Origin of the sequence: Flavobacterium sp. GCM10023249 (assembly GCF_042653365.1) — a bacterium.
GTDB lineage: Bacteria > Bacteroidota > Bacteroidia > Flavobacteriales > Flavobacteriaceae > Flavobacterium.
Map to the genome: position 1 here is coordinate 865071 of NZ_JBHSHZ010000006.1, position 57671 is coordinate 922741.

Consider the following 57671-nt stretch of genomic DNA (forward strand, 5'->3'; position numbering starts at 1 on the left):
TAATTAAATTGTGTTTGATCCCGGAGACTTTGGTTTTCGGGATTGTTTTTTAGTAGTTTGGTTTTGCTGCGTTCCAATAAATCCAAAACCCGGGTTTTGAGTTCTTCGGGTTCTAGTATCTCTGACTGATCGGCAAACATTAGAAACCATCGTGGAAAACCTTCCTTGATTTCACTACACATAAAGGTCATTTCAACTTGATTGTCTTGGTTTTTTTCCGAAACAAATCCATATTGTTTGCGTTCCCAACTAAGGTAGCGAGCTATTTTTTTATCAACCAAAACACGCACTTTAATTAGCGTGTCCAGAGGTTTGTCTTTGTGTAGTAACTCCTCAAGGGTTTTGTGTTCAAGGGTGTACTCTAAATCGGTTTTCTTAATCAGCTGAATGCGATCGGTGCGAAACTTTCGGTAATCGTTTCTTAGGTGACAATAGCCCAAAACATACCAAAAGTTATTTTCGTGAAAAATACCTACAGGTTCTATTCTTCTTTCGTTGATTTCTTCTGTATCGAAGGTTTGGTATAAAAGCAGTATTTGTTTTCGTTCCGCAATGCCATCAAAAAACAAGGCCAAAGCATTGGGTGCTTTTTCGTTAAATACTTCTTGGTTGGATTGCATGACGACTTTCGATTCGATAGCATTCAGCCAATCTTTGTCACTGGTTCTTAGTACCGCTTTAAGTTTATACATTGCCGATTTGTAATGTTGGTCCAATGCTGGATCTGTGAACTTTTGCATTAACTTTTCGGCAGCAATAAAACTACTGGCTTCTTCACGAGTAAACATGATAGGAGGTAAACGATAGCCGTCCATTAAAGAGTAACCTATCCCTGCTTCACTGTAGATAGGAACTCCGGATGTTTCTAAAGTACGTATATCTCGGTAAATGGTGCGCAAACTTACATTAAACCGATCCGCTAAATCCTGAGCTCTTACAATCTTTTTGGATTGTAATTGGATAAGAATAGCGACAATTCGGTCAAATTTATTCAGAGTTTCGTCCATGAGATTACCTATAACTTTTCTTTCAAAGATACGGTTTTGGCTAGATTGATTTATAATAAAAAACCCAACAACAGTTGTTATTGGGTTTCAATTATGCAATCATAAAATTTTTAATCATTCAATTTCAATACTGCCATAAATGCGGATTGCGGGATTTCTACGTTACCCACCTGACGCATACGTTTCTTACCGGCTTTTTGTTTTTCCAATAATTTACGTTTACGAGAGATATCACCACCATAACATTTTGCAGTTACGTCTTTACGTAAAGCTTTGATTGTCTCACGCGCAATAATTTTGGCACCGATAGCCGCCTGAATAGGAATGTCGAACTGTTGTCTCGGAATCAATTCACGTAGTTTTTCACACATTTTTTTACCAATATGGTATGCATTGTCTTCGTGAATTAAGGCAGATAAAGCATCTACATTCTGACCATTTAATAATACGTCCAAACGAACTAATTTAGACGTACGCATCCCGATTGGATGGTAGTCGAAAGAAGCATATCCTTTGGAAACCGTTTTCAATCGGTCGTAGAAGTCGAATACAATTTCAGCCAATGGCATATCGAAATTCAATTCTACACGCTCAGTAGTTAAATACGTCTGATTGGTAATCAATCCACGTTTCTCAATACACAAACTCATTACGTTGCCTACGAAGTCGGCTTTGGTAATGATGGTAGCTTTGATATATGGTTCTTCTACACGATCTAATTTAGATGGTTCTGGTAAGTCAGAAGGGTTGTTTACTACGAATGGTGTTTCCGGATCTTTCTTAGTGTACGCCAAATACGATACGTTGGGAACCGTTGTGATTACCGTCATATTGAATTCGCGTTCCAAACGCTCCTGGATAATTTCCATATGCAACATTCCTAGGAATCCGCATCGGAAACCGAATCCTAACGCAGCCGAGCTTTCTGCTGCAAACACTAATGAAGCATCATTTAGCTGCAGTTTTTCCATAGAGGCGCGAAGTTCTTCGTAATCTTCAGTGTCAACAGGATAGATACCTGCGAATACCATCGGTTTCACATCTTCGAAACCATGAATCATATTGGTAGTAGGTACTTTAGCATCCGTAACAGTATCACCTACTTTTACTTCTTTTGCTTCTTTGATTCCCGAAATCAGATACCCCACGTCACCGGTTGAAACTTTATCCTTCGGAACTTGGTTTAGTTTAAGCGTACCGATTTCATCAGCGAAATATTCATTGCCGGTCGCCATGAACTTGATTTTCTGACCTTTTTTGATTTCACCATTCTTCACACGGAAGATTACCTCAATACCTCTGAATGGGTTGTAAACCGAGTCAAAAATCAAGGCTTGTAATGGTTCTTCTGGATTTCCTTTTGGTGCAGGGATTTTTTCAATAATAGCCGCTAAGATGTTTTCTACACCAAAACCGGTTTTACCAGATGCATGAATAATATCTTCCAAATCACAGCCTAATAAGTCAATGATGTCGTCACTTACTTCTTCCGGATTGGCACTTGGTAAATCCACTTTGTTTAATACTGGAATAATCTCAAGATCATTTTCCAAAGCCAAATAAAGATTGGAAATGGTTTGTGCCTGTATACTCTGAGCCGCATCAACAATCAATAGCGCTCCTTCACAAGCAGCAATGGAACGGGAAACCTCATAAGAGAAATCCACGTGACCCGGAGTGTCAATAAGGTTTAAGATATAATCCTCCCCTTTGTATTTGTATTCCATTTGGATGGCGTGACTCTTAATGGTAATACCACGTTCACGCTCTAAGTCCATATTATCCAGTAATTGTGCTTTCTCTTCGCGAGCTGTTACTGTTTGCGTTGCGCCCAATAAACGGTCGGCCAAGGTACTCTTACCGTGGTCAATGTGCGCAATAATGCAGAAATTTCGAATATGCTTCATCTTATACATTTATGGGCATTTGGCTGTGAACTGTAGAATTGATTAGGATTTCAGGACAATTCACGGCCAATGCTCTTAGTCATCATTTTAAGCTACAAAAGTATGAAAATAAGTGAAGCAATTAAAGTCTCTTTTTTTAAACTTTCTTTAGCTGAAAATTTTAGCAAATACAGAAGGCTTTTTAGTGATTTTTCCTCTCGCGATTCTGTATTTTCTGAATTCCATAAGTTGCTTTTGCAATTTCTTTTTAAGACGGTCTAGGTTTGATTCTTTTGCCATGATTTTTTAGTTTTTGAAGTTTGTTTGAAATCAAAAAAACGTGATTTAACGTGTCTTAAAAATAGTAAAAAAAATCCTATAAAAATAAAAATTTTTATAAAAAAAATCTTACATTAGCTAAACTAACTTACTAATAACTAATATATATGAAAAAATTGGACTTGGACACACTTATTGAAGAAACGGGGGTAGATTCAGCATTGGTCTTTAATGAAGATGGAGTTTTGATCAAATCACATTACTTGGATTTTGATGGCAACATTGCAGCAATGGCTGGTGTATTGCTTACAATGTGTAAGGAGTTAGTGGCTGATTTAAAATTTGGAAATTCTAACGAGTTGATTCTTCAGGCAGATAAAGGGCTTTTCTTCGTGCGTAAACTAGAAAAGGATGAGTATTTGGCTTTAATTACTAAAAACGCCAGTAAGCTGGGCTTGATTCATTTGAAATTACAATCAGCACTATAAAAACAATCATTACTAACAAACTAAAACGCTTAAATTATGTCAGAATTTTTAACAACTTTCACTACAGACCTTAAAGATAACCTTAATGGCTTTATTGGTGTTTCCGTAACCGAATTAAAAACAGGAATGTCGTTTGCTTCACTTTCTGTAGATCCGAAGTTCGATCCTGAATTGGCTTCTGCTTATAACCTTGAAGTGGTTAAAGCCAAACTAAGTGCGATCAAAGCATTAGGATTAACAGAGAAAATAGACGATATCTTAATTACATTGTCCAACCAATTGCATATTATCGATTTATCCGATAACGGAGAGTACTTTGTGTATTTGGCTGTAGATTCGAATAAAGTGAATCTAGGTATGGCTCGTGCTACTCTAAAAAAATATAGTAAGGATATTGCGTCTAAAATGTAGAATAGTAGTATCTTTGCGCCGAAAATGAAGCTGTAATTTATTGCAGCTTTTTTTTGTTTTTATACTTAATGAAGTGGACTAATTGAAGAAGCAATGGTTAAAATTGGCAACATAGAATTACCGGATTTCCCTCTGTTACTCGCTCCTATGGAGGATGTGAGTGACCCTCCTTTTCGACGCCTGTGCAAGATGCATGGTGCCGATTTAATGTATTCGGAGTTTATTTCTTCTGAAGGCCTCATTCGTGATGCAATCAAAAGCCGTCAGAAGTTGGATATTTTCGATTATGAACGTCCGGTAGGTATTCAGATTTTTGGTGGAGATGAAGAGGCTATGGCGATGTCTGCCAGAATTGTTGAAACGGTTCAACCTGATTTAGTGGATATCAATTTCGGTTGTCCAGTGAAAAAAGTGGTGTGTAAAGGTGCCGGTGCCGGTGTTTTGAAAGATGTAGATTTGATGGTACGCTTGACCAAAGCCGTAATACGTAGTACGAATTTACCAGTAACGGTGAAAACTCGTCTAGGTTGGGACGAAAGTTCGATCAATATCGATGAGGTAGCAGAACGATTACAAGATATCGGTGTGCAGGCTTTAACGGTTCATGCTCGTACTCGAGCACAGATGTACAAAGGACATTCGGATTGGTCACATATTCAAAGAGTAAAAAATAATCCCAGAATTACCATGCCGATCTTCGGTAATGGTGATATTGATTCGCCTGAAAAAGCATTGGAATACAAAAACAAATACGGCCTGGACGGTATGATGATAGGACGAGCTGCTATCGGTTATCCTTGGATTTTTGATGAAATCAAACATTATTTCAAAACCGGAGAGCATTTACCTTCGCCAACCATTAACGATAGAGTGGAAGCAGCTCGAAACCATTTAATCTGGTCAATGGAATGGAAAGGGGAACATGTTGGTATTGTCGAAATGCGTCGCCATTATACCAATTACTTCAAAGGGATTCCTCATTTTAAAGAACACCGTAATAAATTGGTTACCCTAAACGATCATAATGCATTGTTAGCTGTTTTCGAAGATATCAAACAAGACTACGCAGGTCAGTTATTATAAAAAAGTCCCGATACTATCGGGACTTTTTATTAGTGTCAATTTCTATTTATTTTGATGAAACGACTTCTTATGTTAAATAAACTTAGAATTTTGGTTTATAGACAATTAGAATTGTGATAAAATCTTAAATTATAGGAAAAATCTTATTTTTAATTGAGTTATTTATATATTTGTTTTATTGATAATTAACTATAAATTAAAAAAAATGAAAAACTTTTCCAAAAAGATTATTGGCGCAGGGGCACTAATTGCTTGTTGTGCAATCACTCTATTCTCTTGTAGTACAGATGAACCTGCATCGAAATCAACTTTAGTAAATGAGTCTGCTATTGACGGTAATGCTGCTAGTAGATTTAGAATTAAATTTATGATTGGTTTAAGTGCTAATCTTGAAAAACCAAGTAGAGGTTGTGATTCTGGATGGGGTATCTGTGAAGTTACAATAGGTATTGTTAATATCGGTTTTGACAGAATCAATATGGGTGTTTCAAGTGACAATTATTTGCATTTTGCCTTTGACCGTGATCAAGTTGAAGAAGAAACGTTAACAATCGAATCTGGAGATGAATTAATTAAATTTGATCAAGCAATTGTTGAGGAATTTGCGAAGGAAGACTTTGATATTGCTAACATTGCCTTAGTAAGAGGAACTTATGATGTTAGGTATGATGAAGCTAGTGATAAGTATATTGCTAAAATTCCATTTGTGAAAAAATAAAATAATGCGTAGAACAAGTTCTATGACAAAAAAAAGTCCCGATTGTGTCGGGACTTTTTAGTTATACTTGAATGGTTTTCCATTTTCCTTTTCGGTAAAGAACGATACTCGCCAATGTAATTGCTGTTTCTGCTATGGGAACGGCCATGAATACGCCAGTAGGTCCCATGTTGAGGTGTTTGGCCAATAGATACGCCAATGGAATTTGGAACAACCAAAAGCCTACGAAATTGACTTTAGTGGGTGTCCAGGTATCACCGGCACCATTGAAGGTGTTAATCAGTACCATCCCAATACCGTAAAAAATATAACCCAAGCTCATAATCTGTAAGGCAGAAACGGCTACTTTGTGTACGGCTTCATTATTGGTAAAAAATGAAATGATAGTGTCGCCTAAAACCAAACATAAAACCATGATGGTACCCATGAAAATGACATTGTATTTGGCGGTGGTGTATACGGATTGTACTGCACGTTCTACCTGCTGTGCACCCAGATTCTGTCCAACTAAGGTGGCGGCTGCGTTACTCAATCCCCAAGCGGGAAGAATAAAGAACATCATAATGCGTAAGGCGGTCTGATAACCAGCCGAACCCGTATCATTGCCTGTAGTGGCTACCAATTGAGCTAGGAAGATCCAACTACAAGAAGCAATCACGAATTGTAATACGCCTGGAGCGGCTATTTTTACGATAGCGCCAATTTGTTCGAAATCAGGAATGAAATGCGAAAGGCGGACTTTCAGCATGCCGCTTCCTCCAAACAAATGATAAAATTGATACAACACGCCAATACTTCTTCCGATAGAAGTGGCCATAGCAGCACCAATCAGTCCAAACGCAGGAATTGGACCCAATCCGTTGATCAGTATCGGACACAAAAGGATATTGCATCCATTGGCGAGCCATAAACTGCGCATGGCAATGGCAGCGTTACCCGCGCCACGAAAAATACCATTGATCAGAAATAAAAGCATTATACTGATACTACTTGCCATCATAATTCGGGTGAAATTCACGCCGTAGTTGGCAGCTTCAATCGAAGCGCCCATGATGAGTAGGATTTCTTTGGCATAAATAAATCCTAAAACACTAATCAGTGTATTGATCGCAAAGGCGATGATGATGGATTGCATTCCCGCTTTGGCGGCTGCCTCAGGATTTTTCTCTCCAATGCGGCGGGCTACTACAGCGGTAGCGGCCATACTGATTCCGATGGCCAATGAGTAGATGATGGTGAGTACAGATTCGGTGAGACCCACGGTTTGAATGGCATAGCTGCTGTTTTCCAAGTGGCCCACAAAGTACAAATCGACCAAAGCGAAGACAGATTCCATCATCATTTCCAATACCATGGGAATGGCTAATAGAATGACTCCTTTTTTGATGCTTCCCTTGGTGAAGTCAAAAGTGTCGTCTCCTTTGATGGCTGTTTTTAAAGTGGAAAAAATGCGTGTACTTAGTGCAGTACTGGTTGTTTCTGTCATGATTAATTAGGATAAAATGAATACTGAGCCGGTAGGTAAACTACCAGAATAAATTAAAACGCCCTAATTATCTCCCGATAATAGCAGGACTAGACAAATACAATCATAAGTTTTATTTTTTGTTGTGATCAAAGATATAGAAAAATCCGAAACCGAGTTGGCTTAGTCGAATAATTTCTTGTTCACGTTGCTACTGGCAATGTAAGAGGCTAAGAAACCTAGTACAACGATCGTAAAGAAAACAACCGCACAGTTTTCCATGTTGAATCGAACAGGATAGGCCAGACTTTCCGTAATCATAACCAGTTTGAAATGTTGTTGAATGAATACCACTATTGCGCCCAATACAATTCCTAATAGCCCTCCTAAAACGGTTACCAATGTTCCTTGCAGTAAGAAAATACGACGAATGTCACGAATGGTATTGCCTAAATTGTATAAGGTTTTTAGATTTTCTTTTTTGTCCAGAATAATCATGATGATGGCGCCAGCTAAAGTGAACAAGGTCATGATGATAACCAAAGTGAAAATGAGGTATATTACCGTGTTTTCGGTGTTGAGCATCTTGTGCAGACTATCATTCAGCTGCATTCTGTTTTTGATGGTAACGCTATCACCAAATACCGATTGGATTTGATCGATTACTGCTCCTTCATTGGCAGAGGCTTCTGTTTTGATTTCAATGGCAGAAATTTGATTGGGTTGGTACTCCAGTAATTCCTGGGTTAATTGGATGTCGGCAAATACATATTTAGAATCCAGTTCGTCATTTATAGCATAAACGCCCACCGGAATCAAATTCGATTTGTTGAATGCGGTTTCCGGATTGGTAATAGCGCCTTTTCCAGGTCTTGGTACAAAAATCTCAAAGGTATTGTTGAGGTCATACAGTCCCATGGTTAGTTTTTGACCAATACCAAAACCCACGACCACCTGCGGTGTTTGAGGGGCGATCCAATTGCCTTGGAACATTGATTCTTGAATGTTGTTCACCAAGTTGTATTGGTTGTCCACTCCCTTAATTAGTGCTACCTGTTCTTTGCCACGGTACACAAACAATACTTTTTCTTCTACACAACGGGAATAGTATTGAATGCCTTCAATTTGCTTTAACTTGGTATTTTGTGCTTCGGTAATCAGAAACGATTTGCCTGTTTTGGGCATCACCTTCAAATCCGGATCGAACTTATTGGTGAACGAAAGACTGAAATCTTTCAAACCGCTGAATACCGAAAGAAAGACAAACAGTGCCATAGCGCTTACAATAACTCCAAAGGACGCAATCGCTGAAATAATATTGATGGCGTTGTTTTTACTGGAGGTGCGCAGGTACCGTTTGGCTATGTAAAAGGAGAAATTCAATTTAGGACTTCTTTCTACGTTCTAACAAATCAGGATTTTCGATTGGGTTCTCTTTACCGGATAAGGCGTTGTCGATTTTTTCAATATAATCCAAACTGTCGTCAATGTAAAACATCAAGTTAGGTACTTTACGCAATTGTAGTTTTACACGTTGCGATAAATCGTGTTTGATTAACGGCGTGTTGGATTTTACAGCTTCCAAGATCTCCGGTGCTTTCTCTTGCGGGAATACACTCAGGAATACTTTGGCAATGGACAAATCGGTAGTAACACTTACTTTTGAAACCGAAATAACCAGATTGGAAATACCGTTTTTACGTACTTCACCCTGCAAAATATCCACTAAATCTTTTTGTAAAACGCTGCCTATTTTTTTCTGTCTATTTGTTTCCATAGTGCAAAAATACAATTTTTTAGTTGGATAGTTGCAATGCAGATAGGTTACAAAGTTTTTATATTTGTCCAAACTATTGCAAGATGAGAAAAATTGAACATATCGGCATTGCCGTAAAGAGTTTGGAGGAATCCAATTTGCTTTTTGAAAAGTTATTCGGAGCGCCGGCCTACAAGGAAGAAGAAGTAGCAAGCGAAGGAGTAAAGACTTCGTTTTTTAAGAACGGTCCCAACAAGATCGAGTTGTTGGAAGCTACGAATCCGGACAGTCCCATTGCCAAGTTTTTGGAAAAGAAAGGCGAGGGGATTCATCATATTGCGTTTGATGTGGAAGACATCGTTTCGGAGATAGCCCGATTGCAAGCCGAAGGGTTTACGGTTTTGAACGAAACACCGAAGAAAGGGGCTGACAACAAATTGGTTGCTTTTCTACACCCGAAGGGAACAAACGGTGTGCTCATAGAATTATGTCAAGAAATTGCATAATACGTTTGCAGAAGATAAAAAAATGCAGTAATATTGCAACCTCAAATAAAGCTACGGCTTTACTGAGGGAACACAGCAACGGCTAACGTACTGTGCGCCAACCGGTCCTATAGCTCAGTTGGTTAGAGCACCTGACTCATAATCAGGTGGTCCCTGGTTCGAGCCCAGGTGGGACCACTGGTAAAAAATAAAGCCTTTCAAGCAATTGAGAGGCTTTTTTTATTGTCGGAAATTCAAAAAGGATGAATTGTGATTTCGTTATGTTTTTTTGTTTCAAGGAATTGTTGGTTAAGTATTACCAATCTGGCTTCCAATTTTCTACAATAGTTTTGGGTACATTTACTTTAACATAAACATTGCCATGGTTATTCTTGCCTTCTAATTTTATACTATCGCCCTTTATTTCTCCTGTTTGATTACTTATATACAAGGAACAATCGCCAATAGTGGAGATTTTAGTTTTAATACTTTGTCCTTGTATTTCAAAGTAACCCATTTTTGCTTTTTGTGGATCAAAAAAAGACCTCTCCAAACGTAAAGTATCTGTTTTTGGAACTATGAAAAGACCTAGTTTACCATTTTTATAAAATTTTAAGTAACTCGTATAAGGATAGCTGTTGTTATTGTCTTTTTCAAAATAAATATATTCTTTACTCATTCTATTATAAGCATAATTAATTTGAAGCTTATATAATGCTAGAGTATCTATTTTTTCATGCGAAAAATGGTCACTCAGACGAGCTATTTTTTTACGAGGTAATCCGTATGCCGACTTAATGTCTTTATAACAGCAGCTAGTTAACAATAGAGGAAACAGAAATAAAAGGAGATGTTTTTTTGCCATATCGTAAATATAACTATTGTATCATATAGTGCAATTTTATAGGTCTGTTTATTGTTTAATCATTGTGACTTTCCTTTATTTTAAAAAAGAGGGTATTCTAAAATAGAAATTCTACCTGATTGGTAGTATTCAGGTAAAATAATAATGTTGCCAATAAAAGATTTTAAGACGTTATTGTATTTCTTTATGGAGTATTTCAATTGCTTTTTCCAATAAAGTATCTTTTCCTCGCGTGATGTCTTCAACTGTCTCTTCTACTATAATATCAGGGATTACACCAATGGAGTGGAATTGGCTTCCATCCGGATTGGTAACTTTCATACCGGTAAAAATCACCTGAAACCCATTAAGCAAACCAATTGGATTTATATTTCCATTTGCACCTGCCGTTGGTCGTCCAACAATGGTGGCAATTTTGTAATGTTTGATAACCTGTGCTAGCATTTCGGCATTACTAACCGTTCTCTCGTCTACTAGTAGCACATTTTTAGTAGTGAGTTGTAGGTTTGCTTTATAATGATTGAGTCGATGTCCTGCACAATATTCCTCGGTTGTAGAATAGTTGGGGGTAAGAATTTTTTCACGGCACAACCATTTTGTACTATCTACTACATTTGTATAGCTTAAGATTCTATGTTCTATGTCATTATAAGGGTAACCACGCAAATCAATAATCAAACCTTTATGTTCATTAATTGTTGGGACGATTGAGTCTATAATTGATGCGTTTAACTTTTCCAGATTGATATAAAAAATGGCATTGTCAATTTTCTTGAATTTTGGGGCTTCTTCTCTCTCAAAAAAGTCTTTATAGGTGTCATATTTGATCACTCTTTTTAAACTAGCAATCGTTCCGTTTTTTGTTTTTAATTGGAGTGAAGAATTTTCTTTTCCAGTAGAGATCTTTTTTAGTGATCGCCATCTTTTCAATTGTTTAGAACCCGATATGTATTGTGAAATACTGTCGTAGGCCACGCTGGTTGGTACATTGTTGATTTCGGTAATGATGTCTCCTTTTTTTAGTTGACTTTCGTGTCCTTTTAAAATAGCTTTTACTATCAGTTGGTCACCAACCCATCGAAAGGTTGCCGGTACCGCATGATTACGGTCTTCTTTTAATTTTGAATGGTAAATTCCAATGTGGGCATCGTCAAAGTTCTCGGTGAATTTCTCCAATGTTAGTTTGTGTTCTGTTATTGAAATGTCATTAAAAGCGTCTTTTAATCCTTCGTTTAAAATTGTGTCCCATTCCACTTTTACTTCCTTTTGGTAAGGGAAAAAGTGTTTGAAAATATTCCAGGTGATGACAATATTGGCTAATGAAATATTAGTATTGAATGCAGTTGTCAAATTGGAATGAATCTCTTGCTTTAATGCATTGAATTTTTGTATTTCACTTTTTGGAAGTGTCCCTTCTTCGTTGGCAAATATTACAATCGGGACTATTACATTCAGGTTGTTGGATAGTTTTACAACAGAAAACTTATCCCAGGTAATTTTTACATCGGTGTTTTTTAATTGGCTAGACTTATTAGTCTCATTGATTACCGTAATTTTTTCATTGTTGAAAGTAAATGTGGCATCATTGATTGGGTACCATTTTTTAGTATCAAATGCAGGAAGTTGGATTTCTTTCCAAGTAAGGTCAGTCTCCTCATAGTATAATTTGAAATTTCTAAAATCACAATTTCCGTCTTTTGCTATAAGTCCTATGGTAATTTGATTCATATTAGAGTTTGGTTCCAAAAGTAATTCCTTTGGAGACCAAGTTTCAGAAACTACAGGATTGGTCTGGTGTGTTGCGAAATTAATAGACTTTTTATTCTTGTCTAAAATTTTTAAAAAGCAATAGGCCTTTCCTTCATTAGTTTGTGCCTCATAGGTTAACTTGATTTTTTTGCCAATTAAGGTACTTTCTGTTAGATTGATTCCAACAGATTTGAATCCTCTGTCCAAAAAAGTTTTATTGTAACGTTCGCTATAATAGCTTTTTTTGTTACTGTCGATTCCTAAGCCTCGGTGTTCCCAAAAAACGGGATATTTGGCATTTTCAGGCCATTGGTAGTAGCTACCATTAAATGAAATTGATGGGGCCAGTGGTAAAAAAAGTTCTTGTAATTTTTGTTCAAATTCTTGTTGAGTCTTCGCTTTGTCAATTTCCTTAACAGCATAGGTAGCAAATGCTTTCCAATCGGTTTTAGCCGCTTCGTCACTTGGGTGGAAGTAGCGTACAACCCCGTAAAGTTTAGCAAAGTCTTCCAGTTTTTGGGTTTGAAATGGGGTTTGCCCGAAAGCAAAAAACTAATAAATAATACTATAGTGGTTAGGAAATTCTTCATTTACAAGATTTGAATTATAGTGCTCTTTTTTAATCGTGTTCTCTGCTTATCAAACGCAATTAGTCTACGGTTTGTTGTTACTATTCTAACCTTACTAATCTATAGCCTAAACTCAAAGTGTTCATTCGGAAAACAGTATTGAAGCTATTCTTTTGGTGTAAAAGCAAATGGGAGTCTAGAAATAAACCCGAAAATAGCAATTAATAGCAGAAAGAATAGTAAAAATTATACAAAAATAAATTACGTTGAATTACGTGTGAATGCCTTAAAATATGTTTTCATTTCCTTTTTAAGGAGTGCGTTTTGTAATTGCAATACTTCAATATCGTGGCTGTGCTTTCGTAAGATTTCTTTTTGTCTCATCAGACTGATTTTGTTTTTTTGCTGTATTACATTTTTAATAGTGATAGTGTTCTCATTTTCAGGTTGGCTATCAAGATAGGCAACAACCTGTAATGCTGCCAAAGCTTCTTCATAAAGATCCTGTGCCCGTTCCATTTTTTTAGTAAGCCGACTCAGTTTATATTCATTCTTTTGTATGTCTTTTTTTAGCTGACCGTACACACGTTTCTCTTCCTCTTTCATAAAATCGGGCATTTCCATTTTCTTTGAATGATTTTCCTGTATGTAATGCAGTAGTTTGGAAAATTCCACTGCGGCGGCAGAAGGTAGTTTTCTCTTCCCTATTTCATGCATAGACCATTGTGTACGTGTGATACCCAATATCATGGCCATTTCTTTCTGAGATAATCCCAATAATTTTTTGAAGGTGTCTTTTGCTTTCATAACATAAAAAGTTGTGGCAAAAAATTCAAGAGCAAAAATTCTGCCACAACTTTTAGCGTGGCAAAATTTTAAAAACCGAAAAAGTTGCCACAGAAAGTGTGGCAACTTTTTTCAAAATTATTTTTTTGCCACAAGCATAAAGTGATAGGAAAAAATATACATTTTTCTTACCTTCTTTGCAGAAGCGTCTTTAAAAAATTCAAACAGTATAAACTCCACAAAGTGTCTAAGTTTTGAGTAATAAGGTTAACACAATAGGTGTTCATTCTTTATTTTGTTACACTTATGGCTGAGAGGATGTGAAGCCTTCATAGCCTCAGTTCCACCACCAAATATCGGGTTGCAACGTATTTCACGTTCTTGAAGTGATTTAGTAAACTAACAAATGAGGATTAAAAAACCCCATATGAGAATATGGGGTTTTAATTTATTGAAAATTTAAGGATTGTTTGATTCTGGTCAATAAAAGTAAGTTGAGATGAATCATAATTACTATTTAACTTTAATATATTTAACTCCGGTATCCGGATTTATAATGAATTCGGTATTGCCAATTCCGGAACTTACAGGAAAGGAAGCTCCCATTAAATCAGTTTCATCATAGTTGAATTCCTCACTAACATTATTATCATTTATCAAGAAATTTTCCAGAAGGATAAAGCCGTCTGCACTTTTCCAACTACCGGAACCTTTATAAATAAGCGAATTACGTTTGTTATAAACACGATGATGGTAAGTGTTTTTTTTCAATACCAATGTGTCTATGTTAAGTGGGGAATTATTTATATAAATTCCTTCTATATTGCCCATATTGCATGAGACAACTAAAGTTGAACTACAAACCAGTAGACATAGCGTTCTGACGACTTTGAATATCATTAGATTCTTTTTTATACATTGTTTTTAAAGTATTTACACTCTCAACCCAAATATAGGTTTGTTTTGTTTCAGCGTACGGCATCAATATACCTGTTGGATTAGAGTCTCTGTTATATCTAGAGGATAGTCCGGGTAGATGGTAAAATAATGATGTTGGTGTTTTTGTATCGGTAAGCATAAAGACCACTTTACCGCCGATTGGGTAGATACTGACTCCGCAAGAGCCAACCATTTGTTCAGTCATGTCAAATTTTGATTTAAAAATGCCTGAAATACCAAAATTATAACCGACATACCCTTTTTTTCCACCATTTGTCATGTATAAATTTCTCCCCAGAAAGGCTGCGTAAGAATCTTTCATGTCTACAGTCATTGGATGATTTGAATTGAATAAACTCCTTTTTGGGCCATATCCTTTTTTGAATTCATTAAAGACATCCATAAAACCTATCGAATTACTTCTGCGCTCAAAGCCATTTAAAACATCACTTCCAGAACTAGTCCATTGTTCATTCCCTTCATTATCAGTTATCAATGTTTGTCCTTTGTGTTCACCTTGAGTATAATGAATAAAATCGATTCCATCTTTTCGGCCTAAATCGCTTAGCCATTCAAAACTTCCGTCTTTTAATTGTCTCCATTCATCGAAAGGTGCATTTCCATCGGGATCAACAAATTTAATTGGATTATCGAAGCAAAAATTATAGGGTGACCATTGCGTCATTTTTTCTGCTAATGCATCAATATTCAGCCAGCGTCCGATTGCTGGATCATAGTTTCTTGCTCCGTGGTCATAGAAATTAAGCCCTAATTCATCCTGGAATTCCTTACCGTTGTATTTGTACTTGTTAGCCAAAGGATTTCCATTACCTGATATAATGTTATTGTATCCTTTATGTTTCATTCCGAACGGATAATAATTGTTTTCTTCCACAATTTCATTTGTAGCGTTCACCCTGCGAATACTAACGTTGTCAAACCAAACGGCACCATTTCCATTAGTGTTGTCAATACGTAAATTCAATTTGGTAATATTGGCAGGAACCGTTACTCTTTTTTCTACATATACCCAACGGTTTTTTTCATTACTTCTTATGTATTCTACATTAGTATAATAATTTGTTTCAGTAGCCGTGTTTTCAAATAAAAACATTTGCGCGATAGGGCCGTTACTGTAAATCCATCCGGAGAAAATATAATCAGTAGGCTGTGTGTTATTGATTGCTATCCAGTTGTTATTGTGTACGGCTTTTACACCGGCAACTAAGTTTTCAACTTTACCGGAGAGGTTTCCAGAACGTTTTTTTGTACTATCGTATCCGCTGATTGGTGATCCCCATGAGAACCCAGTGTTGTCCCAACCGCTGGCTGATTCAAAATCATCAAAAAAGATTTCTGTTGTGGCTCCGGTAATTGAACCATTATCATCATTGTCCGCATAGGATAATCGAACGTTTCCTAAATGATCTTTGTATTGGAAAACGTATTTATAATTCCCGGCATTATAAGTCACATAACCTTCCGGATGTGAGAAAAACTGTAAAACGGGTGTTGCTCCGGTACTGTTTTTTTCATAAATGAAATTTCCGGCGTATTGGGTTTGTATTAGGGTATTTTGTACAACTCCGTTGATAGTTTTGGGTTCCCAAACTGTTTTTGCAAGTTTGATTCCAGATGCATCATAAGTAAATTCGATTACTTTTGGGTTAGCACTGTTGGTATCTGCATTATCAAAAACAATTTTAACTGGTAAGTTCAAATGATTATAAGTGATATTGGTTATTTTCTTGTTATTGTCTACAATTATGTTTCCGTTGAAATCATAAGAGAAATCATCACCTACGGTATTGCCGTCTTTGAAGCCTTCGGATCCGTCAGGTGACAATCCGTAAGCATCGTTTACACCCATAAGCTTGTTTCCTTTATAGGTGTAATTCAGATAATCGATCCCTTTTCCATATAAAGGATTGGAAGGATTGTGGGAAAATCTGCTCATAGTGAGGATGTTACCATTCCTGTCGTACTTGCCTACATTTTCATTGTATGTGTTTAAGACCTCAATATAGGCATTATTCAGAAGACTGCGATCTAGAGAAACACTATTTGTTAAACGGTTCAGATTGTCATAACTATGGTAGTAAGACTTTAAAGAGGAAGATTCGTTATTGGTTTTCCAACTAGTTGAACTGATATTTCCGTTGTACAATGGCTGTCCTGGTGCCCCTACATAATTGTTAGGTGCGGTTTGCTCTTGGTAATTCAAATTTAACGAAAATAAGTCGTTACCCATGTTTGTTATATCATTGATATTTTTCATCCAGCCTCGGATGTTGTAATCAAAATCCACTTTCTGTAATCCCTTTTCACCAACAGTAGGGGTCTTTCCTCCGATATTTTTGGAAACTAGTTTACCTAATTGATCATAGGTGTTTTTCACTATTAGCTGTTCTGGTTGGTTGTTGATTTGCTGCGTATGTTTTAGCATACGTCCAGTATGATCATAGCTAAAAAAGTCTCTGATTAAAATTGAGTTCGATCCTTTTGTGTGGACTGTTTCTGTTTCTAATATTTTTCCGGTAAAATCCAGTTTGCTCTTCAATTTATCAATTGCACTTAAATAAGTATTGTTCGATGCCGTGAAAATAGGCTGGGCCTTTTGGTTATAATAGGTAACTTTAGTCGTCCATAGATTAGTGCCTTGTGTACGTATCTTTGTACCTGTTGTTAGTGTCCTGACATTGTCGGAAGGTAATAATCCGAAGGAGTCTTCGGGATTCATGCCGGAAAGATCAAAGTTATAATCGTCATAATAGTTTATTGCCAATACTTCTAATTCGTCATTTGTTTTAGGGAAAACATTGTTTGAGTATTGGACAGCTACCGCTGTATTTTGTGTTCCAATATTTTGTGCCACTGGCTGTTTAGTTTCATTCCAGACAGGATTTGATTGTGTATTAATCAAATTTAGAACCGCCAATCTGTTTTGTCCTGAAACTGGGTTAGTCCAAATGCCGGTGTAAGCAATCCTGTTAAAAGTATCGTATTTTGTAAACAACCATTTATTTTTGGTTCTCAGTTCGGCATCTTGAACAAGTATGGGTCTGTCAAGTGAGTCGTAAATAAAATATTCCCATCCTTTACCTGGAAGTTTTTTTTCAACGATACGCTGTCTTTCGTCATATTTGTACTGATATGCTAGTTCATCAATTGTTTGTTGGCTAATTGTTATACCTAAATTAGTTGACAAAGTACCTAGATCAATATCAAAATGGAAATAGACACCACTATTAATTGTAGCACTGCTTCCGGTAAAATAAATATCGCCGTTTTTAATGTACGCAGTATAACCTGAAGGAGTTTGTATTCCGTTAGTATAAACAGTTCCCAACTGCATATCAGGTAGTGGTGGGTTGAAATTGAGGTCTATAGCCGGTGTGGTACTATTTAAAGGCACATTTGGCCCGTCACCGTAATTATCAAAATAACCGGATAACCTGTTATTGTATAAAGTTACAGCGACTTCATTCCCTGAATTATTGGTATAGCCTGGAGTAAATGGTGAAGTTATATTGTAGTCTTCATAATATTGATCCGGCCATATCTGTTGTTCTGTTGGGTAAGTATTAACTAATGGAGGCAAAACATACGACAGATTGCCTATATCGTCATATACATAATAGGTATCATGCCATTTTCCTTTTTCATGGGTTCTTTTTAAAATCAGCCTATCTAGTTTGTCTTTAAATTCAATAGTTGTATTATCGTCCAAATGAGTTTGTGTAGGTTTCCAGTTCTCATTTTTTATGATGTTTTTGTATAGTGAATTTGCTGTATAGTATCCGCCATCTTGTGGAATACTTGCAGTAGTGACATTATATATTTTTATTTTATCAGCATCAGTGTTGAATTGACTTAAAAATTTAACGGTATTATCTAAATCACTACCTTGGACTGTTTTCCACGCGTCACCTGGCTGACCTTGTTCAAGTACGCGGTTTAGCGGTGAATCATCATATAGTTTTTCACTATAAGGGTTTAGAGTGTTTTCATACTTTGAAGTATTGTAAAAACTATTTAGATCAGTTAGGGGGTCAATATATATTTTTCCGTTAAGAACTTTATTGATATTATACGGTAAGTATACACGAGCCTGTCTTCCCAATCTGTCGTATTCTGCATGTGTAACGATATCACCAGGATTAAAATCGGATGCTATTACAGCTAGAGGTGGAGAATTTGCATTTATTTTTTGGACAATAGGATTATAGAAATATTGCTTTGTATTTAAATCCGTTGCATAATAGAAATAACTTCTGAAGTATGTTACAGATGAAGTTGTGTTCCATTTGAAATCCGTACCATCAATCACTTTATTTCCTTTTGTGTCGTATACCCCGCTGATGCCTGAATAGCCACCGGTATATGAAGCAGGATGGATGTAACCGACCATTAAATACCAAGTATCCAATTGAGGCAAATCACCATACCAGAAATAAGGATTTGTATTTGTACTACCATCTAAATTCAATACATTGCTTGTGCCATGATGGCTTAAACCGTCATTGCTTCCTGTTCTTTTTACCCAAACTGAATATCTATAAGGTACATTTTTATCGATAGTAATATTCGAAGTATTCCATCCTCCGTCTGGATCAGTATTTGGGCCATTATCACTTCCACACTCCCATATTATGGCGGTTTCATCAAACGGATTTATTCCATTTATCCTTCTGTTTTCATTTACAGTACCATTTACATTGAATGTAGGTATTGTACTGTTGCCAATTACCCAGGAATTTTCCCAGCTGATTAAATTGTCAGTTGATTTATTTTCACCACCTTGACCAATTGCAATACTTTGTTTTTCACGACCTAATCCGTCAAAATAAGTGATGGAACCTACAAAGTCATTTTTAGCAAGAGGAAGAGATGTGTCGCTTACCGGCTTGTTAAACGTACGAGTATAGATGTAATTCTCATTGCTGAAGCTAAAACAGCCGTTTTTTGTCTGTGGGGCGCATTCTGAAGGGCATGCGTCTAGATTGTTATTGGTATATCCGATAGGCCGATTGCATTGTTTTATTGGTGTTGATGCGGGATCCCCGTAACCATCGTTATCTGTATCAGCATACCAAAGAGTGTTTGGATTAATTGAAGGTTCATCATCATTACAGTCTCCATTTAACTTTACATAATTTCCGACAGGCGGTGTACATAGTTTAGTTTGTGTTGGAATACTACCAAAGCCATCATTGTCTATGTCTAAGTACCAGAATATTGGGCCTCCTATAGTATTATCAAGATCATTACAGTCTAGACTAGTTGCTACATGGTTTGGTGGAGGTAAACAAGTTTTGATAGAGGTTCTAACATTACCCCCGTAGCCATCCTGATCATCATCCAAATACCAATATTTAGGGATGTTGATATTTGGATCAAAATCATCACAATCTCCTGTCTTAGTTGAATATCCGAGTATTGCATCAATTGGCACACATGCTCTTTCTGCTGACCCCCAACCGTCCATATCATCATCGATGTATTTCGTTACACAGTCACCGTCACCAGGATCTACAATGCGTGCGGTAGGATCAATTTTACTAGTTTCCTGTCCAAAACCTATATAACAGTTGAGGATTAAAAAGGCTGTATATATAAACTTATTTTTCAATTTTGTATGCATTATTTTTTGTAATAATATTCGTTTTCTGAAAGTATGTTACCATTGTTGTCCCTTACTTCTTTTAATCTCTGAAAGTCATCATAAACATAAAAGGTAGTATTGTTTCTGGCGTCAGTCATACTTGTTACTCCAACTAAAGGATCATAAGTGTAGGTTTTTACCATTGCGTTTGGCATTGAAGCCCTTAAATCACTTAAGGCTTTTCTGAGTAATTGTTCTTTACAGTTGTTATTCCTGCAATTGTCATTATCGGCATCTGATAATGCCTGAAGGTTTGTAATGGTTGTCTGTGGAATAGATGTAAACTCTATATTCTCTATTTCGGCTATGACCTTTGATTTGTTGTATCCCCAGATATAGCAGATATGATTCCCCCCTTTTTCTGAAAATTCAAGTATTTTTCCAGTATTAATATCATTTTTATGAACGTGTTTTTTTAGTTTCATTCTTGAGTCCATTGTATTAAAATCGGGAAGTTGAGCATTGGTCCAGTTAAAATTCTGGAAATCATTGATAGGTTTGTTAATTTCCAGTTGGTACACTTTTTTAAGAGTTATCGGATTATCGATACCAAGTTGACTATTGTTGAGGCTTTCATATTCGTTATAGGTTTTGGACAATAACCAGTTATTTCTGAAATTAGAAGTTATAATAGGATTATTCAATATGTTTAAAGATTTAAGATCTACTATAGGTTGGTTTAACTGGAACATAGGGGAGTTAGGGTAATCATAATTTGTTTGATACACATCCCCTTTACTGTCTGTTTTCTTTTGCTGTAATAAAAGTCCGTTATTGTCATAACTGAATTCTTCCTTTAGATTAAGTGTGTTGTTGTTTTCAGTAAAGAATTCTTCGGTTTTTTTTAGGATATAACTACTGCTTAAATAGCGTAATGTAGTATAACCTTCACCAGGTTGGACATAGTAGGCTTTTGTAATAACGTTGTTGTTGCCGAAAGTATAGTCATTGATTTTTTCATATTTCTTCATTCCATTAGAATCGAAAATGGATTGTTTTAGTATTTTCCCAAAAGCAAAGCCAAGTTGTGTTTCATTCGGGTATGGATAATAATCGTGTAAGTTAGTGGTATAGCCCGGATCAGGATAAGCACTTGAAACAAAAGTACAAGTTGCTTTCATTCCATTTAAAGAGCTCAAAAATATGCTATTTCCGTTACTAACCAATTGGGTGTCTGATAGTTTTACTGGAAAGCTGAATTCGGTTATTTCTTTTCCATAGACACCATTCAGGAATTGTTTTTCTACTTTCTCATATCCGAAATTATTATTGTATGTAGCGTTGAATGAGTTTATTGGTGAAGATGAAACGTAATAAAGTTTAGACATGCTGGATGCTGAACCATATCTGCCTAAACCCGTGAAAGCAGGAAGCTCGCGTACTCTTCCGGTAGTTACTCCATTTTCTTCGTATTTGTAGTTTGTGATAAGTGGAATTTGATCATTGCTTTCTTTTTTTAATGTTGTTTTCATGATTCTGATCCCCGGGCCATCTACAGTTGTTCCTCTGTAAAGAAACTTATTTTGTTCATATTCCAGTAGCAATTCACCTCCGGTAGGATATGTTACCTTTTCAAGTATACCAGCTTTGCTATAATCTTTATTAGGTCTCCGGTCAGCAGCCGGGCCTATATAATCAGCCAGTCTTTTTTCCTGTCCGTTAAATACCGGTCTTGGGTATAATGAAAAAACTCCTTTGTCAATATAATCTCTTTGTTCACTTTCATACCACCATAAATTAGGCAAGAATGAAGTGGCGTTGTTGTTGTTGAAATAACCCCAATAGTCTTGTTCAAATGAGAATTTATAAGGTAGTAAGCTGTTGTTATATTGAAATTTATATTCAGAATTTACTAAATTAGAGTTTGGTTTTTTTATTGATACCTTGTTAAGATATAATCTTTTATATAGCGAATGTTCATGTGTTGGTAAATTGTTGTTGTATCCTTCGGCAATATTATATAGATATGACAAGTCGATTTCCTTAATCAATTGATTGTTTTTATCATAAACTTTTATTTTATCCAATGATTTTGTAGTAGAGATTATATTTTGGTCTGGTTTGGAATAAGTATCCTCTCTTAAATTATTATAAATAAACTCCACACGTCCCTCGGCCCAGGTTATTTTTGTTAATTTGGGTAGAATAATTTTTTCAAGTTTGTTATTCGAAACGAGACCTCCCGTAGTACCACCATATAGTCCTCTATTAATGCTGGTGTTGGATAATTGGAATTGTGAATCATTTTCATATGTAAAAAGGATTTTGCTTTTACCTAAAGTTTCTATTTCGCTCAAATGCCATGCTTTTGGCCATAAACGATTCATGATTGAGAATGTTTCCTGGGTCATTGTGGCAGTACAAGCAGCAGCAGCATAAGCGTCAGTAAAACTATAACCTGCCGGTAAAAATGTGTTATTGCCAATTGGAGTGGTATAAGCTTTGGTTGCTATACCGCTTGTTGAACCGGAAGCAGCATTGTCTCTTTGAAATCTTAAATACTCAATATCTTTAAAACTGTATCTTATTCCGTTACCATCAGTAACCAGAAAATTTTTAATTCCATTATAAGTATCTTCAATAAGCCAGTTGACTTTCGTTGTAGTATTGTTCTCGATGAAGCTAACTTTTTGATTAATACCGCTCAAAAAGAAACTTTCTCCTTTTTTATTGGGAAGAAAAATATTGAAATAATCTGGTGCAAAATCATTTGTTCCATTACCCATACCTTCGTTGAATAAGCGAAGTTCTGAACTTAATGTACCACCATTTTCGTGCCAGTTTAGTACTGTTTCAATTTTTGGTTTAGAATATATCCAGCCGACATCTGTATACGTTTTTGCAGCCATACAAACTGTTTCTATATATTGAGGTTGTCCGGGCATAGCGCCGTAAAGTGGATTGTATGTTGTTATTATCGTAGGGATATAACCGACATTGTATTTCATATCATCCGGTGTTCCTATTTGATTTCTTGATATCATCCCTCCAGCAACTAAAGACCAAGATTGTCCGGTAGGATTTGCTATTTCCTCAACTTTGACTCCCGAGGAATCATATTGGAGGTATATTGGTATTTTAACGCCATCATATACGACATCATATATAGGTATTTTTAGATCAATTGTTCCGTTGAATTCATTGATTTCCGTATTTAGAATTTTTTCGAGTTTTGATGTAGAGGGCGAATTCGGAATTACCGAGTTTTGTAGTGAAGTTTGAGCAAAAAAAGAGCTACTGCCACATATTGACAACATACCTAAAAGTATGTTTTTTCTTGAAGAAAAAACATACATCAAAGTTTTTAAATTCATTTTTTTATTAATGTAAGGGGATTAAAAGAAATGACTTAAGTCATTTGATAAAGTTTTAAAATTGAGTGCAAAATTAATTAAAAAGTTGTTAGATTTCATTGCTTTTTTAGCTAAATCCCAGATAAATTTAACAAAAACCAGAATGTAATGCTTTATTTTTTTATAGGTTGTTGAAAATTAATCTGTTGATAAAATGGAGGTGTTGTTTTTATAGTGCCCTTATGTTGATTTGATTGATGATTTTAATCTATTTAACTAAAAAAATGACTGAAAGTTGGTGTTGGGGCTCTACAGTAGTCGCTGTAGCTTAATATTAACTCTTATCAGAAAATATGCAGCGCAAAGTAATAGTTATTCCCAACGTAGCATATAAGACCGGTCTATGGTTCCTGCTTTTGTTGGTTTTAAAATCAGTATCAGAAGCAACAGGATGATATAGCGGCCCCAATGGAAAGGTAAATACTACGATTGTCTATATAGAGTTCCTTTTTGATTTCCTTTCGGTCGTTTCAGCAGGTATTGACCGCGGGCTTAATTTAGTTCAGAGTTGGATTTAGTGTTTATTGTTTCCAAATTTAGACGTAAAAAATGACGATGATAAACAGATCCTTTACGAAAGTATTTTTTTTGTTTTGGTATGTCCTGTATAAATTATGTAGGCTGTTTTAGATTCAAAAAAGTAATAGATGCCATTCCGCCATCTGAGATGAAATCGCTACGTAAAGTCCCCAACTTCAAGTTATAAAAATACCATAACAGCAATGTTGTGGTTTTTTTGATACTTTTATGGAAGTTATAGAGTAACGAAACTAAAGAATATCCAACATTTTTTCTGTGCTTACGAGTCACCCAAATCCCTTTGTTTTCATGGGCTCTAAGAGGTAACCTTGTACCGAATTCATAAATCACAACCCGGAATTTATGAATTCGGGAGTGATTCATTTGCAATACTGTACAACGCCCTATAGATTTGTCTCATCAGTTTTAGTCAAAAACCCAACGGTTGTTTTCATTTTTTTTCTCGTTGGGTTTTAAGTTCAATAAAGAAATAATATTATCTGATCAGTAATTGCGGTTTTTGTACTCCAAAGAAAAAGTGCAATAGGAGGGATCTTGTATGCCGAAATAGAAGAAGAAACTGTTTTATTCGAAACCGGTGGATAAATCAGTAAACCGAGAGAACCGGTCATAAAAAACAGCCAAACCTTTAAAAATGTTTTCGAAGACACAAAGGAATGACTGTTGTTAATCTAATAAAAAACAAAACTATGAAAAATTCAGACGTATTGAAAGGTTTATCTATCGAAGAGTTGCAGGTGAGAAATGAATTCACTGCTATTGTGGAAGAAGATAGCGGATGTTGTGCTTCAAAATGTGACATCACCGTTGGAGATGTAGGTCTATAGTATGCTTTAATGATCAGGGAAGATGTATCATTTTCCCTGATTGTTTTTATGCTGATTAGTGCTATTATGAATCAAATAAAAGGATTATGAAAAACAGCTATTTAACACCTTTTACAATAGAAGAACTGGAACAAAGAAAAGAGTTTGTAGCAGTGGACGGATTGGTTTCCTGTGCATTTAATAAATGCTTTAACGCTCCAATGGAAGATTCTTATCTCTAATGTAAGAAAATTGGACCAGCTTTGAATTATGAAAAACAATATAATGTACAACGAAATTGAAATAGTAAGCACCGACTTTGAGAATAAGTATTTGGTCCGGTTATATGATAAGTCCATGCACGTCGGATTTATGATTAAGGATATCATTGAATTTCTCAAAGAAGGAAAAGCAAGTGATGAAATGCAAATGCATTTTAAGGAAAGGTACGGTTTGTTTGTGGATAGAAAAACAATAGACGATGTCATAGAAAATAAAATCAATCCGTTCGTAATCAAACAGGATACGGCCTCTTTTCATAAAATAGTGCCGCTGTTTAATCCTTCGGTGGTCCGTGTTCCAAATGTTATTTTGGAGGCGTTCAGCGCTTATTTTTTTTACGGAATGGGTGTGTTCGTACTGCTTATCAATGCTTATTTCTATACTACTTCAATGAAATTGCATTTCAATTCCACTTCAGAAACGATTTTAGGTGGTGTGCTACTTTTTTTGGTTGTGGTGGTTCATGAGTGGGGACATAGCCTCGCAGCGAGAAGATACGGTACGGAAGTGAAAGAAATCGGTCTGGGGTGGTATTTGGTTTTTCCGGTATTTTATGTAGATCTCAATGAAATATGGAAATTAAACGCTTCCAAAAGAATCATCATCAATCTTGCCGGTATCTACCTACAGCTTTTTTGCGGTGTAGCCCTCCTGGTATTGTCAATGTGGATCGATACATTGAAAGGGGTGTTTCTAACGGTATTTTGTATCAATTTCTCCATTGTGATTCTCAATCTGAATCCGTTCCTGAAATTCGATGGGTATTGGGTACTCTCGGATTTGCTGCAAGGAAAAGATTTGTATAAAGTGTCTAATGCAATGGTTCAAAAATGGATGCGTTTTCGAAAAACGGAGGAAGGAATAGTAATGACGATATACACGGTGTTGAGGTCTGTTTTTGTTCTTTTCATCACCCTTACGTTTCTACGCTTCTTGTGGCAAAAAAGTGGCCAACTGTATGCGTCCGGAGAAGTGGATTCGTCATGTATTTTTATTCTGCTGGTGCTGACGTTGTTTTTGTATAGGATTGTTAAAAAAAGAAAATTGAAAGCCAATGAAAACATTATATAAAACAATCAAAGAAAGGATTTTCAATCCAACAGAAGCAGAACGAAAAAAGGCCAGTTACAATCTGGCTTTGTTTTCTGCAAATATCAAACGGTTTTTGCCTTTTGTGCCTGCTTCAGATTATGAAGAATTGTATAAGAAAGTAATCTATTACCAAAAAATATCGGGTCGGGAACAAGCCGATACAACCTACCTGAGAAAGTCAAGAATTATAGACGAAACTACTTTTGGAGTCGCTTCTGCATCAGTTCAGGACAATACCATATTTGCTACCTTTCATTTGGGGTCGTACCGCTTGATGAATTGTTATCTCTATGAACTGGGGTATAAAATTGTATTGATCATTGATGATAGCGTGTTTCAAAAACAGCAAGAGGAAATGCTTAGGGTTTGTGAAGAGGTTTTGCAAAGCAAAACGACTTCCGATATGGTTATTTTAAACATTAAAGACAGAAAATCCATTTTCAAATTAAAACAATTAATCGCAGATGGCTATGTAATGTCGGTATACTTGGATGGTAATTCGGCAATGGTTGATACGCAACAGGATTTTTCCAAAAGCTATATTGGGATTAACTTTTTCAAGAACCAAATATTCGTGAAAAACGGAGTGGGTAAACTAGCGGCCTTATTGCAAGCTCAAATTGTACCAGTAGTCTCTTTTCGGGATGAACCAGAGAGTAGTACTTTGGAGTTTTACCGTGAAATACGACAAGAAGATTTCGAGAATAAAGAGGATTTTGCGGTACAATCCATTGCAACCGCGTACCAAAAATTAGAAGAACGATTGATCCATTATCCGGAACAGTGGGAATGCTGGTTGTATATCCATAAATGGTTTATGCGAGATACTATAGCAACGTACAGTACTCCGGATAGAATTGAAGGGTATTTTAATAAAGAACGATATACTACCTTTAGCCTCGGTGATGCTCCATTTTTATTTGATCTCATCGATTACCAGTCCTATCCAATTGACCAAGAATTATATGAAGCGCTACATGAAAATACCTTTGACACCATCAGTTTAGACACAATGCGGGAGCTACTAAGCAAAAACATAATTGTCTGAGAACAGCTACATGCGTTTTGTCTTCTAAAAGCGGTTCCAATTCACTAAAAAACAATTCAAATCGATTACTAATGCACAATTTTAAATTACCCTATGTATTTCTCGTATTACTTTTTTGTTCTTTTTCCTATGCTCAAGGGAATAAGATAGTTATAACAACGCAATTGGAGTTAGAAGACAAAGCATGTGATCAGGATACAACCCATATTCGAAACATAGACATTCAACTGTGGTACAATGGTTCTTTTGTTTCCGTTAAAAAGTTTGAAACGAATCACTGCAGCAACTCTTATGTTGTGACTAAAATGAATGGGAAGTTTAAAGCGTCCATTGGTTCAGAAGGGTATCTGCCTTCCGATTTGAATTTTGAAATTAATCCAGCTACTAAAGATACGGTGTATCTCAAACTCAAATTGTATAGAGCAGGTAATTTGAAAACATTGGATGAAGTTGCAGTGAAGAGTACTGTTAGTCCGGTCAAGATTGAAGGAAATAAAACATCGTATTCTGTTCAAAGTAATGATGCACTCAATAACGGTACTGCGCTGGAGTCGATCAAGAAGTTACCGGGAGTAATGACAGATTTTAATGGGAACATCAGCCTTAAAGGAAAAGCGGTAACCGTTTATATAGATGGACTACCGGTTAATATGACAGGTCAGGATTTATCGAATTACCTCAATAGCTTGTCATCGTCTTCTGTATCCAAAATTGAAATTATTAACAATCCTGGAGCCAGTTATGAAGCAGGCACTTCGTCGGATGTGATTAATGTAGTAACGAAGATGAAAAATCAGAAAGGAATCAATGGAACATTGTATTCGGCTGTAACAGTGTATAAAATGGATAAATATGAGAATTCGGTAAGTTTAAATGGGTTGTATAAAAAAATCAATTGGAGTGCAAGCTTGGGTTACAATGATGTAGATAGTCAGAATGGAATGAACAAATTGATCAAAGAAAAGCAAAATGATAATTTCATTTCTGATAATGGTAGTAACGATGTAAATCAAAAACCATTGAACTTACGATTGGGGATGGGGTATTCTAAGAGTAATTGGAATTTAGATATGAAGTATTCGTTTGCAGGTATTAATCAAAAGACAATTTCCAATTCGACTTTTATGGGAGAGGAGAACGGAACCCTAATCAACCAAACGAGTCAGGGTAAACAGGATTTGGACAGTAAGCGAAATGAACTCACTACAACCTTGGTGTATAAATTTAAAAATACCGACAAGTCGTTGAAATTGAATTATCAGTATTTCAATTTTGATAGGAATAGTAATTCTTTAAATGAGTCGGTACTGAATTCTACCAACTATAGCAACGAAAATGAAAATGCGTTCAATTCCAAGGTGAATAGAGTTAAATTGGATTTGGTGCTTCCTTATGAAAAATTAAAGTTCAGTACGGGCTTAAAATATGCGAATTCTGATGTGGTTTCTCAAGGTGTATACCAAAATAGCCTGAATAATTCAACCAATTCGATTTGGTTCGATTATAAAGATTATTCTTTGGCTGCTTATACAGAGTTCTTTAAGAAAATCAATAAGTTCGATATTACCCTAGGAATGCGTTATGAGTATCTAAGAATGAACAGTAAATTGGAGCCTTCTCTGGATTTAGAAAAGAGTTTTAGTAATTTCTTTCCAAGTTTTAATCTGGGTTATCATTGGAATTCATTTACTGATATTAATTTTTCGTATTCCAAAAAGGTAAGATTACCGGGATATCAAGAGTTGGATCCGAATTCTGGGGGAATTATCAATAATTTGGCAGGTGATGCGGGTAATCCTTTATTGCAACCTAGTTTTTATGATAACGCAGAATTGAAATTCAGCTTTTTTAAATATATGGATTTGAGTTTTTCCTATTCTAAGGCCAAAACGGATAACTTTTTAGTATTCAATAAAACTGACGAAACCTACCAACAAACCACTGAGCAATTTAATAATGTAAGAACATTCAATGCCGGATTAGGTATTCCCATTCCTTTGGGAATAATCACGAAAGGGATTGGTTACTTGAAAGAGATTAAAAGCATTAATGAAATTAACTATTTGTATCTATTCGGAGGAATAAATAACACCTCTTATGAAAAATCGGGTTACGATAATGATTTTAAAAGTATCCAATTTGTTGGTGCTTATGCTCAGTTTTTAGCACCCTACCAAATAAAGGCCAATCTCCAGCATTCGTATTCATCTCCAGGAAATTTTACTATTTACAATGTTGAGAAGGCGTATCATAAACTTGATCTGACGCTTACGCGTTCATTTTTTAAGAATAGTACTAAAGTCCAATTTTCCTATAATGATCTATTGGGTACAGGAATGAAACGCTATGCTTTGTTTGCCAACAATACTTTGAATGCAAACGTGATGCTTCGCAACGATTCTCAAAGAGTTAAGTTCTCTCTGACCTATAGTTTCGGAAGTTATAAGCCAGCCAGTGAAAAGAAAGAAGAAAATGAAGACCGAGAAAATAGAAAAAATTCATTGGATGTAAAATTATAAGGCTTCTTTATGTTGCAAACAAGAGAATAATTAATCGCCATGTTGACTCTATACAAAGCCACAATAACAGGAGAAGCCTTTTTAATCCAATGAATAAGTTACCAATGCCCCTAAGTGTCATAAAGTTTTGAAACGTTGGTTTCCTTACTTTGAGCTATAGTGGAATAAGAGCTGCAATTTGTGTTGCAGCTTTTTTTATTGACTACTTGTTCTAATTGTGAAGAAGAGGAGTGGTGTATTTTAAGTTTCTGATTTTTAATTATTTCCCTGTGGAAATTATGTAACACATACGCTCTATTTTATAACAGCACTGGGTATTGGTTGACTAATTTTACAACATGCAATCGAGTGGAAGACCTGTAAAGTAATCTATTTAGAAACAAGGAATACTGCCTAATGGTTCAAAACAAATTGGTTTTTTAGGATTGCACAAAAGATAGTATTAACTAAAATTCAATACCATGAAAACATCAATTTTAAAAACAGTAGTGCTTTTTATTTTTAGTGCTATTTCAGTTTCAGCGTATTCTTCGGAAGTGACTACAGATCCCGTGAATACGGCAAAGGTTGTAATGTCAGAGGATGTTAGAGGTGAACAGTTACTTAGTCGTTTGAAGGAAATAAAGGCAATTAAAAAATCAGAACTCTCCCGTGAAGAAAGAAAGGCGCTACGTAAAGAAGTAAAAGCTATTAAAAAAGAATTGGCAGCAGATCATAAAGGGATTTATCTTTCTTTCGGTGCGGCTATTATTGTTTTATTATTGCTGATTCTAATTTTATAATAACAAATCATACAAAATGATTGTTTACCATTTATAGTGATTGGGATTGCTGAGGTTATAATCAGAAATGCAATACCATCTTTCTTAAAGATAACTTAAGTGAGGGAAACAGTGAATTAATTGAATTGGTTGAAGCGTCTAATGCAGATCAATAATTCGAGTGCTAGGTTCTTTTATTTTTTTTAAGCAGAATGTCTGATTGTCAAAGTATTTAAATTATGAGAATGGTTTCTTACGAATGTTTCTTTTTTCCCTAAAAACCAAAAAATTAATTGTATTTTTACCTGAATTAATTTGTATAGTCATTTTTTTCGATTAATATTGCGGAAGAAATATTTATAAGCAATTAGTTAAAATTAATTGCTTTTGGAATACATTTTTTTATATTTTTACAAACATGAAGATTGCTCCAAAAATCACTAACCTAATGATACTTGCTTTGTCAGTGTCATTTTCTACTTATGCAGCGCCACCCGCAGGGGGGCCACCGCCGCCTACACCACCTCCACCAGTTGGATTGCCAATTAATGAAGGAGTGTTGTTTTTACTGGCTGCAGGATTGCTGTATGGAGTTTACTTTATACGTAAGAATAGTAAGGTAGATACAATACGATAATTATTTACATAGAGTTATAAAAAAGTCCCAAACTAATTGGGACTTTTTCTTTTATAAGTGTTTTGCAATAGCGTTAGCCAAATCCTGAAATTCTTCAGGGGTAAGTTTTACTTTGTTGTGGAATCGAGCATCATCCATCATGTTCAATGGAATTAAATGTACATGTGCATGAGGTACTTCCAGGCCAATGACAGTCATGCCAATTCTCTTGCAGGGTACTGTTTTTTCCAAAGCTATGGCTACCTTCTTGGAGAAAGCCATTAAGCCCAAGTAGGCTTCATCTTCCATGTCAAAAATCTTATCGATTTCCTGCTTAGGTATGCACAATACATGTCCTTTCACATTGGGGTTCACATCCAAGAAAGCCAAATAGTTTTGGTCTTCTGTTATTTTGTAACAAGGAATTTCCCCGTTTACTATTTTAGTGAATATTGAGGCCATAGTTTTTTGGATTAGTCTCTGGTGATTTCTAATACTTCAAATTTCAAGATGCCATTAGGTACTTGGATTTCTGCAATTTCCCCAACCGATTTTCCTAAAAGGCCTTTTCCAATTGGAGAGGTTACTGAAATTTTATTTTTTTTCAGGTCTGCTTCGCTTTCAGCAACCAATTGGTAAGACAAAGTCATGCCATTGGTTTGGTTTTTGATTTTTACGTGTGATAACACCAATGCTTTTGAAGTGTCTAATTGAGATTCGTCAATCAAACGGGCATTAGCATATAGTTCTTCCATTTTAGAGATTTTCATCTCTAATAATCCTTGTGCTTCTTTTGCAGCGTCGTATTCTGCGTTTTCTGATAAGTCTCCTTTGTCTCTAGCTTCAGCTATAGCCTGTGAAGCTTTTGGACGTTCAATATTTTTAAGTTGATCTAACTCGTCTTTTAGTTTTTTTAATCCTGCGGCTGTGTAATAAGATACTGTGCTCATAACGTCATTATTTATATAAATAGAAAAAATCCCATCGCGACGGGATTTCTTTATACAAAGATACTATTTTTTTTCAGTTTATAATTTATTTGTTTGTTTGTGCGTTATACAAATGTAAATAAATTAAATTTGTTCTGAACAAGTTTATACAATTAAATGAAGAAGATTTTAATCCTCCTGTGTCTTGTGTTTTTTTCGTGTAGTCCAGATGGAGCGAATAATGGAAATCCGCACTTGCCGAATGTTGGTTTTTCGAAAGAGATCAATACCAATTTTCCCGCTTACAACTCGTTAAAGTTTGTGAGTAATCCTATAATTATTACCGATGTAGGTGTTGGTGTGAAAGGGATTGTAGTGATGAAAGTGGGTGAGGGTGTTTATAACGCTTTTGAGGTGAGTTGTCCCAGCCACGAGCCAAGTAGCTGTTCTCAGATGGCTATTAACGGAATCAATGTGAAATGCTCATGTGAAAATTATGAGTACAGTTTGTATTCCGGAGCTGCTGTCAATGGCGGAACCTATCCACTAAAATACTATCGTACTGAGGTTATGGGTGACATCATTCGAGTGTACAATTAAAAAAGGAGCCAATTGGCTCCTTTTTAATTTTAGAATTTCAATGTTACTCCAGTAAGGAAGTTGGCACCTGCTTGTGGATAATAGTAGATGTAACCTCCACCATAGTCAAAAGCATTTGAAACATATTCTCTATCAAAAATGTTATTGCACAAAGCAGTAATACTAATTTCTTTAAATACATTTTTCACTGGGATATCCCAACTGAAGCTAAAGTCATTGATGAAGTAATCACTCAAATACGAACTTTTGTCATTGTTATTATTCAAGTATTGTTTGCCTACAAATTTCGATAATACTGCAATGTTGATGTTTTTTATTGGGCTAAAATTGATGCTATTCCCCACGATGAATTTTGGAGCATACGCAATGTTAGTATTTCCTAATGATTCTAATGTTCCTGAAGCATCGGTGTAGAAATCTTTATTCAAACTTTCGCTAATACTGATGTTAGGTGCGATAGTCCATTTTTGAGAAAGCACAATTCTTGCATCAGCTTCAATTCCTAAACGATAACTGTCACCACTATTCTCACGAATTGGAGATCCTACATCGTCTAGCTTTCCAGTGAGTACCAATTGGTCTTTGTAGGCCATGTAGTAACCATTTAAGTTTAGTTTTACTTTTTCGTTTTGATATCTCCATCCCAATTCAAAATCGTCTAATTTCTCTGGTTTTGGTGTTCCATTCTCGTAGTCGGTTCTGTTCGGTTCACGGTGTGCCTTAGCGTAGGAAAAATACAGGTTGTTGTTGGCATTGAATTCGTAGGTTAATCCTGCTTTAGGATTAAAGAAGTTGAAATTGTCAGTCACTTTAGAAGCTTGAACACCTGTTGCTTCATAGTTTACATTACGCACCTGAAGGTCGCCATATAAGCTTAATTTATCTAGAACTTTGTAGGTTGCTTTTAAAAAGGCATTGGCGTCGGTTTTGTTGCCGTAATCATCATAGTATTTATCACCTAATTCACTATTGGAGGCATAACGCGCCCAAATTACTTTTCCGAAGTGATCGCCTTCGTATTTGTTGACAGCACCTCCAAAAACCACATCTATTTTGTCATTTTTGTAGTTTAATGAGAAAGTGGTACCGTAAAAATTATTATCTAACCACTTCTGACGAATTAAATCAGTCGTGGTTTGTCCTGCAACCGATGTCATGCCATAATCACTAAAATCGGCATCTTCCTTGTAGTTTTCGTAATAGCCTTTTCCTTTGGTGTAGTGCAAAGCCATCGTAAGGTCAAGATTGTTGTTCAATTGTTGGTTCCAATGCAATTGCGCATGATCTTGTTGGTAGTTGTCGGTTTCGTTGTCATAAAAACGAGCATTGCCTGATTCATCAGTATAGTATCCCGCCCAATTGAAGGTTCGGTCTGCTTTCAATGTGGCAGCATCCAATCCGTTCCAAGCTTGGTAAGTATGTTCTTTTCCGCCAAAAATCAATGCTTTGATTTTGGTTTTTTTATTGCTGTAGTTTCCTTGTAAGAAATACGATTTCAAATCCGAAAAGGCTCTGTCGATGTATCCGTCTGATTTAATTTGAGATAAGCGTCCAGCCAATTCAAAATGTTCGTTCAATAATCCGGTACTGAATTTTACGGTATGTTTATGGGTATTGAAGCTTCCGTAAGAGTTGGCAATTTCTCCACCTGCTTTTGTAGAAGATTCTGTGGCTAAATTTAAGCTGGCTCCAAAAGCACCTGCTCCGTTGGTTGAGGTTCCTACACCACGTTGCAACTGAATGCTTTCTGTAGATGAAGCAAAATCGGGCATGTTTACCCAATACGTTCCGTGGCTTTCCGAATCATTGTAGGGAATACCATTGATGGTTACGTTAACGCGAGTTGCATCGCTACCACGAACTCTGATTCCGGTGTAGCCTACTCCGTTTCCGGCATCGGTTGTGGTAACTACAGAAGGTAGGTAATTCATTAATACCGGAATGTCTTGGCCCAGATTTCTTTTAGAGAAATCTTTCTTGGTGAAATTGGAAAAAGTTACCGGTGTTTTTTCGTCTGCTCTAGTGGCTTTTACGATTACTTCTTCTAAGGATTTTGTTTTGGTTGAATCTTTGGTTTCTTCTTGTGCAAAAGAAGGAGTTGATAGAACAAAAAAGGCAAAAATGAGGAAGCCTTTTCCGACTGATTGTGTGTCTCGTAAGCGGTACGAAATACTCTTGAATACATTTTTCATTCGTAAAATGGTTTACAAATAAAAGGGGTAATTATTCTGTTAAAATTAAATAATGATTTTCTCGCAGAAACGTTAATGGAAAGGCCGCTTTATCAGCCGGTTCTTTCGCTAAATATCCGCTGGACATTTCGTAACGCTCAGCCCTTCCCTAAACAGCATTACCTGTTCCAGGTTCATTGGGTATAATCTCAGCTCGTTATTTAGAGCACCCCTTTGAGACGGCACAAAAGTACTTCAATTTTAAAGAAATAAAAAACGAATTAATATTTTTCAACTTTGAAATTGGTTCCGTCAAAAACACCGTAGGTGAAATGCCCAATCCAGTCGCCTAAATTAATGTATTTGGAATTTTCATTCAGATCTATTTCCAAGGGAAGATGGCGGTGTCCGAAAACAAAATAATCATAGTGTTTTGAGGTAAGTTTTAGTTTGGCATATTGCACCAGCCATTCGTTTTCCTCACCCAGGAACTTCACGTCTTCAGCACCTGAAATCAATTTATTTTTAACCGAAAGGTATTGCGCCAGTTTTACGCCAATATCCGGATGTAACCATCGGAACAACCATTTTGAAAATGGATTGGTAAACACTTTTTTCATCCGTTTGTATCCTTTGTCGCCAGGACCTAAACCGTCTCCGTGTCCAATTAAAAAGGTTTTGTTGTTAAAGTTGAATTCTTTGGTAGTATGGTATACCGGAATGTTCAATTCCATTTGAAAGTAATCGTCCATCCACAAATCGTGATTGCCCACAAAGAAATAGATGGGAATACCGCTGTCGCGAATTTCGGCCAATTTGCCCAAAACACGTACAAAACCTTTAGGAACAACAGTTTTATATTCGAACCAAAAATCGAAGAGATCACCCAATAGGAATATAGCTTCTGCGTCGTGTTTGATTTCATCCAGCCAGGCTACAAATTTTTGTTCACGCGGAAAACTGGCTTCAGGTGTCGGTGCTCCCAAGTGCTGATCACTTGCAAAGTATATTTTTAAAGGTGGGGAAGAAGTCATTCGGTTTTATTTGTTTCAAAGATAAGAATTGTTCCATTAATTTATAGGGTATTCTCACAAAGGAAAAGTGTGATGTTTGGAGATGTTTTTCTAGTTGCTTTACGATTCAAAATAAGATGTGAATTTTTTATCATCACTATAATTGATTTGCTACATACATTAAAGCCTACTATATAAATTGAAAAGCGAGAACGGTTTAATCAAAAGGTAAAGGTTAATGAAATGATAGTTAAGAACGTTGCAATTTATCTTGTATTCTTTTTTTCGGTATCTTTATTCGCTTTAAAATATAAAACCCAATCTATGAAGAAAAACTATCTTGTTGTATTGTTGTTTGTTTTCGGGAGTATACTAACATCATTCGCTCAAATATGTCCTGCTCCTGGTGATTTCAGAATATTTACTACAACCGGAGGACAGATTGTTGCAGATTGGGAACCCAGTACGTTTGGTAGTGATTCATGGCTATTGCTGATAGTTCCTGCGGGTACAACGGCGCCTACAAATAATCCAACGCCTCCTGCCGGGACTATAACGGTTCCTGGCAATTCTTTTATACTCGATAGTGCTGTTCCCAGTACACAATATGATGTATATGTAAGAATGCTTTGCCCGGGAGGTTCCAGTGCCGAATGGGCAGGGCCTTTGACTTATGGTGCAAATTCTCCCTTGTATTGTTCCGCATTTATAACAAGAGATTTAGGCTGTGTTGACAGTGCATCAGTATTTGTGTCTGCTACAGGCGGATCAGGTAATTATGAGTATTCAATCGATGGGGTTACATTTCAATCGTCTAATACCTTTAATGTAGTACAGTCAGGGGTTTATACTTTTGCAGTAAAAGATGTGGTATCAGGAGCTATGACCCTTTCCAGTCCTCTTACAATTGCATCACCTTTCCCGCCGACTGTGACGGCAACTGTGATCAATAACAACATAGTAGCGACTCCTTCAGGCGGACCTGCACCTTTTAGATTTGCTATTGAGTCACCTATAACAACACCTTTTCAGTCATCGGGTGTGTTTACCAATGTTCCACCAGGGACTTACACTATCGTTGTAGTAAGTCAAAATGGATGTAGAGGAACAACTACTGTCACCATACATCCGGTTATTGCCAACGATGATGCGGTTACTGTTTATCCTGTGAACGGAAGTATTTCGACTTCAACTTATTCGGTTTTGAGTAATGACTTCCAGGGATCCAACTTGATAAATCCATCTTCTTTTGTTTTATCGTCGTCCTCAGTACCCAGTGGTTTTATTTTGAATCCAAACGGGACAGTCAGTGTCTTGTCAGGAACTCCAAACGGAGTGTATACTTTTGACTATATGATATTTGCCACGAATAGTCCGGTAATTAATGATACTGCCACAGTAACTATTACAGTGGTCAATGAAGGAATCCTGATGAATGCATTTATAGATTCCAATGCTAACGGAACCAAAGAAGTCAATGAGCCGTACTTTACCCACGGGCAGTTTGGGTATGAACTGAACAACAGTGGTGTCGTGAATCATGTTACATCATCTAACGGAGATTACTTTATCAATGAATCCAATTCGGCTAATTCGTATGATTTGACGTATGCCATCAATCCGGAATTTGCTTCTCAGTATAATTTGACCACAACGGGTTATGCCAATGTTGGTTATATTCCCAATTCAGGAGTAACATTGTATAGTTTTCCGGTAACCCAAGCGCCTTTTTCAGATTTGGAAACGGCAATTTCTCAAAACGGAACTCCGCCGAGACCCGGATTTACATATCAGAATAGAATTATGTACAGAAATAACGGAAATCTAACTGTTGCATCAGGAACAATAAGTTTTACTAAAGATGCTAATGTTACGATAACCACTATTTCAGAGGCTGGAGCAATCAATACAACTAATGGTTTTACCTATGATTTTACCAACCTTTTATCTGGAGAAACGCGATATGTTATTGTCACGATGCAAGTCCCAACGATTCCTACGGCTAACCTAGGGCAACTGCTCACGAATTCAGTTTCAGCAACAGTTCCTGTCAACGATACAAACGCTGGGAATAATTCAGCTACAGTAGCTCAAACTATTGTGGGTTCATATGATCCCAATGATAAAACAGAAGCACATGGTGGTAAAATACTTCATGCCGATTTTACGTCTAATGATTATCTGACCTATACCATTCAATTTGAAAATACAGGAACATATCAGGCTGAAAATGTAAAAGTAGTTGATGTTCTCGATGCCAAATTGGATGAAACTTCCGTTAAGATGGTTGATGCAAGTCATGGATATATGATGAAACGTGTTGGTAATACCTTAAATTGGAGTTTTGAAGGTATTGACCTTCCCCCTTCTGTTGCCAATACAAGGATAGGGCATGGTTATATTACTTTCAAAATAAAACCAAAACCAGGGTATGCTATTGGTGATAATATACCCAATACAGCTTCGATCTATTTTGATTTCAATCCGGCGATTGTGACCAATACGTATACGACGGAATTTGTAAGTGCTTTAAGTACTGATGACTTTGATCAAAGTGCTTTTACACTTTATCCGAATCCTACTACTGGAATGGTTACCATTGCCTTAAAAGATAGTAGTAATAGAATTGATTCACTTAATGTGGTAGATGTAACCGGAAAAACTGTTTTGAAAAAGTCTGTGAACGATTCTGTTGTGATAGCCGATGTCACATCATTGGCCAATGGCTTGTATTTCATTACCATCAGAGCGGGTCAGCAAGAATCGACAATCAAAGTGGTTAAACAATAGTATTGCATACCATAGATTTGACAATAAGGAACTAATAAACGGAATAGCTGTGCTTTATTCTGTTAAAGGGCTCTTTTTTTTGGTACTTTTGTCGGACCTTAAATTGCATAAAACCGTATTTATGATGAAAAAACTATTCTTCTTGTTGGTATTGTTGTGTGGTAATGCCATGTACTCGCAGCTTAATTATTATTTGAATATTCAAGACGCAAGTTGTTTTGGTGCAGACGGAAGTTTAACCGTCACTGCTTTTGGTGGTAGTGCTCCTTATACTATAGCACTAACCCCTCCAGCTGGGGTTACTCAACAAGTGGACGCTTCAACATTCCGATTTGTTGCTCTGCCTCCGGGAACTTATGGGTTTCTTATTACCGATTCCAATGGACAAACAGCATTCGGTTCGGCAAGCGTTAGTCAGCCCGCAGTGCTAGTTGCCACTGCTATAGTCGATGGGAATACTATCACAGTGATTACCACAGGAGGAGTTCCCGGGTATTCGTATACTTTATCCATGAATGGTGGACCTATAATAGGTTCGCAAACGGCTAATGTTTTCACAGGTTTACAATCTGGATATTACCAATTAATTGTTACGGATAGCATGGGATGTAGTTATCATTTGATTGTTCAGATTACTTCTTTGGATATAAATGCACTAGGGGAATATGTCGATTTAAATGGGGACGGATATACAAGCATTGGAGATGTTATCGATTACCAAATAAGTGTAAAGAACAATAGGTCTTCAGATTTGACTAATGTCATGGTGACAAGTTCAAATGCTACAGTTTTAGGTGGTCCTATCGCTACGTTAACTCCGGGAACGACCGATAGTACTACGTTTACAGCACGACATGTGATCACACAAGAAGATATTAATAGAAGAAATACCACCGCTACTTTTAACGTTACGGCTACTTATAATGGTGCGCCGGATTCGAAGCAAACACAAGTGTATACCAATTTGAATATTTCAAGTGGTTTGAAATTGAATGCTTTTGTGGATGCCAATTCCAATGGTACACAAGAGGTTGGTGAAAATAATATTGATGCCGGTACTTTTAATTACCAAGTGAATGGAGGAGCAATGACTTCGGTAAGTTCTGTAACGGGTAAACATACGGTTTATGAATCGAACCCTAGCTCAGTATATAATGTATCTTATACGATTCGCCCTGAATTAGCGGCTCGATATAGCATTGCTACTGCAACTTACAATAATATAACAGTGCCTGCCAATTCAGGAATTACAACACTTAATTTTGCATTGACCGAATTGCCCTATCTTGATGCCAATGTGACGCTTAGAGCCTATGGAACGCCTCCTAGACCAGGATTCACGTATAAAAATCAGATCGTATATACAAACAATGGCAATGCAGTGATTCCTAATGGTACCTTAACGTTTACCCACGATTCGTTGGTGTCGATTACTAGTGTTTCCCAAACGGGAACCTTGCCAACAGCGAACGGATTCACTTATAGTTTTACTAATTTATTGCCTTATGAGACTCGTATGATTACGGTAGAAATGCAGGTGCCTGTTATTCCTATTGTTAGTTTAGGTCAAGTCGTAACCAATACTGTTGCACTAACTGATGTTGTGGGAGATAGCGAAATTCGAAACGATACTAGTTTCATGGGACAGGTTATTGTGGGGTCGTACGATCCGAACGATAAATCGGAAGCACATGGTGGCAAAATTGTACATTCTACTTTTACGGAGAATGATTATCTGAATTATACGATTCGTTTTGAAAATACCGGAACTTATGAGGCGGTTAATGTGAGAGTGAATGATGTGTTGGATAATCAATTGGATGAAGCTACCCTTGAGACGATAAGCGCCAGTCATCCATATATTTTGGAAAGAAAAAACAATGTGTTGAACTGGAAATTCGATGGGATTCAATTGCCTCCTTCTGTTGCCAATTCCGATATCGGTCATGGGTTTATCCATTTTAGAGTAAAACCAAAACCGGGTTATGCTATTGGTGATAGTATCCCAAATACGGCTTCGATCTATTTTGATTTCAATCCTGCAATTGTGACCAATACGTGTACGACTGAATTTGTGAAAACATTGGAGGGGAATTCGACCAATACTGGCGAATTTTTACTGTTCCCTAATCCTGTAAATGGTATCGTTTCGGTGGTAGTTAAAAATAGTGACGCCAAAATTGATACACTTACCATTATGGATCTTTCAGGAAAGACAGTACTGAAAAAAGTGGTAAACGATAGAATTGCTGTTCAAGATGTGACCAACTTGGCTAGCGGAATGTATTTCATTCAGCTTAGAGCCGGTCAACTGGAAAACACCATCAAAATTGTCAAACAATAAATGTGAAGTATAAAAAGAAAGCCCGCCTTGTTTTGGTAACGAGGCGGGCTTTTTTGTTGCTTATAGTTCTTCGGATTCCAGAGTATCGTAAACCAATGCTTCGGGATGGTGTTTCTTTAAGGAAAAGTAGGCAATCAACGTACTGACCAACATTCCGAATCCACCCAATATAAATGGTGCGCCAGCAAATGTAAACGGAGCTTCATTGTGTGTGAAGTAGTAAAACACTGTCGACATTAGCGGTGGCCCAATAATCGCAGCAGCACTCACTAAACTCGTTAATGTGCCTTGAATTTCTCCTTGTTCATTAGCAGGAACCTGAGACGCGATTACTGCTTGCAATGCCGGTCCGGCAATTCCGCCTAAACAATACGGAATCAAAAATGCAAACATCATCCAACTTTGTGTAGCAAAACCAAATAAAAACATTCCCAAAGTATATAAGGCCATGCCAACATAAATACTCTTTACATCGCCCAATTTAGGATTAATCCAACGTATTAATCCACCTTGAACCAAGGCAACCAGTATTCCAACAACGCCTAAAGAGAGGCCTACCATAGTTTCGTCCCATTTAAATTGGTACATGGTAAAATAACTCCAATTACTTTGCACAGCATGAGAAGCAGTATGTAGTAAAAAAACAGCCGCTACTAATCCGATAAGGCTTGGGTATTTTTTTAAACTGATTAAAGAACCAACTGGATTAGCACGTTTGATATTAAATTCGCGACGGTGTTTTTTTGATAACGATTCGGGAAGTATAAAATAGCCATACAAAAAGTTGAAAAGACAAAGTATGGCAGCTGCATAAAAAGGCACTCTTGCACCATATTGGCCAAGTAATCCGCCAAGAACAGGTCCGATGATAAAACCCAATCCAAAAGCCGCTCCAATCATTCCAAAGTTTTTGGCTCTGTTTTCATTAGTACTAATATCACCTATGTAGGCTGCCGCAGTAGTAATGCTTGCTCCTGTAATACCTGCTATGATTCTTCCAATGAATAGCCAAGTGATAGTAGGCGCAAAAGCAAGTAACAAATAGTCTAAACTAAACCCAAATAAGGAAAGTAATAATACAGGCCTTCTACCAAATTTATCACTTAAGTTTCCAACCAAAGGTGAAAAAAGGAATTGTGTAATGGCATAAGCAAACGTCAGCCATCCTCCATATTTTGCAGCTTCACTTACATCACCATGAATCAGTTCCTGAATTAGTTTTGGAACTACCGGAATGATAATCCCCAGTCCGATGACATCTATCAGTAAAGTAATGAAGATGAAACCGATCGCGGCTTGTTTCTGATTTTTTTTCATACTGTTTTCTCGTTGTTTATTTTGGTTGTATGATTTTTACCGAGCCGTATTTTTCGGATAAGTACGCTTCGTAAAGTTTTTCAAAATCTTCAATTTTTAAGTCTTCTATTTCTTCAAAACCGTAGCTGTTGTATAGTTCTTTATCAATAAAATAAGTATTGATTTCTTTTAGTGTAATCATTGTGTTGTTCTCAAGGTATGCTGTTGCTTTGATTTTGACAAGGATTGAGCCTTTAAAACCTTTGGGTTGAATTATGTGTTCAAAATCAGTGTCATTCATTTCCTCTGTTGGCATTAATTCTTCTAATACTGTTTGCTTTTTCGCTGGGATAAGAAATGTTTTTTTAGATTCTAGTTCAATCGAAGTTTGCTTAACTGGAGGAAGTGTGGTGGCTACAAATGAAAAAGCACTGATCAGAACAATTGTCATTTGAATTAACGGATTGGCTTTTAAAGTATAGGCTTTTTTATTTTTGAAGTACAGATAGGAAAATGGTAGTATCAGTAAAGCGATTAAATCGGTAACATCTACAGTTCGGTAAATCCCAAGGTGAGTTATTGAAGAAAGCCAATCAATGAACGGTTGTGCCATTTCCAACTTCCAGTAGATGAAAAATAGGGCAGTTGCCATATAAATGTATTTGGCTTGTTTTTCCATAAATACCGAGAAGAAATACGGGAAGATGAACAATCCGGCAAAATCGGAAAGCTTTCCGGTTATAAAACTTGGGTAAGCATATTTGAAATAGCAATCATTAGTAATGAGTAGCAGTAAGCCAAGTAGGAATAAAGGTCGGGAGAAAAGGGTGAGGTTTGCTTTCATATAGAAATTGTGCTATCCAAGATTATTTTAGAAGGGTTAAACATACAAAAAAACCCGCTTTCTTTTTACGGAAAACGGGATTATCAAACTAAAAAACAGGGATTACGTATTCATCCTTTTTTGTGAAGGTTTTTTGCGGTCGCTTTTCTTGACACCGCCAGCCATTTCATATTGTGAACTGTTCTTGCCGTATTTGGTGGCTACACCAGCCAGAATCCTTTCGTTCCAGTCTTTAATTGCATCAATCTTTGCAATGCAGTTGTTGTACAAATTGTCTACGGTACTCAAAGCGGTATTGTACGCTTGTAAGTCGGAATTGAGTGCGTTGATTTCTTCTTCGTAGTTTCGGGCGGTAAACCCGCTTCCTAAGTCCAATGCGTCATCAATACTCTTGATTGCTGCCAGTCTGGTACGTGCTTTTTCTAAGTCAATTACACGTGATAGTTTTTTTCTTGCCATGATTTTTCGTTTTTTAATTAATAATGATTTAAATGATTACTCATCAAAAACCAAAAACCATTCCAAAATATCAGAATATTCTTATTTTTTATTTTAAAAAAGCAAAGAAAATCAGCAGGTTATCTTTTTGTGTCGATTGTTTTGTTGTGTAAAATATTGTTATTCAGTAATTTATGATTTTTAAATGCGCATTGGTAACGGAATGATAAAAGTTGATTTTTTTTAAATGCAAAACGAAAATGAGAACTACTTACTTGATTAGGAGTTCACCTAACTCGATTCGTAGTTCTCTGTATTTAGTTTGGAGTTCACCTAATTAAGTAAGTAGTTCACCAAACTCGATTCGTAGTTCTCTGTATTTAGTTTGGAGTTCACCGAATTAAGTAAGTAGTTCACCAAACTTAATTGGTAGTTCTCTGTATTTAGTTTGGAGTTCACCGAATCAAGTAAGTAGTTCACCTAACTTAATTCGTAGTTCTCATTATTTAGTTTGGAGTTCACCTTTTAGAGTTGCTTTTTCGGGCCGTCGAGTAAGTAGATCCAAATCATTCGTGACAAGCGGAAGTTGAACGTGCTCCACAAAACCGCCATCGTTGCGATTAACCCTACAATGGTTAAGAAGCTGTCGATGAATTGGTAGGTAATCAAAAAGAAAACCACCATTTCGGCTACTAAAAGTGCGTAGCTCACAAACATCGATCCGAAGAAATACCCCGGTTCTTTTTCAAACTTGTGGTTACAGTGCGAGCAATGGGTATGCATCTTGGGTAATTGCAAAAGGAAGATGTTGCCTTTTTTAGCAAATACCTGTCCTTGATGGCATTTTGGACATTTTTCTCCGATAATATGTAAGAAAGTTGACATGACTTATTTTTTAGGTAAAGGTAGTGCGATGTTTGCATTGGGCTATTGCTAAATCACGCTACTATTTGTACTTTTAGGACATATTGTAAAGGGTAAAGCAATGAAGAATTTGAAAGTGTTGCATTTGGATCAATTTGGAAGTTCCCATACATTGGAGGGTTTTCATACCAATACAATAGAGAGTCATCTGGTAACGGCACATCGCAACATTCATAAACCGCACAAGCATAGTTTTTATTTGACTGTACTATTTACGCATGGATCGGGTACGCACGAAATCGATTTTGAAACCTATACCATACAGCCGGGGAGTTTGTTCTTTCTAAATCCCGGACAAATGCACCATTGGGAATTGTCGGAAGACATTCGGGGTTTTATTTTTTTTCACTCCCAATCGTTTTATGAATTGCCGTTCACCAAAGCCCAATTGCTGCAGTTTCCTTTCTTTCAGCGTATTCAAAATGTACCGGTATTGAATTTAGGGCAGGAGGACTTACCGTATTTTAAGAACATGTTTGCCCTTATTTTGGAGGAAGCTACTTCCGGAAAGGTGTTTCAGGCTTCAAAAATTTTGGCATTGGTCGAATTGATTTATATTGAAAGTACCCGTTTGTATATAGCTGAGGATAGTATAGTGCAAAAGAAGACGCATTCGTATTCGGAGAAGTTTCATGAATTGGAGCGCTTGGTGGAACAGCATTACAAAACCGAAAAGTCGGCGTCACACTATGCGGATTGGTTGTGTGTTTCGCCCAAGCATTTGAACCGAATTACACAAGATCAGGTGAATAAGACCACGACCGATATTATTCTGGAACGGGTTTTCCTGGAAGCCAAACGCGAACTGATTTCGCAAAAACGAAGTTTCAATGCCATTGCCGCCGATTTAGGGTATGCGGATTATGCCTATTTTTCCCGGTTATTCAAAAAGAAATGCGGTGAAACGCCTTCGGAGTTTTTGCAACGGTATAAGTAGGAAATAAAAAAAACAAACCGCACTTAAAAGTATTCTAAGTACGGAAAGAAATTATGTTTTGTTTAGATGGAAAAATTATTTTTGAAAGTGAACCATTGCGGCGTCTAAAAGTTGTTTTTTTAGTGCAACTACACTTTCTATACCTTTCACATCATATTTATTTCCATTAATTTCAAGTGAATAATTATTTCTTGAATTAAGAATTTTACAGATATTTTTTTTGTTGTTATCGTCTACTAATATATTGAAGCTGTTTTTTTGGTCTCTATAGGATATTCTATCGGCATCAATCTCTTTTTTATGTATTAGAATTGTTTTGATAGCATGATATATTTTTAATTCTTCAGCGGTTGTGATTATAAGACTTCCGTTTTTTGATTCTTCTTCTATAACTTTATACAGAGCTTTTTGGATTGAACTCGAATTAATTTGTTCTCTAATTTTTGATTTTAATGGATCTGTTAATCTTTTTCCATTCATTCTGTTGAAAATGGCTTTTAGAAAATCATCTGAAGGATCATATAATTCATTCGCAAATGCAACTGAAAAACCGCGCATGAAATAAAAATCAGTCGCTTCTTCTAATAACTCTTTAACATCGATATTATTCTTATGAAGTTTGGATAAAGTATCAATTAATGCATCATTTATTTCATTAAAGTCTAATACTAAAAATGGATTTACATTTAAAATTGTTTCTTTGTTTGCTTCGTCTGCACTGTATATTCTCCATTCAATACCATTTGTTAAAATACCCAACTTTGAACTAGGTGTATTTATGAAATAACCATTTAACTGTGAGGCTTCTTTATCGGTTAATGTTTTGCCATACTTTTTACATTCAACAATAATTTCTGGGTTTTTTCCCTTTATTAATAGGCCAATATCAGCTCTGTCATTTTTTTGTCCCCAACCAGCATTTATTTCGGTTAGCATATCATCCATTCGGCTGTATCCTAATATTTCAATAATTGGTTCGATTAGATATTGTCTAGTTTGAGCCTCATTAGTACATTTCTCTTCTAGTTTATTGAAATCAAATTTAGAGAGTGATTTTTTAATGACGTTGGCTATCTGCTTGTTTATTGGCATATTAGAATCAAATTAATTTAACTAATGCTAAAGATAAAAAAATCTTTCTATCAATATTCTATTAAAAGGAGAATAACTGTATTCAAAAAAAAATCCCGAACATAATGCTCGGGATTTGTATTGATATAATGAAAACATTATAATTCCAATGCTTTTCTTGGATTACCACCCATTAAGATTTCTGTTGGGTTTTCTAAAGCTTCTTTAACTGCTACCAAGAAACCAACCGACTCACGTCCGTCGATGATTCTGTGGTCATACGACAATGCTACGAACATTACCGGAGCGATTACGATTTGACCGTTTTTCACGATAGCTCTATCCACTACATTGTGCATTCCTAAGATACCTGACTGTGGAGGATTGATGATTGGTGTTGATAACATCGAACCGAAAACACCACCATTCGAAATAGTGAAAGTACCACCTGTCATTTCATCTACAGTGATTTGTCCGTCACGAGCACGTAAAGCCAAACGTTTGATTTCAGCTTCCACACCACGGAAAGACAATAATTCTGCGTTACGCATTACTGGAACCATTAGTCCTTTTGGTCCTGAAACCGCTACCGAGATATCACAGAAATCGTAAGAGATTTTCTCTTGACCATCGATCATAGAGTTTACATCCGGATATAACTGTAAAGCGCGTGTTACCGCTTTAGTAAAGAAAGACATAAAGCCTAATCCCATTTGGTGTTTTGCTTTGAATTCTTCTTTATACTGATCGCGTAATTTATAAATTTCAGTCATGTCAACTTCATTGAAAGTAGTCAACATAGCCGTTTCGTTTTTCGCAGCTACTAAACGCTCTGCCACTTTACGACGTAACATGGATAATTTTGATCGGTCAGAACCACGAGAACCTCCAGTTGGTGTTCCCATAGAAGGTACTGCATTGGCAGCATCTTCTGTAGTGATTCTTCCTGCTTTGCCTGTTCCGGCTACTGTTGTAGGATCGATATTTTTTTCTGCTAATATTTTTTTAGCTGCTGGTGAAGCACTTCCTGTAGCATAGTTAGTTTCTTGAGCAGGAGCCGCTTTTGGTGCTTCTACTTTCGGAGCCTCTGCTTTCGGAGCTTCTGCAGCTGGAGCACTACCTTCTGGTTTTGCACCGTCTGTATCAATTAAACATACTACAGCACCCACTGCTACTGTATCACCTTCTTCTGCTTTAAGCGTAATGATTCCGCTCATTTCAGCCGGTAATTCCAATGTTGCTTTATCCGAATCAACTTCTGCAATCGCTTGGTCTTTTTCTACATAGTCTCCGTCTTTTACTAACCAAGTTGCAATTTCTACTTCCTTGATTGACTCTCCCGGTGAAGGGACTTTCATTTCTAAAATCATCGGTTATAATTTTATAAAGTGTTGTTATATATCAGTTTATCAAAAATACAATTTTTATTGGAATAAGGTTTTATCGAAAACCATAGCGATAGCAGCGGCATGACGTTTTTTAGAACGCACATAACTTCCTGCTGCCGGCGCACTGTAAGCTTTTGGAGACGCTACTCTGAACTTCACTTCATTGAAATTCATCAACATGAAACCGTAAGCTCCCATGTTTCTCGGTTCTTCCTGAGCCCAAACGTAATCCTCTACATTAGGGTATTTCGCTATGATCGCTTTCATTTGTTCAACCGGTAACGGGAACAATTGCTCCAATCTTACTAATGCCACATCGTTTCTTCCGTTGGCTTCTCTTTCCGCTTTTAAGTCGTAGTAGAATTTACCTGTACAGAATACCAATGTTTTTACATCAGCCGCATTTACGTTAGGATCGTCAATCACTTCCTGGAATTCACCGTTTGTGAAATCTGCTACCGAAGAAACCGCTTCCGGATGGCGTAATAAACTCTTAGGCGTCATTACCACTAATGGTTTACGGAACTTGGTTACCATTTGTCTTCTTAATAAGTGGAAGAAGTTGGCAGGCGTTGTACAATCGGCTACATACATATTATGGTGTGCACATAGTTGTAAGAAACGTTCCATACGTGCCGAAGAGTGTTCAGCACCTTGGTTTTCGTATCCGTGCGGTAATAACATTACGATACCGTTCTGATTGTTCCATTTGTCTTCTGCAGCAGAAATGTATTGGTCAATCATGATTTGTGCACCGTTTCCGAAATCTCCGAACTGAGCTTCCCAGATAGTCAAAGCATTCGGGTTAGCCAAAGCATAACCATATTCGAATCCTAAAACACCATATTCTGAAAGGTGAGAGTTGTATACGGAGAAGTTTCCTTTTTTACCAGGGATATGATTCAATAAGATTACTTCTTCTTCAGAATCTTCTACTTTAATCACAGCATGACGGTGAGAGAATGTACCACGCTCTACGTCCTGACCGGAAATACGAACATCGTATCCTTCGGTTAATAAAGATCCGTAGGCTAACATTTCACCCATAGCCCAATCCAACTTATCTGTTTCGGTATACATTGTTTTTCTGTCACCGATTAGTTTTGTGATTTTGCTGATGAATTTTTTATCAGAAGGCAATTCGGTTACCGTTTTTGCTACTGCATCAATAACCTCTTTGCTTACTTTTGTGTCGTATTTTTGAAGCATTCCTTCCGCTTCAACTTGTTCAAAGCCTTTCCACTCGTCTTGCATGAACGGAGAAATTACCGTTAAGTCTTTTTTGCGAGAGTTTTCCAGGTTTTCTTCCAAAGAAGCTTTGTATTCGTCTTCTAAACTTTTTACATAATTACCATCGATGGTACCTTCTGCTTTTAACTTATCTGCATATAGGTCTCTTGGGTTTTTATGTCTAGCAATTGCTTTGTATAAAATAGGTTGAGTAAACTTAGGTTCGTCACCTTCATTATGACCGTATTTTCTGTATCCTAATAAATCGATGAAAACGTCTGTTCCGAATTCCATACGGTATTCTAAAGCGAATAACATCGCGTGTACTACCGCTTCTGCATCGTCGGCATTTACGTGTAATACTGGAGATAAAGTTACTTTGGCAATATCGGTACAGTACGTAGAAGAACGTGCATCCAAATAGTTGGTTGTAAATCCTACTTGGTTGTTGAATACCACGTGGATGGTTCCATTGGTTTTGTATCCGTCTAATTTTGCCATCTGGATGATCTCGTAAACAATACCTTGACCTGCTACTGCAGCATCACCGTGAACGGCAATAGGTAGTACTTTAGAGAAATCCTGTGGATAGTATTTATCTTGTTTTGCACGAGTGATACCTTCTATAACGGCACCTACAGTTTCAAGGTGCGAAGGATTCGGTGCTAAGTTGATGTTGATTTTCTTTCCGTTAGCAGTTTGTCTGTCGGCAGTTAAACCTAAGTGGTATTTTACGTCACCATCAAATAATGCATCATCGTCATAATCTTTTCCGTCAAATTCAGAGAAGATATCTTGTGTTGGTTTTCCGAATACGTTAGCTAACACATTCAAACGACCACGGTGTGCCATACCCATTACGAATTGTTCTACACCTTTATCGGCAGCTGCTTCAATTAAGAAATCTAAAGCTGGAATAGCCGATTCGATACCTTCTAATGAGAAACGTTTTTGACCTACATATTTAGTATGTAAGAAATTCTCGAAAGAAACCGCTTCATTTAATTTCTTAAGGATGCGTTTCTTTTGGTCGGTATTGAAATTCGGTAAGTTATCGTTAATATCCAAACGACGTTGAATCCAATCGATTACTTTCGGGTCACGAATGTACATGTATTCTACACCAATGTGCTGACAGTATACATTGTCCAAATGTTTTACGATATCACGTAAAGGACAAGGTTGTAAGTTAACCACTTTAGCGGCGTCGAAAACCGTATTCAAATCGGCATCCGACAATCCGAAGTTCTCTAAAGATAAAACAGGAGAGTAATTTCTTCTATCGCGTACCGGGTTTGTTTTCGTGAACAAATGTCCGCGAGTTCTGTAGCCGTCAATTAATTTAAGAACGTTGAATTCTTTTTGTAATTTTTCGGCATTACCGCTGATGGGTGCTTCACCATTTGAGATGGCATTTAGTTGATCTACCGGATTTGCAAATTCATTGGCAAAGTCGAAACCTTGAAAAAATGCTCTCCAGCTAGGCTCAACACTATCAGGGTTTTGTAGATATTGTTCGTATAAATCGGCAAAAAATGCCGTGTGTGCTGCGTTTAAAAAGGAAAACCTATCCATAATATTGGTCTGAGGACGATTTAGGTTAAAAAATTTATGCAAAAGTATAAACTTTTCGGCTAATCTTTTAAAGAAATTGGTACATTTATCTCTTTAATTTTTAAATATTTAAAATGATGTTAAAAATTGGTGGAAACTTTGTTAAATTGATTTTTATTTTGGGAATATTTTTCAATAGTGTAATTTCTTCCGCTCAGAATGATAGCATTCCGAAGAGTAAGAGTGCCTTTTGGGAAAGAGTGCAGTTTGGAGGAGGTGTTGGATTGGGGCTTGGGAATCGTTACACTAACATTACGTTATCTCCAATGATGTATTATAATGTGAATGATATTTGGACTTTAGGAGCGGGTTTGAACGGTAGCTATGTTAAAAATAAGGACTTTAATTATAATTCTTGGATTTATGGAGGGAGTTTGGGTGCTATCGTGAATCCTGTAGAGTTTTTACAAGTTTCAACTGAATTGGAGCAATTAAGAGTGAATGCAGAATATGATACGACTTCCGGAACAATAAACGACAATTTTTGGAATACGGCACTTTTTGTAGGAGCGGGTTATCGTAATACTAATTTCACCATTGGGATTCGATACAATGTATTGCACGATGATGACGATAGGATTTATTCGGATGCCTGGATGCCTTTTGTAAGAGTAGTTTTTTAAGACATAAGTATATATCAAAAAAAGGAGAGCAATTGCTCTCCTTTTTTTATTTGCTTAGTTTGAATTGATTTTATTTAGATGTCGTTTTTACGGAAGAACAAGTGGTAAAAGTATTTCTTGGATTACTCGTAAATAATTCTGTTTCATTATCAACTGTTATAGGGTCATTACCAGTGTTGTAATTAGTACCTCCATAAATCGTATGCATTTGTAAGCTGTTTAATTCGACAATTGAAGTCTTTTGCAAGCTTAATTTTTCATTTCTGATTTTTTTCATAATAATAGCTTTTTTATAAAGTTAAAAAATAATGATGTTGAAAATAGGTATTAGGTATTGCGGTCTTTTTACAGTTTATTTTGTTGCTGTTTTAATCGCAGAACAAAGTGTGTATGTATTTCTAGGGTTGTTTGTGTTGTTGTCGTCAGTAGTACAGTTTGTAGTAAAAGGTTCACCATCATCTCCTCCTTTAATTCGAATCAATTGAGAATAATTTAGTTCGGTTACTGTTGCCTTTTGTAGACTCAATTTTTCTTTTTTGATTTTTTTCATAATATTTGGTCTTTATTTGCTGCCAAATGTATTTTAAAAATTTGAAGTTAAGTAAATAGCTACACACTTTTTTATAAAAAAAGGGGTTGTTTTAATGAGTTATTTTCTTGGTTTTGAGGTTATTAGATGTTAAAAATGAAAAACCTTTTTTTTACACTTGTCTTTCTATATCTATCGGTTCCGTTATTAGCACAATCAGCTAGTAATAAAACATTAATTGACTCCATTAAAAAGACACTTTTCAATGATACTAAGAAAGCAAAGAAACTCAGTTATCGACTATTGGCCAAGAGTAAGAAAACAAAAAACCTTAAAGAGCAAGGACTGGCTTATTTTTATTTAGCTGATTTGTCGGGTGCTGAATCACAGATTGATAGTGTTTTTTATTTTTATGAAAAAGCAATTCAAAAAGCAGTTGAAAACAATGATTCTGATCTTGAGCTTAAATTTAAAATTAATAAAGCAGGCTATTTATTTAATCAAAATGATTTTGACAGTGCGTTAGAATTGTATGATGAATGTTTGAGTTTGGCAAAAAAAAACAATGATTCTTATGCCTATGATTTTATTGTTATTCAAAGAGGAAACGTCTATTTTGAAATAGAGAAGTATGACGAAGCTTTAAGTATATTCAAGGCAGGATTACAAAAACAAAATTTCGACAGACTTTCACGTTTGGGAATACAATTAAGTCTTTCAAAGGCTTTTCTTAAACTCAATAAACCCGATTCATCACTAGTTTACATTAACAAAGGGTTAGCGGTTTCTAAAAAATTTAAATATGTTGAATATGAAATTTTCTTTAGAGATCAGTTGGCTACTGCTTTTATTTATTCGAAACGATATAAAGAAGCTGAAAATGAGTTGAATAAGGCGTATTTAATTGCCGAAGAGTATGGTGTTGTTGGGTATTTGAGAATGATACGTATTAGTAGGGCCAAACTATATACGTTACAAAATCGATCAAAAGAAGCCGTAAACTTAATGGAGGAATTGCTTGTTAATAAAGAGAATGTTCCGTTTAGTATTGAAAATAGTATACAAATTGACAATATTCTTGCTGAAAACTATAAGGTTTTGGGTAATTCTGAAAGAGCTGCCTATTATTTTGAAAAGTATGTAGATGATTCCAAAAAAATTGGCCAAAAGAAAATTGAAACGATTGATTATCTGCATAATATTAACGTATCAGAAATAGAAAATGAAAAGAAAGCCCTTAGTTATCAAAAATGGGGATTAACCATTGCACTGAGTGTTTTAAGCCTTTTGCTTGTTGTTTTGTATTTCAGAAAGAAAAAGAAAGAACAGGAAAATCAGGAAAAATTCGATCATCTAATGCGTCGAATCAATGAGTTTGAAGCAGGAGTGAATGTAGAGAAGGAAACGCCAATTGAAGAAGAACTGCATATTGCAAGAAATCATATCGCCGATATTGAAGAAACTACAGAAGAAGAGGTTTCTTTCGAAGCAACTTTTGAAGGTGAAATGGAGGAGGAGAGTATCGAAGAAATGGATTCGGAACCGGAAAGCTACGATGAGGAAATGCTTGCTTCAGGCGCTACCGGATTCATCATAAAAGATGAAAAAGTAAATCAAATACTTGACGGTTTAGTTCGTTTGGAAGAAAAAAAATACTTCTTAAAGCAGGAATGTACACTGCATACTGTAGCCAAAAAATTAAAAACCAACACGGCTTACTTGTCTAAAATTGTGAATAACGAGCTGGGCAAGAGTTTCAGTACCTATATTAATGAACTTCGCATCAATTATATTATTGTTGAATTAAAAAACAATGCGAGACTTCGATCTTATTCCGTAAACGCCATTGCAGTGGAAATTGGTTATAAAAGGCCAGATGCATTTACCCGTTATTTTAAGGAAGCTACTGGAATAACACCTACTATTTATATTAAAAAGATCAATCAGCACCTAGAAAACAACAAATAACATAACTTGTTGTAAATGTGATTGTTGCTTTGTTTTTTGAACGCCTTTTTTTATAAAAAGGTGTGTTTCTCATTTTTTTCCTTCCGAAAACCTCTTTTACTTTGGCTCAACGAAAATGAACAAGGCGCCGTTCTATTTTCGTTGAATTAAAACAGTCGTGTAAGATGCTGTTTTAGAAGAAATTGTAACAAAATGCAAACTAAACAAGTAAAGGTTAGGAATTATAATAAAGGGAACATTTCTATAGTTCTAGTTTTCCACTTTGTAGTACTTCTTGCTATTATTTGTTTGTTAAAAAGAACGATTTAATTGCAAACAATGTATCTGAAAAAAGACAAAAGATTAAACCGCAACTCGATTTTTGAATTGAATGATCCGATGAAACGAGGTCAGAAGCACGCAGGATTTAAGCTTTTTATTTTCAGACTGAAAGAGGCGCTACAAAAAATCTTTTAACGCAATCTTTTTCAAACAATTGTTTCCGTTGATTCCTTCTTTTAAGGAAGTACCCGAAAATCCTAGTAAAGAGTAGGGAAAATTCAAAAAAATAAGAAACAATGAAAAAACAATCAGAAAACAACAAATTGCTTTTTGAAAAAACTTCCATCATCGAATTGAATGACAATCAATTGATGTCAATTCATGGAGCAGATTTAGGAGATGCCATTCAATCTGCAGTGGTGTCCTTTGTGCAAAACTTGCCAGCGGGTACAAATGCTGCGGTAGTATCAGCGGCTGTTAATTTCGCACAGACATTGCAAATGCCTTAATTAAGTAACTAATCTAAATTTTATAAACATGAAAAAAGAAAATGCAAACAAGTTGGCTTTTGCGAAAAAAGCCGTGGCCGAATTAAACATTGATGAATTGAACAAAATCCAAGGGGGAACAGGGTATTATCAGAATCAATTTCAAACGAATCCTTTGGGATGTACTTTTTGTGTTGCCAGTAGTAACGGACCTGGTACAATAGGGGATTATTATGAAATCTATCAACCGTAATTCAAGTAGTATGAAAAAACAAAATGTAAACAATCAGTTGGCATTTAAGAAATCTTCTGTTATAGAGTTGTGTACTAATTCTTTAAATCAGGTTGTAGGAGGAAGTAGGACGATTTCGCCCGTTGAAAATCAAATTATTAACGGAGTGAAAGAAATTTATAATGACGTAAAAGAAGGAATTAAAAATCTTTTACCTTGATGATCTATGCCGGATAAATCATTTCGGAAGGAATCAGAGAAACATTAAAAAAACAGGAAAATAAAATCATAATAACATGAAAAAACAAATTGTAAACAATAAGTTGGCTTTTAAAAAAGCATCTGTTACAGAGTTGTGTAATGAGTCTCTCAATCAGGTTATTGGAGGTACCGTGACGGGTTTGACCCTTGAAGCTCATATTGTTGAGGGAGTGAAAGGAGCTTATAATTCAATAAAAGAAGGAATTAAAAACCTTTTGCCTTGATGATTCATGCCGGAAAAATCATTTCGGAAGTAATCAAACAAACATTAAAAAATAAAATCATAATTACATGAAAAAACAAATTGTAAACAACCAATTGGCTTTTGAGAAAAAGTCAGTTGCAGAATTGAATAGCAATGAATTGAAAAATGTTCAAGGAGGTTCATCTCCGATTTGTTTCCCTCAGGCTGTAAGCCAGATGACTCCAGCAATAGTTACTTCTGGGTTAATTGGAGATGAAAGTAACGCAAATTAATTATTAATCAGAATAGTATGAAAAAGAAAAATGGAGCAATTGTTTTAGCATTTACTAAAGCTGCTGTGACCGAATTAAACGAAGCATTATTGTTAGAAATCAACGGAGGATCAACCATCAATGGAGGAATTGACTGTTCCGGATGTTGTTGCGATCCTTTGTTGGAGGCTATGAGAACTAAGGTAGCTTTTTAGCCTATAGCAGTCAATTCGGACTATGGAGTATGCTACCGGTGAACGGAATTATACCTATGTCAAAATGATTTAAATACAAAGTGCAGAAAAGGAGGATCCTGAAAATCCTTTAAAGAGTAAGGGGAAAATAAAAAACTAAGAAAAATGAAAAAACAAAATGTAAAGAACAAGTTGGCTTTTGATAAGCTAGCCATTGTTGAATTGAATGACACTAGAATGATTGGGGTTTATGGTGGTGAATTAACGGATGCAGTAGACGCAGTAAGTAATGTAGTTACCAAATTAATGGATCAGGCCAACGAGGCAGGATACGCAGTTAGCTACGCAATAACAACAAAAATTAGATAAACTAAAAAACGACAAAAAATGAAAAACAAAAATTTAAATCAGTTAGCATTCAATAAATCTACTCTAGTTGAATTGAATGATAAGAATTTAGTAGAAGTTAATGGAGGAGGAACTACGACTCATGTATGTTTGATAGCTGCGTCAGCTTTGAGTGTAGGTAGTTTAGCGGTGACTATGGCTTTTGAATTCGGTCTTTTAGAAGGAGCGGCAGATGCAATGGCTACTAAATAATTAACTTGTGAAAAAGCAAAATATAACAAGCGAACTAGCTTTTAAGAAAGCTGTAGTTTTAGAATTAAACGACGATCAACTGTATAGTATACAGGGCGGAAGTTCTACTGGTTGTGTTTGTGAGGCAGTCGCTGATGCAATTGCTGAACTTACAAAAGATTTTTCACGTCCAATAATTAAATAATAGAATTTGAATTCTCTTATTTTTTGAAGTATGACAATAAAAAAAGCCAGACTCCCCAGTCTGGCTTTTTCTAGTAATAAATAATTAATTAAAGACTTATTTGTATATCAGCCTGTACATTTAGGCAAAATTTACCAGTGAAGATACTTCTAGGATCTGTATCAATTCCACAAGCTGTTCCTCCGTAAATTTTGCTTGCTTCTTCAGAATTTAACTCAACAATGTTAGTCTTTTTGAAATCTAATTTTTGAAATCTAATTTTTTTCATAATCTTTGGCTTTTTAATTTGATACCCAAATCTATTTGAAAAAACTTAGCCAAAAAAATGTACACGCCTTAAATTTATAAAAAATGGATAATTTTAATTTTTTTAAATAAATGATTTTCAGAAGATTAGTCGAATTAAATGGAAAAACATGCCTTTTTGGACTTGTTTTTTTCATTCTCTCAAATGCGTCGATTTATTCACAAAAAAGTGATAGAATCAATGATTCAATCCAAAAATATTTATATGAAAACCCTCAAAAAGCAAAAAAATACGCTCATAAACTATTAACTTCTTTAAAAAGTAGTGGACAAACTAAAGAAATTGTCTTCGCTTATTGTACACTTGCCGATTTATGTGGTGCGTTAAGTGAAAAAGACAGTGTTTTTTATTTTTTCGATAAAGCAGCCCAAGTTGCTCCCAATGACAAAGATTTTGAGTTGGTGGTAAAAGTGAATAAAGGGAATTATTTATTCAATCAGTTTGATTTCGAAGGAGCACTGAATATTTACAATGATGTATTGGCAATTTGTCAGGAAACTAACGATGATAAGACGTACAATTACATTCTGATAAAGAAGGCTAGTATTTTGTTTGAATTGGAAAAATACCATGAAGCACTGGATATTTACAAAAAGAACTTAGACGATAAAAATCTTAATGAGATGCGAATGCTCGATGTTAAGTTGGGATTGGTTAAATCGTATATTAAACTAAAACAACCTGATTCTGCTTTTGTGTATATCAATAAAAGTTTAGAGTTGTGTAGAAGAAATAATCTTAAGGAACATGAAATTCATTTTTTAAAACAGTTAGGACTTTATTTTATAGATAAGGGTAAGCTAAATGAGGC

The 57671-nt window shown here is 36.0% G+C and carries 55 protein-coding genes, 1 tRNA gene and 1 riboswitch (2 of these 57 cut by a window edge); of the genes, 29 read left to right on the forward strand and 27 right to left on the reverse strand.

Translation table 11 applies throughout. From position 1 onward, the window contains the following. The 3 genes from ACFO7M_RS05345 to ACFO7M_RS05355 all read right to left on the reverse strand — a co-directional run. Positions 1-1007, reverse strand: the 5' portion of a protein-coding gene (locus ACFO7M_RS05345; protein ID WP_379717332.1) for a helix-turn-helix transcriptional regulator. The gene continues 1 nt to the left of window position 1, outside the view; 1007 of the gene's 1008 nt are visible here — the first part of the coding sequence; the start codon lies at positions 1005-1007; its stop codon straddles the left edge of the window (only 2 of its three bases are visible, at positions 1-2). 110 nt (positions 1008-1117) lie between these two features. After that, positions 1118-2914, reverse strand: a complete 1797-nt coding sequence (gene lepA / locus ACFO7M_RS05350) for a translation elongation factor 4 (RefSeq protein ID WP_379717330.1) — start codon at positions 2912-2914, stop codon at positions 1118-1120. 147 nt (positions 2915-3061) lie between these two features. Next, a complete protein-coding gene (locus ACFO7M_RS05355; protein ID WP_379717328.1) occupies positions 3062-3193 on the reverse strand; it encodes a hypothetical protein in 132 nt (43 codons plus the stop codon). A gap of 146 nt (positions 3194-3339) precedes the next feature. Between ACFO7M_RS05355 and ACFO7M_RS05360 the strand changes: the two genes are divergently transcribed. The 4 genes from ACFO7M_RS05360 to ACFO7M_RS05375 all read left to right on the forward strand — a co-directional run bounded on the left by ACFO7M_RS05360 (position 3340) and on the right by ACFO7M_RS05375 (position 5872). Further along, entirely contained in the window at positions 3340-3660 is a 321-nt protein-coding gene (locus ACFO7M_RS05360; RefSeq protein ID WP_379717326.1) for a roadblock/LC7 domain-containing protein, read from the forward strand. A gap of 36 nt (positions 3661-3696) precedes the next feature. After that, positions 3697-4071, forward strand: a complete 375-nt coding sequence (locus ACFO7M_RS05365; RefSeq protein ID WP_379717324.1) for a hypothetical protein — start codon at positions 3697-3699, stop codon at positions 4069-4071. Positions 4072-4164: 93 nt separating this feature from the next. Next, the gene (gene dusB, locus ACFO7M_RS05370) at positions 4165-5154 is read left to right on the forward strand and encodes a tRNA dihydrouridine synthase DusB (RefSeq protein ID WP_379734433.1); all 990 of its coding nucleotides are present in this window, start codon (positions 4165-4167) and stop codon (positions 5152-5154) included. 205 nt (positions 5155-5359) lie between these two features. Further along, the gene (locus tag ACFO7M_RS05375; RefSeq protein ID WP_379734434.1) at positions 5360-5872 is read left to right on the forward strand and encodes a hypothetical protein; all 513 of its coding nucleotides are present in this window, start codon (positions 5360-5362) and stop codon (positions 5870-5872) included. Positions 5873-5933: 61 nt separating this feature from the next. Here the strand turns inward: ACFO7M_RS05375 and ACFO7M_RS05380 are convergent, their stop codons facing one another. The 3 genes from ACFO7M_RS05380 to rbfA form a co-directional block, all read right to left on the reverse strand. Next, positions 5934-7358 carry an MATE family efflux transporter gene (locus ACFO7M_RS05380; RefSeq protein ID WP_379734436.1) on the reverse strand — a complete coding sequence of 475 codons (1425 nt, stop codon included), beginning with the start codon at positions 7356-7358 and terminating at the stop codon, positions 5934-5936. 162 nt (positions 7359-7520) lie between these two features. Continuing rightward, positions 7521-8720 (reverse strand): ABC transporter permease, encoded by a 1200-nt coding sequence (locus ACFO7M_RS05385; RefSeq protein ID WP_379734437.1) that lies wholly within the window; start codon positions 8718-8720, stop codon positions 7521-7523. Position 8721: 1 nt separating this feature from the next. Next, positions 8722-9114, reverse strand: coding sequence for a 30S ribosome-binding factor RbfA (gene rbfA / locus ACFO7M_RS05390; RefSeq protein ID WP_379717314.1), 393 nt, complete (start codon positions 9112-9114; stop codon positions 8722-8724). A gap of 83 nt (positions 9115-9197) precedes the next feature. Here rbfA and mce point away from each other — a divergent pair, with 83 nt between their 5' ends. Together mce and ACFO7M_RS05400 are read left to right on the forward strand one after the other, a co-directional pair. Continuing rightward, entirely contained in the window at positions 9198-9599 is a 402-nt protein-coding gene (gene mce / locus ACFO7M_RS05395) for a methylmalonyl-CoA epimerase (RefSeq protein WP_379734439.1), read from the forward strand. Positions 9600-9702: 103 nt separating this feature from the next. After that, positions 9703-9776, forward strand: a tRNA-Ile gene (locus ACFO7M_RS05400). Positions 9777-9894: 118 nt separating this feature from the next. Here ACFO7M_RS05400 and ACFO7M_RS05405 read toward each other — a convergent pair. The 7 genes from ACFO7M_RS05405 to ACFO7M_RS05435 all read right to left on the reverse strand — a co-directional run bounded on the left by ACFO7M_RS05405 (position 9895) and on the right by ACFO7M_RS05435 (position 24407). Continuing rightward, positions 9895-10443, reverse strand: coding sequence for a hypothetical protein (locus ACFO7M_RS05405; protein WP_379734441.1), 549 nt, complete (start codon positions 10441-10443; stop codon positions 9895-9897). 171 nt (positions 10444-10614) lie between these two features. Next, positions 10615-12399 carry a S41 family peptidase gene (locus tag ACFO7M_RS05410; RefSeq protein ID WP_379734443.1) on the reverse strand — a complete coding sequence of 595 codons (1785 nt, stop codon included), beginning with the start codon at positions 12397-12399 and terminating at the stop codon, positions 10615-10617. Between the two features lie 623 nt (positions 12400-13022). Continuing rightward, a complete protein-coding gene (locus tag ACFO7M_RS05415; RefSeq protein ID WP_379734445.1) occupies positions 13023-13568 on the reverse strand; it encodes a helix-turn-helix domain-containing protein in 546 nt (181 codons plus the stop codon). Positions 13569-14060: 492 nt separating this feature from the next. Next, positions 14061-14318, reverse strand: a complete 258-nt coding sequence (locus ACFO7M_RS05420; protein WP_379734447.1) for a hypothetical protein — start codon at positions 14316-14318, stop codon at positions 14061-14063. Positions 14319-14403: 85 nt separating this feature from the next. After that, positions 14404-20130, reverse strand: coding sequence for a DUF6443 domain-containing protein (locus ACFO7M_RS05425; protein ID WP_379734449.1), 5727 nt, complete (start codon positions 20128-20130; stop codon positions 14404-14406). Beyond that, complete coding sequence (locus ACFO7M_RS05430) at positions 20130-23465, reverse strand: hypothetical protein (protein WP_379734451.1); 3336 nt, start codon at positions 23463-23465, stop codon at positions 20130-20132. The genes ACFO7M_RS05425 and ACFO7M_RS05430 overlap by 1 nt, the downstream gene beginning before the upstream one ends. A gap of 651 nt (positions 23466-24116) precedes the next feature. Next, positions 24117-24407 carry a hypothetical protein gene (locus ACFO7M_RS05435; protein WP_379734453.1) on the reverse strand — a complete coding sequence of 97 codons (291 nt, stop codon included), beginning with the start codon at positions 24405-24407 and terminating at the stop codon, positions 24117-24119. Positions 24408-24733: 326 nt separating this feature from the next. On the opposite strand from ACFO7M_RS05435, the gene ACFO7M_RS05440 reads away from it, so the two are divergent. The 7 genes from ACFO7M_RS05440 to ACFO7M_RS05470 all read left to right on the forward strand — a co-directional run bounded on the left by ACFO7M_RS05440 (position 24734) and on the right by ACFO7M_RS05470 (position 31189). Next, positions 24734-24871, forward strand: coding sequence for a hypothetical protein (locus ACFO7M_RS05440; RefSeq protein WP_379734455.1), 138 nt, complete (start codon positions 24734-24736; stop codon positions 24869-24871). Between the two features lie 86 nt (positions 24872-24957). Next, positions 24958-25092, forward strand: coding sequence for a hypothetical protein (locus ACFO7M_RS05445; RefSeq protein WP_379734457.1), 135 nt, complete (start codon positions 24958-24960; stop codon positions 25090-25092). Positions 25093-25120: 28 nt separating this feature from the next. Continuing rightward, positions 25121-26203, forward strand: coding sequence for a site-2 protease family protein (locus ACFO7M_RS05450; RefSeq protein ID WP_379734458.1), 1083 nt, complete (start codon positions 25121-25123; stop codon positions 26201-26203). Further along, positions 26187-27272 (forward strand): hypothetical protein, encoded by a 1086-nt coding sequence (locus tag ACFO7M_RS05455; protein WP_379734459.1) that lies wholly within the window; start codon positions 26187-26189, stop codon positions 27270-27272. The genes ACFO7M_RS05450 and ACFO7M_RS05455 overlap by 17 nt, the downstream gene beginning before the upstream one ends. A gap of 71 nt (positions 27273-27343) precedes the next feature. After that, the gene (locus ACFO7M_RS05460; RefSeq protein WP_379734461.1) at positions 27344-29791 is read left to right on the forward strand and encodes a TonB-dependent receptor domain-containing protein; all 2448 of its coding nucleotides are present in this window, start codon (positions 27344-27346) and stop codon (positions 29789-29791) included. Between the two features lie 461 nt (positions 29792-30252). Beyond that, positions 30253-30573 (forward strand): hypothetical protein, encoded by a 321-nt coding sequence (locus ACFO7M_RS05465; protein ID WP_379717300.1) that lies wholly within the window; start codon positions 30253-30255, stop codon positions 30571-30573. Between the two features lie 397 nt (positions 30574-30970). Beyond that, positions 30971-31189, forward strand: coding sequence for a PID-CTERM protein-sorting domain-containing protein (locus tag ACFO7M_RS05470; protein WP_379717298.1), 219 nt, complete (start codon positions 30971-30973; stop codon positions 31187-31189). A 51-nt stretch (positions 31190-31240) separates the two neighbouring features. Here the strand turns inward: ACFO7M_RS05470 and ACFO7M_RS05475 are convergent, their stop codons facing one another. Together ACFO7M_RS05475 and greA are read right to left on the reverse strand one after the other, a co-directional pair. Further along, positions 31241-31630, reverse strand: coding sequence for an HIT family protein (locus ACFO7M_RS05475; protein ID WP_379717296.1), 390 nt, complete (start codon positions 31628-31630; stop codon positions 31241-31243). Between the two features lie 11 nt (positions 31631-31641). Then, on the reverse strand, positions 31642-32118 hold the full coding sequence (gene greA, locus ACFO7M_RS05480) for a transcription elongation factor GreA (protein ID WP_379717294.1): 477 nt from the start codon (positions 32116-32118) through the stop codon (positions 31642-31644). A 156-nt stretch (positions 32119-32274) separates the two neighbouring features. Between greA and ACFO7M_RS05485 the strand changes: the two genes are divergently transcribed. Beyond that, positions 32275-32697: a Rieske (2Fe-2S) protein gene (locus tag ACFO7M_RS05485; protein WP_379734462.1), complete on the forward strand. Its 423-nt coding sequence runs from the start codon at positions 32275-32277 to the stop codon at positions 32695-32697. A gap of 29 nt (positions 32698-32726) precedes the next feature. Here the strand turns inward: ACFO7M_RS05485 and ACFO7M_RS05490 are convergent, their stop codons facing one another. Both ACFO7M_RS05490 and ACFO7M_RS05495 read right to left on the reverse strand, forming a co-directional pair. Next, complete coding sequence (locus ACFO7M_RS05490) at positions 32727-34889, reverse strand: TonB-dependent receptor (protein ID WP_379734464.1); 2163 nt, start codon at positions 34887-34889, stop codon at positions 32727-32729. A 128-nt stretch (positions 34890-35017) separates the two neighbouring features. Then, positions 35018-35112, reverse strand: a riboswitch (TPP riboswitch). Between the two features lie 37 nt (positions 35113-35149). Next, positions 35150-35902, reverse strand: coding sequence for a UDP-2,3-diacylglucosamine diphosphatase (locus tag ACFO7M_RS05495; protein WP_379717288.1), 753 nt, complete (start codon positions 35900-35902; stop codon positions 35150-35152). A 303-nt stretch (positions 35903-36205) separates the two neighbouring features. Here ACFO7M_RS05495 and ACFO7M_RS05500 point away from each other — a divergent pair, with 303 nt between their 5' ends. Then, on the forward strand, positions 36206-38671 hold the full coding sequence (locus tag ACFO7M_RS05500; RefSeq protein ID WP_379734466.1) for a DUF7619 domain-containing protein: 2466 nt from the start codon (positions 36206-36208) through the stop codon (positions 38669-38671). A 121-nt stretch (positions 38672-38792) separates the two neighbouring features. Beyond that, positions 38793-41015, forward strand: a complete 2223-nt coding sequence (locus ACFO7M_RS05505) for a DUF7619 domain-containing protein (RefSeq protein ID WP_379734468.1) — start codon at positions 38793-38795, stop codon at positions 41013-41015. A gap of 60 nt (positions 41016-41075) precedes the next feature. Here the strand turns inward: ACFO7M_RS05505 and ACFO7M_RS05510 are convergent, their stop codons facing one another. From ACFO7M_RS05510 to ACFO7M_RS05525, 4 genes are all read right to left on the reverse strand, one after another. After that, positions 41076-42332 (reverse strand): TCR/Tet family MFS transporter, encoded by a 1257-nt coding sequence (locus ACFO7M_RS05510; RefSeq protein ID WP_379734469.1) that lies wholly within the window; start codon positions 42330-42332, stop codon positions 41076-41078. A 16-nt stretch (positions 42333-42348) separates the two neighbouring features. Beyond that, positions 42349-43155 (reverse strand): hypothetical protein, encoded by an 807-nt coding sequence (locus ACFO7M_RS05515; protein ID WP_379734471.1) that lies wholly within the window; start codon positions 43153-43155, stop codon positions 42349-42351. 102 nt (positions 43156-43257) lie between these two features. Beyond that, positions 43258-43614 carry a hypothetical protein gene (locus ACFO7M_RS05520; RefSeq protein WP_379734473.1) on the reverse strand — a complete coding sequence of 119 codons (357 nt, stop codon included), beginning with the start codon at positions 43612-43614 and terminating at the stop codon, positions 43258-43260. Between the two features lie 504 nt (positions 43615-44118). Then, complete coding sequence (locus tag ACFO7M_RS05525) at positions 44119-44478, reverse strand: DUF983 domain-containing protein (protein ID WP_379734475.1); 360 nt, start codon at positions 44476-44478, stop codon at positions 44119-44121. Between the two features lie 100 nt (positions 44479-44578). Between ACFO7M_RS05525 and ACFO7M_RS05530 the strand changes: the two genes are divergently transcribed. Beyond that, on the forward strand, positions 44579-45454 hold the full coding sequence (locus tag ACFO7M_RS05530; protein WP_379734477.1) for a helix-turn-helix domain-containing protein: 876 nt from the start codon (positions 44579-44581) through the stop codon (positions 45452-45454). A 75-nt stretch (positions 45455-45529) separates the two neighbouring features. On the opposite strand, the gene ACFO7M_RS05535 is transcribed toward ACFO7M_RS05530, so the two are convergent. The 3 genes from ACFO7M_RS05535 to ACFO7M_RS05545 form a co-directional block, all read right to left on the reverse strand. Further along, positions 45530-46546 carry a type I restriction enzyme HsdR N-terminal domain-containing protein gene (locus tag ACFO7M_RS05535; protein ID WP_379734479.1) on the reverse strand — a complete coding sequence of 339 codons (1017 nt, stop codon included), beginning with the start codon at positions 46544-46546 and terminating at the stop codon, positions 45530-45532. 137 nt (positions 46547-46683) lie between these two features. Continuing rightward, the gene (gene odhB, locus ACFO7M_RS05540; protein WP_379734481.1) at positions 46684-47895 is read right to left on the reverse strand and encodes a 2-oxoglutarate dehydrogenase complex dihydrolipoyllysine-residue succinyltransferase; all 1212 of its coding nucleotides are present in this window, start codon (positions 47893-47895) and stop codon (positions 46684-46686) included. 54 nt (positions 47896-47949) lie between these two features. Next, a complete protein-coding gene (locus ACFO7M_RS05545; protein ID WP_379734483.1) occupies positions 47950-50718 on the reverse strand; it encodes a 2-oxoglutarate dehydrogenase E1 component in 2769 nt (922 codons plus the stop codon). Positions 50719-50831: 113 nt separating this feature from the next. Here ACFO7M_RS05545 and ACFO7M_RS05550 point away from each other — a divergent pair, with 113 nt between their 5' ends. Then, entirely contained in the window at positions 50832-51380 is a 549-nt protein-coding gene (locus ACFO7M_RS05550; protein ID WP_379717266.1) for a hypothetical protein, read from the forward strand. Positions 51381-51450: 70 nt separating this feature from the next. Here ACFO7M_RS05550 and ACFO7M_RS05555 read toward each other — a convergent pair whose 3' ends face one another. Further along, on the reverse strand, positions 51451-51657 hold the full coding sequence (locus ACFO7M_RS05555) for a class I lanthipeptide (RefSeq protein ID WP_379717264.1): 207 nt from the start codon (positions 51655-51657) through the stop codon (positions 51451-51453). A gap of 75 nt (positions 51658-51732) precedes the next feature. Further along, on the reverse strand, positions 51733-51930 hold the full coding sequence (locus ACFO7M_RS05560; protein WP_379717262.1) for a class I lanthipeptide: 198 nt from the start codon (positions 51928-51930) through the stop codon (positions 51733-51735). 135 nt (positions 51931-52065) lie between these two features. Between ACFO7M_RS05560 and ACFO7M_RS05565 the strand changes: the two genes are divergently transcribed. The 10 genes from ACFO7M_RS05565 to ACFO7M_RS05610 all read left to right on the forward strand — a co-directional run bounded on the left by ACFO7M_RS05565 (position 52066) and on the right by ACFO7M_RS05610 (position 56553). Next, the gene (locus tag ACFO7M_RS05565; RefSeq protein ID WP_379734485.1) at positions 52066-53877 is read left to right on the forward strand and encodes a helix-turn-helix domain-containing protein; all 1812 of its coding nucleotides are present in this window, start codon (positions 52066-52068) and stop codon (positions 53875-53877) included. A gap of 557 nt (positions 53878-54434) precedes the next feature. Continuing rightward, the gene (locus ACFO7M_RS05570; protein WP_379717258.1) at positions 54435-54647 is read left to right on the forward strand and encodes a class I lanthipeptide; all 213 of its coding nucleotides are present in this window, start codon (positions 54435-54437) and stop codon (positions 54645-54647) included. A 28-nt stretch (positions 54648-54675) separates the two neighbouring features. Then, a complete protein-coding gene (locus tag ACFO7M_RS05575) occupies positions 54676-54879 on the forward strand; it encodes a class I lanthipeptide (RefSeq protein ID WP_379717256.1) in 204 nt (67 codons plus the stop codon). Then, on the forward strand, positions 54860-55078 hold the full coding sequence (locus tag ACFO7M_RS05580) for a hypothetical protein (RefSeq protein WP_379717254.1): 219 nt from the start codon (positions 54860-54862) through the stop codon (positions 55076-55078). The genes ACFO7M_RS05575 and ACFO7M_RS05580 overlap by 20 nt, the downstream gene beginning before the upstream one ends. Before the next feature lie 76 nt (positions 55079-55154). Then, entirely contained in the window at positions 55155-55343 is a 189-nt protein-coding gene (locus ACFO7M_RS05585; protein WP_379717252.1) for a class I lanthipeptide, read from the forward strand. A 67-nt stretch (positions 55344-55410) separates the two neighbouring features. After that, on the forward strand, positions 55411-55596 hold the full coding sequence (locus tag ACFO7M_RS05590) for a class I lanthipeptide (protein ID WP_379734487.1): 186 nt from the start codon (positions 55411-55413) through the stop codon (positions 55594-55596). Between the two features lie 17 nt (positions 55597-55613). Beyond that, positions 55614-55790, forward strand: a complete 177-nt coding sequence (locus ACFO7M_RS05595) for a hypothetical protein (protein ID WP_379717248.1) — start codon at positions 55614-55616, stop codon at positions 55788-55790. A 144-nt stretch (positions 55791-55934) separates the two neighbouring features. Beyond that, the gene (locus ACFO7M_RS05600; protein ID WP_379717246.1) at positions 55935-56138 is read left to right on the forward strand and encodes a class I lanthipeptide; all 204 of its coding nucleotides are present in this window, start codon (positions 55935-55937) and stop codon (positions 56136-56138) included. Between the two features lie 18 nt (positions 56139-56156). Then, on the forward strand, positions 56157-56369 hold the full coding sequence (locus tag ACFO7M_RS05605; RefSeq protein ID WP_379717244.1) for a class I lanthipeptide: 213 nt from the start codon (positions 56157-56159) through the stop codon (positions 56367-56369). 7 nt (positions 56370-56376) lie between these two features. After that, positions 56377-56553, forward strand: coding sequence for a class I lanthipeptide (locus tag ACFO7M_RS05610; protein ID WP_379734489.1), 177 nt, complete (start codon positions 56377-56379; stop codon positions 56551-56553). 88 nt (positions 56554-56641) lie between these two features. On the opposite strand, the gene ACFO7M_RS05615 is transcribed toward ACFO7M_RS05610, so the two are convergent. After that, positions 56642-56821: a class I lanthipeptide gene (locus tag ACFO7M_RS05615; protein WP_379717240.1), complete on the reverse strand. Its 180-nt coding sequence runs from the start codon at positions 56819-56821 to the stop codon at positions 56642-56644. 110 nt (positions 56822-56931) lie between these two features. Between ACFO7M_RS05615 and ACFO7M_RS05620 the strand changes: the two genes are divergently transcribed. Beyond that, positions 56932-57671: the 5' end (the start) of a helix-turn-helix domain-containing protein gene (locus ACFO7M_RS05620; protein WP_379734491.1), read on the forward strand. The gene runs 1099 nt beyond the window's last position; the window shows 740 of its 1839 coding nt (coding positions 1-740); it begins with the start codon at positions 56932-56934; its stop codon lies off the right edge, out of view.

What these genes read in the sequence shown, in the direction of transcription:
- ACFO7M_RS05575 (WP_379717256.1), top strand. Translation starts at nt 54,676, where the DNA reads ATGAAAAAAGAAAATGCAAACAAGTTGGCTTTTGCGAAAAAAGCCGTG.
- ACFO7M_RS05555 (WP_379717264.1), bottom strand. Translation starts at nt 51,657, where the DNA reads ATGAAAAAAATCAGAAATGAAAAATTAAGCTTGCAAAAGACTTCAATT.
- ACFO7M_RS05580 (WP_379717254.1), top strand. Translation starts at nt 54,860, where the DNA reads ATGAAATCTATCAACCGTAATTCAAGTAGTATGAAAAAACAAAATGTA.
- ACFO7M_RS05500 (WP_379734466.1), top strand. Translation starts at nt 36,206, where the DNA reads ATGAAGAAAAACTATCTTGTTGTATTGTTGTTTGTTTTCGGGAGTATA.
- ACFO7M_RS05360 (WP_379717326.1), top strand. Translation starts at nt 3,340, where the DNA reads ATGAAAAAATTGGACTTGGACACACTTATTGAAGAAACGGGGGTAGAT.
- ACFO7M_RS05595 (WP_379717248.1), top strand. Translation starts at nt 55,614, where the DNA reads ATGAAAAAGAAAAATGGAGCAATTGTTTTAGCATTTACTAAAGCTGCT.
- ACFO7M_RS05460 (WP_379734461.1), top strand. Translation starts at nt 27,344, where the DNA reads ATGCACAATTTTAAATTACCCTATGTATTTCTCGTATTACTTTTTTGT.
- ACFO7M_RS05505 (WP_379734468.1), top strand. Translation starts at nt 38,793, where the DNA reads ATGATGAAAAAACTATTCTTCTTGTTGGTATTGTTGTGTGGTAATGCC.
- ACFO7M_RS05470 (WP_379717298.1), top strand. Translation starts at nt 30,971, where the DNA reads ATGAAGATTGCTCCAAAAATCACTAACCTAATGATACTTGCTTTGTCA.
- ACFO7M_RS05355 (WP_379717328.1), bottom strand. Translation starts at nt 3,193, where the DNA reads ATGGCAAAAGAATCAAACCTAGACCGTCTTAAAAAGAAATTGCAAAAG.
- ACFO7M_RS05425 (WP_379734449.1), bottom strand. Translation starts at nt 20,130, where the DNA reads ATGCATACAAAATTGAAAAATAAGTTTATATATACAGCCTTTTTAATC.
- ACFO7M_RS05565 (WP_379734485.1), top strand. Translation starts at nt 52,066, where the DNA reads ATGAAAAACCTTTTTTTTACACTTGTCTTTCTATATCTATCGGTTCCG.
- ACFO7M_RS05520 (WP_379734473.1), bottom strand. Translation starts at nt 43,614, where the DNA reads ATGGCAAGAAAAAAACTATCACGTGTAATTGACTTAGAAAAAGCACGT.
- ACFO7M_RS05585 (WP_379717252.1), top strand. Translation starts at nt 55,155, where the DNA reads ATGAAAAAACAAATTGTAAACAATAAGTTGGCTTTTAAAAAAGCATCT.
- ACFO7M_RS05545 (WP_379734483.1), bottom strand. Translation starts at nt 50,718, where the DNA reads ATGGATAGGTTTTCCTTTTTAAACGCAGCACACACGGCATTTTTTGCC.
- ACFO7M_RS05440 (WP_379734455.1), top strand. Translation starts at nt 24,734, where the DNA reads ATGAAAAATTCAGACGTATTGAAAGGTTTATCTATCGAAGAGTTGCAG.
- ACFO7M_RS05570 (WP_379717258.1), top strand. Translation starts at nt 54,435, where the DNA reads ATGAAAAAACAATCAGAAAACAACAAATTGCTTTTTGAAAAAACTTCC.
- ACFO7M_RS05450 (WP_379734458.1), top strand. Translation starts at nt 25,121, where the DNA reads ATGAAAAACAATATAATGTACAACGAAATTGAAATAGTAAGCACCGAC.
- ACFO7M_RS05365 (WP_379717324.1), top strand. Translation starts at nt 3,697, where the DNA reads ATGTCAGAATTTTTAACAACTTTCACTACAGACCTTAAAGATAACCTT.
- ACFO7M_RS05530 (WP_379734477.1), top strand. Translation starts at nt 44,579, where the DNA reads ATGAAGAATTTGAAAGTGTTGCATTTGGATCAATTTGGAAGTTCCCAT.
- ACFO7M_RS05430 (WP_379734451.1), bottom strand. Translation starts at nt 23,465, where the DNA reads ATGAATTTAAAAACTTTGATGTATGTTTTTTCTTCAAGAAAAAACATA.
- rbfA (WP_379717314.1), bottom strand. Translation starts at nt 9,114, where the DNA reads ATGGAAACAAATAGACAGAAAAAAATAGGCAGCGTTTTACAAAAAGAT.
- ACFO7M_RS05375 (WP_379734434.1), top strand. Translation starts at nt 5,360, where the DNA reads ATGAAAAACTTTTCCAAAAAGATTATTGGCGCAGGGGCACTAATTGCT.
- ACFO7M_RS05415 (WP_379734445.1), bottom strand. Translation starts at nt 13,568, where the DNA reads ATGAAAGCAAAAGACACCTTCAAAAAATTATTGGGATTATCTCAGAAA.
- ACFO7M_RS05490 (WP_379734464.1), bottom strand. Translation starts at nt 34,889, where the DNA reads ATGAAAAATGTATTCAAGAGTATTTCGTACCGCTTACGAGACACACAA.
- ACFO7M_RS05560 (WP_379717262.1), bottom strand. Translation starts at nt 51,930, where the DNA reads ATGAAAAAAATCAAAAAAGAAAAATTGAGTCTACAAAAGGCAACAGTA.
- ACFO7M_RS05600 (WP_379717246.1), top strand. Translation starts at nt 55,935, where the DNA reads ATGAAAAAACAAAATGTAAAGAACAAGTTGGCTTTTGATAAGCTAGCC.
- ACFO7M_RS05495 (WP_379717288.1), bottom strand. Translation starts at nt 35,902, where the DNA reads ATGACTTCTTCCCCACCTTTAAAAATATACTTTGCAAGTGATCAGCAC.
- ACFO7M_RS05510 (WP_379734469.1), bottom strand. Translation starts at nt 42,332, where the DNA reads ATGAAAAAAAATCAGAAACAAGCCGCGATCGGTTTCATCTTCATTACT.
- ACFO7M_RS05455 (WP_379734459.1), top strand. Translation starts at nt 26,187, where the DNA reads ATGAAAACATTATATAAAACAATCAAAGAAAGGATTTTCAATCCAACA.
- ACFO7M_RS05380 (WP_379734436.1), bottom strand. Translation starts at nt 7,358, where the DNA reads ATGACAGAAACAACCAGTACTGCACTAAGTACACGCATTTTTTCCACT.
- lepA (WP_379717330.1), bottom strand. Translation starts at nt 2,914, where the DNA reads ATGAAGCATATTCGAAATTTCTGCATTATTGCGCACATTGACCACGGT.
- mce (WP_379734439.1), top strand. Translation starts at nt 9,198, where the DNA reads ATGAGAAAAATTGAACATATCGGCATTGCCGTAAAGAGTTTGGAGGAA.
- ACFO7M_RS05445 (WP_379734457.1), top strand. Translation starts at nt 24,958, where the DNA reads ATGAAAAACAGCTATTTAACACCTTTTACAATAGAAGAACTGGAACAA.
- ACFO7M_RS05590 (WP_379734487.1), top strand. Translation starts at nt 55,411, where the DNA reads ATGAAAAAACAAATTGTAAACAACCAATTGGCTTTTGAGAAAAAGTCA.
- ACFO7M_RS05535 (WP_379734479.1), bottom strand. Translation starts at nt 46,546, where the DNA reads ATGCCAATAAACAAGCAGATAGCCAACGTCATTAAAAAATCACTCTCT.
- ACFO7M_RS05615 (WP_379717240.1), bottom strand. Translation starts at nt 56,821, where the DNA reads ATGAAAAAAATTAGATTTCAAAAATTAGATTTCAAAAAGACTAACATT.
- ACFO7M_RS05605 (WP_379717244.1), top strand. Translation starts at nt 56,157, where the DNA reads ATGAAAAACAAAAATTTAAATCAGTTAGCATTCAATAAATCTACTCTA.
- ACFO7M_RS05550 (WP_379717266.1), top strand. Translation starts at nt 50,832, where the DNA reads ATGATGTTAAAAATTGGTGGAAACTTTGTTAAATTGATTTTTATTTTG.
- ACFO7M_RS05465 (WP_379717300.1), top strand. Translation starts at nt 30,253, where the DNA reads ATGAAAACATCAATTTTAAAAACAGTAGTGCTTTTTATTTTTAGTGCT.
- greA (WP_379717294.1), bottom strand. Translation starts at nt 32,118, where the DNA reads ATGAGCACAGTATCTTATTACACAGCCGCAGGATTAAAAAAACTAAAA.
- ACFO7M_RS05515 (WP_379734471.1), bottom strand. Translation starts at nt 43,155, where the DNA reads ATGAAAGCAAACCTCACCCTTTTCTCCCGACCTTTATTCCTACTTGGC.
- ACFO7M_RS05435 (WP_379734453.1), bottom strand. Translation starts at nt 24,407, where the DNA reads ATGAATCACTCCCGAATTCATAAATTCCGGGTTGTGATTTATGAATTC.
- ACFO7M_RS05525 (WP_379734475.1), bottom strand. Translation starts at nt 44,478, where the DNA reads ATGTCAACTTTCTTACATATTATCGGAGAAAAATGTCCAAAATGCCAT.
- odhB (WP_379734481.1), bottom strand. Translation starts at nt 47,895, where the DNA reads ATGATTTTAGAAATGAAAGTCCCTTCACCGGGAGAGTCAATCAAGGAA.
- ACFO7M_RS05405 (WP_379734441.1), bottom strand. Translation starts at nt 10,443, where the DNA reads ATGGCAAAAAAACATCTCCTTTTATTTCTGTTTCCTCTATTGTTAACT.
- dusB (WP_379734433.1), top strand. Translation starts at nt 4,165, where the DNA reads ATGGTTAAAATTGGCAACATAGAATTACCGGATTTCCCTCTGTTACTC.
- ACFO7M_RS05485 (WP_379734462.1), top strand. Translation starts at nt 32,275, where the DNA reads ATGAAGAAGATTTTAATCCTCCTGTGTCTTGTGTTTTTTTCGTGTAGT.
- ACFO7M_RS05475 (WP_379717296.1), bottom strand. Translation starts at nt 31,630, where the DNA reads ATGGCCTCAATATTCACTAAAATAGTAAACGGGGAAATTCCTTGTTAC.